The organism is Sulfitobacter sp. 1A13496, from assembly GCF_043557225.1.
GTDB lineage: Bacteria > Pseudomonadota > Alphaproteobacteria > Rhodobacterales > Rhodobacteraceae > Sulfitobacter > Sulfitobacter faviae.
The window spans coordinates 276,561-332,186 of sequence record NZ_JBIFFP010000004.1 but is presented as its reverse complement, the minus strand read 5'-3'; the positions used below and the strand labels follow the sequence as shown (position 1 = coordinate 332,186).

54 protein-coding genes (2 of these 54 running past the window's edge) are annotated in these 55,626 nt (G+C 64.3%); 21 read left to right on the top strand and 33 right to left on the bottom strand.

Going from position 1 to position 55,626, the window contains the following annotated elements:
* Positions 1–1,815 carry the 5' portion of a formate dehydrogenase subunit alpha gene (gene fdhF / locus ACGYLX_RS12215; protein WP_394449759.1) on the bottom strand. The gene continues 951 nt to the left of window position 1, outside the view, so 1,815 of the gene's 2,766 nt are visible here — the first part of the coding sequence; the start codon lies at positions 1,813–1,815; its stop codon lies beyond the left edge, outside the window.
* 173 nt (positions 1,816–1,988) lie between these two features.
* On the opposite strand from fdhF, the gene ACGYLX_RS12210 reads away from it, so the two are divergent.
* The 3 genes from ACGYLX_RS12210 to ACGYLX_RS12200 are packed head-to-tail and all read left to right on the top strand — an operon-like array spanning position 1,989 to position 4,340.
* Positions 1,989–2,639 (top strand): histidine phosphatase family protein, encoded by a 651-nt coding sequence (locus ACGYLX_RS12210; protein WP_209218422.1) that lies wholly within the window; start codon positions 1,989–1,991, stop codon positions 2,637–2,639.
* A gap of 25 nt (positions 2,640–2,664) precedes the next feature.
* Positions 2,665–3,288 (top strand): glutathione S-transferase family protein, encoded by a 624-nt coding sequence (locus ACGYLX_RS12205; protein WP_394449757.1) that lies wholly within the window; start codon positions 2,665–2,667, stop codon positions 3,286–3,288.
* On the top strand, positions 3,285–4,340 hold the full coding sequence (locus ACGYLX_RS12200) for a saccharopine dehydrogenase (protein WP_394449755.1): 1,056 nt from the start codon (positions 3,285–3,287) through the stop codon (positions 4,338–4,340). The genes ACGYLX_RS12205 and ACGYLX_RS12200 overlap by 4 nt, the downstream gene beginning before the upstream one ends.
* A gap of 3 nt (positions 4,341–4,343) precedes the next feature.
* Here the strand turns inward: ACGYLX_RS12200 and ACGYLX_RS12195 are convergent, their stop codons facing one another.
* The 12 genes from ACGYLX_RS12195 to ACGYLX_RS12140 form a co-directional block, all read right to left on the bottom strand.
* Entirely contained in the window at positions 4,344–5,075 is a 732-nt protein-coding gene (locus ACGYLX_RS12195) for an SDR family NAD(P)-dependent oxidoreductase (protein WP_394449753.1), read from the bottom strand.
* The gene (locus tag ACGYLX_RS12190) at positions 5,072–5,638 is read right to left on the bottom strand and encodes a DUF3833 family protein (RefSeq protein ID WP_209218426.1); all 567 of its coding nucleotides are present in this window, start codon (positions 5,636–5,638) and stop codon (positions 5,072–5,074) included. The genes ACGYLX_RS12195 and ACGYLX_RS12190 overlap by 4 nt, the downstream gene beginning before the upstream one ends.
* Positions 5,635–6,870: an MFS transporter gene (locus ACGYLX_RS12185; protein ID WP_394449751.1), complete on the bottom strand. Its 1,236-nt coding sequence runs from the start codon at positions 6,868–6,870 to the stop codon at positions 5,635–5,637. Before ACGYLX_RS12185 ends, ACGYLX_RS12190 begins: the two co-directional genes overlap by 4 nt.
* A complete protein-coding gene (locus ACGYLX_RS12180; protein ID WP_394449749.1) occupies positions 6,867–7,655 on the bottom strand; it encodes a DUF1365 domain-containing protein in 789 nt (262 codons plus the stop codon). The genes ACGYLX_RS12185 and ACGYLX_RS12180 overlap by 4 nt, the downstream gene beginning before the upstream one ends.
* Positions 7,652–8,971 carry an NAD(P)/FAD-dependent oxidoreductase gene (locus tag ACGYLX_RS12175; RefSeq protein ID WP_394449747.1) on the bottom strand — a complete coding sequence of 440 codons (1,320 nt, stop codon included), beginning with the start codon at positions 8,969–8,971 and terminating at the stop codon, positions 7,652–7,654. Before ACGYLX_RS12175 ends, ACGYLX_RS12180 begins: the two co-directional genes overlap by 4 nt.
* A gap of 137 nt (positions 8,972–9,108) precedes the next feature.
* Positions 9,109–10,122 (bottom strand): pyridoxal-phosphate dependent enzyme, encoded by a 1,014-nt coding sequence (locus ACGYLX_RS12170; protein WP_394449745.1) that lies wholly within the window; start codon positions 10,120–10,122, stop codon positions 9,109–9,111.
* Entirely contained in the window at positions 10,123–11,367 is a 1,245-nt protein-coding gene (locus ACGYLX_RS12165; protein ID WP_394449743.1) for a DNA recombination protein RmuC, read from the bottom strand. It lies immediately after the preceding gene.
* Positions 11,364–13,253 (bottom strand): DNA mismatch repair endonuclease MutL, encoded by a 1,890-nt coding sequence (mutL, locus tag ACGYLX_RS12160; protein ID WP_394449741.1) that lies wholly within the window; start codon positions 13,251–13,253, stop codon positions 11,364–11,366. Before mutL ends, ACGYLX_RS12165 begins: the two co-directional genes overlap by 4 nt.
* Before the next feature lie 296 nt (positions 13,254–13,549).
* The gene (locus ACGYLX_RS12155) at positions 13,550–14,479 is read right to left on the bottom strand and encodes a metal ABC transporter permease (RefSeq protein WP_067266712.1); all 930 of its coding nucleotides are present in this window, start codon (positions 14,477–14,479) and stop codon (positions 13,550–13,552) included.
* On the bottom strand, positions 14,476–15,681 hold the full coding sequence (locus ACGYLX_RS12150) for a metal ABC transporter permease (protein WP_394449738.1): 1,206 nt from the start codon (positions 15,679–15,681) through the stop codon (positions 14,476–14,478). The genes ACGYLX_RS12155 and ACGYLX_RS12150 overlap by 4 nt, the downstream gene beginning before the upstream one ends.
* Entirely contained in the window at positions 15,678–16,472 is a 795-nt protein-coding gene (locus tag ACGYLX_RS12145; protein ID WP_394449736.1) for a metal ABC transporter ATP-binding protein, read from the bottom strand. The genes ACGYLX_RS12150 and ACGYLX_RS12145 overlap by 4 nt, the downstream gene beginning before the upstream one ends.
* Before the next feature lie 3 nt (positions 16,473–16,475).
* The gene (locus ACGYLX_RS12140) at positions 16,476–17,465 is read right to left on the bottom strand and encodes a metal ABC transporter solute-binding protein, Zn/Mn family (protein WP_394449734.1); all 990 of its coding nucleotides are present in this window, start codon (positions 17,463–17,465) and stop codon (positions 16,476–16,478) included.
* Between the two features lie 177 nt (positions 17,466–17,642).
* Between ACGYLX_RS12140 and deoC the strand changes: the two genes are divergently transcribed.
* The gene (gene deoC / locus ACGYLX_RS12135; protein WP_394449732.1) at positions 17,643–18,656 is read left to right on the top strand and encodes a deoxyribose-phosphate aldolase; all 1,014 of its coding nucleotides are present in this window, start codon (positions 17,643–17,645) and stop codon (positions 18,654–18,656) included.
* A gap of 44 nt (positions 18,657–18,700) precedes the next feature.
* Positions 18,701–21,046 carry an aldehyde dehydrogenase family protein gene (locus tag ACGYLX_RS12130; protein WP_394449730.1) on the top strand — a complete coding sequence of 782 codons (2,346 nt, stop codon included), beginning with the start codon at positions 18,701–18,703 and terminating at the stop codon, positions 21,044–21,046.
* A 56-nt stretch (positions 21,047–21,102) separates the two neighbouring features.
* Here ACGYLX_RS12130 and ACGYLX_RS12125 read toward each other — a convergent pair whose 3' ends face one another.
* The 6 genes from ACGYLX_RS12125 to ACGYLX_RS12100 all read right to left on the bottom strand — a co-directional run bounded on the left by ACGYLX_RS12125 (position 21,103) and on the right by ACGYLX_RS12100 (position 28,253).
* Complete coding sequence (locus ACGYLX_RS12125) at positions 21,103–22,425, bottom strand: M16 family metallopeptidase (RefSeq protein WP_394449728.1); 1,323 nt, start codon at positions 22,423–22,425, stop codon at positions 21,103–21,105.
* Positions 22,422–23,768 carry a M16 family metallopeptidase gene (locus ACGYLX_RS12120; protein WP_394449726.1) on the bottom strand — a complete coding sequence of 449 codons (1,347 nt, stop codon included), beginning with the start codon at positions 23,766–23,768 and terminating at the stop codon, positions 22,422–22,424. Before ACGYLX_RS12120 ends, ACGYLX_RS12125 begins: the two co-directional genes overlap by 4 nt.
* Before the next feature lie 64 nt (positions 23,769–23,832).
* Entirely contained in the window at positions 23,833–24,345 is a 513-nt protein-coding gene (locus tag ACGYLX_RS12115) for a DUF3035 domain-containing protein (RefSeq protein WP_394449724.1), read from the bottom strand.
* 52 nt (positions 24,346–24,397) lie between these two features.
* A complete protein-coding gene (gene lspA / locus ACGYLX_RS12110; protein WP_067266723.1) occupies positions 24,398–24,886 on the bottom strand; it encodes a signal peptidase II in 489 nt (162 codons plus the stop codon).
* A gap of 15 nt (positions 24,887–24,901) precedes the next feature.
* Positions 24,902–26,488 carry a bifunctional phosphoribosylaminoimidazolecarboxamide formyltransferase/IMP cyclohydrolase gene (gene purH / locus ACGYLX_RS12105; protein ID WP_394449722.1) on the bottom strand — a complete coding sequence of 529 codons (1,587 nt, stop codon included), beginning with the start codon at positions 26,486–26,488 and terminating at the stop codon, positions 24,902–24,904.
* 16 nt (positions 26,489–26,504) lie between these two features.
* A complete protein-coding gene (locus ACGYLX_RS12100; protein WP_394449720.1) occupies positions 26,505–28,253 on the bottom strand; it encodes a heparinase II/III family protein in 1,749 nt (582 codons plus the stop codon).
* A gap of 164 nt (positions 28,254–28,417) precedes the next feature.
* On the opposite strand from ACGYLX_RS12100, the gene ACGYLX_RS12095 reads away from it, so the two are divergent.
* Complete coding sequence (locus ACGYLX_RS12095; RefSeq protein ID WP_394449718.1) at positions 28,418–29,167, top strand: phosphate/phosphite/phosphonate ABC transporter substrate-binding protein; 750 nt, start codon at positions 28,418–28,420, stop codon at positions 29,165–29,167.
* Positions 29,168–29,170: 3 nt separating this feature from the next.
* Here ACGYLX_RS12095 and ACGYLX_RS12090 read toward each other — a convergent pair whose 3' ends face one another.
* Positions 29,171–30,442 carry an RsmB/NOP family class I SAM-dependent RNA methyltransferase gene (locus ACGYLX_RS12090; RefSeq protein ID WP_394449716.1) on the bottom strand — a complete coding sequence of 424 codons (1,272 nt, stop codon included), beginning with the start codon at positions 30,440–30,442 and terminating at the stop codon, positions 29,171–29,173.
* A 199-nt stretch (positions 30,443–30,641) separates the two neighbouring features.
* Between ACGYLX_RS12090 and ACGYLX_RS12085 the strand changes: the two genes are divergently transcribed.
* On the top strand, positions 30,642–30,842 hold the full coding sequence (locus ACGYLX_RS12085) for a DUF1674 domain-containing protein (protein ID WP_271689916.1): 201 nt from the start codon (positions 30,642–30,644) through the stop codon (positions 30,840–30,842).
* 5 nt (positions 30,843–30,847) lie between these two features.
* Here the strand turns inward: ACGYLX_RS12085 and ACGYLX_RS12080 are convergent, their stop codons facing one another.
* Both ACGYLX_RS12080 and dapB read right to left on the bottom strand, forming a co-directional pair.
* Positions 30,848–31,207 (bottom strand): dihydrodipicolinate reductase, encoded by a 360-nt coding sequence (locus ACGYLX_RS12080; RefSeq protein ID WP_394449714.1) that lies wholly within the window; start codon positions 31,205–31,207, stop codon positions 30,848–30,850.
* Between the two features lie 79 nt (positions 31,208–31,286).
* The gene (dapB, locus tag ACGYLX_RS12075) at positions 31,287–32,105 is read right to left on the bottom strand and encodes a 4-hydroxy-tetrahydrodipicolinate reductase (protein ID WP_394449712.1); all 819 of its coding nucleotides are present in this window, start codon (positions 32,103–32,105) and stop codon (positions 31,287–31,289) included.
* Positions 32,106–32,201: 96 nt separating this feature from the next.
* Between dapB and rbfA the strand changes: the two genes are divergently transcribed.
* From rbfA to ACGYLX_RS12030, 9 genes are all read left to right on the top strand, one after another.
* Positions 32,202–32,645 (top strand): 30S ribosome-binding factor RbfA, encoded by a 444-nt coding sequence (gene rbfA / locus ACGYLX_RS12070; protein ID WP_271692916.1) that lies wholly within the window; start codon positions 32,202–32,204, stop codon positions 32,643–32,645.
* Positions 32,642–33,388, top strand: a complete 747-nt coding sequence (locus ACGYLX_RS12065) for a phosphodiester glycosidase family protein (RefSeq protein WP_394449710.1) — start codon at positions 32,642–32,644, stop codon at positions 33,386–33,388. The genes rbfA and ACGYLX_RS12065 overlap by 4 nt, the downstream gene beginning before the upstream one ends.
* A 78-nt stretch (positions 33,389–33,466) precedes the next feature.
* Entirely contained in the window at positions 33,467–34,393 is a 927-nt protein-coding gene (gene truB, locus ACGYLX_RS12060) for a tRNA pseudouridine(55) synthase TruB (RefSeq protein WP_394449708.1), read from the top strand.
* Positions 34,394–34,399: 6 nt separating this feature from the next.
* Entirely contained in the window at positions 34,400–34,936 is a 537-nt protein-coding gene (locus tag ACGYLX_RS12055) for a DUF1643 domain-containing protein (RefSeq protein WP_394449806.1), read from the top strand.
* Positions 34,937–35,035: 99 nt separating this feature from the next.
* Positions 35,036–35,962 (top strand): calcium-binding protein, encoded by a 927-nt coding sequence (locus ACGYLX_RS12050; RefSeq protein ID WP_394449706.1) that lies wholly within the window; start codon positions 35,036–35,038, stop codon positions 35,960–35,962.
* A 169-nt stretch (positions 35,963–36,131) separates the two neighbouring features.
* Positions 36,132–36,401, top strand: coding sequence for a 30S ribosomal protein S15 (rpsO, locus tag ACGYLX_RS12045; RefSeq protein WP_067266742.1), 270 nt, complete (start codon positions 36,132–36,134; stop codon positions 36,399–36,401).
* Between the two features lie 282 nt (positions 36,402–36,683).
* The gene (gene pnp, locus ACGYLX_RS12040; protein ID WP_394449704.1) at positions 36,684–38,825 is read left to right on the top strand and encodes a polyribonucleotide nucleotidyltransferase; all 2,142 of its coding nucleotides are present in this window, start codon (positions 36,684–36,686) and stop codon (positions 38,823–38,825) included.
* A gap of 60 nt (positions 38,826–38,885) precedes the next feature.
* Positions 38,886–39,590 (top strand): glycosyltransferase, encoded by a 705-nt coding sequence (locus ACGYLX_RS12035; protein WP_394449702.1) that lies wholly within the window; start codon positions 38,886–38,888, stop codon positions 39,588–39,590.
* A 51-nt stretch (positions 39,591–39,641) separates the two neighbouring features.
* The gene (locus ACGYLX_RS12030) at positions 39,642–40,394 is read left to right on the top strand and encodes a glycosyltransferase family 25 protein (RefSeq protein ID WP_394449700.1); all 753 of its coding nucleotides are present in this window, start codon (positions 39,642–39,644) and stop codon (positions 40,392–40,394) included.
* A 7-nt stretch (positions 40,395–40,401) separates the two neighbouring features.
* Here ACGYLX_RS12030 and ACGYLX_RS12025 read toward each other — a convergent pair whose 3' ends face one another.
* The 4 genes from ACGYLX_RS12025 to ACGYLX_RS12010 form a co-directional block, all read right to left on the bottom strand.
* Positions 40,402–41,055, bottom strand: a complete 654-nt coding sequence (locus tag ACGYLX_RS12025) for a peroxiredoxin (RefSeq protein WP_394449698.1) — start codon at positions 41,053–41,055, stop codon at positions 40,402–40,404.
* 185 nt (positions 41,056–41,240) lie between these two features.
* A complete protein-coding gene (locus ACGYLX_RS12020; RefSeq protein ID WP_067266751.1) occupies positions 41,241–41,888 on the bottom strand; it encodes a pseudouridine synthase in 648 nt (215 codons plus the stop codon).
* Between the two features lie 49 nt (positions 41,889–41,937).
* Positions 41,938–42,396, bottom strand: a complete 459-nt coding sequence (locus tag ACGYLX_RS12015; RefSeq protein ID WP_209218454.1) for a GAF domain-containing protein — start codon at positions 42,394–42,396, stop codon at positions 41,938–41,940.
* Between the two features lie 73 nt (positions 42,397–42,469).
* Positions 42,470–43,642: a thiolase family protein gene (locus ACGYLX_RS12010; protein WP_394449696.1), complete on the bottom strand. Its 1,173-nt coding sequence runs from the start codon at positions 43,640–43,642 to the stop codon at positions 42,470–42,472.
* 87 nt (positions 43,643–43,729) lie between these two features.
* Between ACGYLX_RS12010 and ACGYLX_RS12005 the strand changes: the two genes are divergently transcribed.
* From ACGYLX_RS12005 to ACGYLX_RS11995, 3 genes are all read left to right on the top strand, one after another.
* Positions 43,730–44,068, top strand: coding sequence for an STAS domain-containing protein (locus tag ACGYLX_RS12005; protein WP_067266757.1), 339 nt, complete (start codon positions 43,730–43,732; stop codon positions 44,066–44,068).
* Between the two features lie 4 nt (positions 44,069–44,072).
* Entirely contained in the window at positions 44,073–44,537 is a 465-nt protein-coding gene (locus tag ACGYLX_RS12000; RefSeq protein WP_394449694.1) for an ATP-binding protein, read from the top strand.
* A gap of 226 nt (positions 44,538–44,763) precedes the next feature.
* On the top strand, positions 44,764–46,341 hold the full coding sequence (locus ACGYLX_RS11995; RefSeq protein ID WP_394449692.1) for a gamma-glutamyltransferase family protein: 1,578 nt from the start codon (positions 44,764–44,766) through the stop codon (positions 46,339–46,341).
* Between the two features lie 38 nt (positions 46,342–46,379).
* On the opposite strand, the gene hspQ is transcribed toward ACGYLX_RS11995, so the two are convergent.
* A complete protein-coding gene (hspQ, locus tag ACGYLX_RS11990; protein ID WP_067261750.1) occupies positions 46,380–46,706 on the bottom strand; it encodes a heat shock protein HspQ in 327 nt (108 codons plus the stop codon).
* 305 nt (positions 46,707–47,011) lie between these two features.
* On the opposite strand from hspQ, the gene ACGYLX_RS11985 reads away from it, so the two are divergent.
* Positions 47,012–47,602 carry a lytic transglycosylase gene (locus ACGYLX_RS11985; RefSeq protein WP_322328450.1) on the top strand — a complete coding sequence of 197 codons (591 nt, stop codon included), beginning with the start codon at positions 47,012–47,014 and terminating at the stop codon, positions 47,600–47,602.
* A gap of 70 nt (positions 47,603–47,672) precedes the next feature.
* Here the strand turns inward: ACGYLX_RS11985 and ACGYLX_RS11980 are convergent, their stop codons facing one another.
* The 4 genes from ACGYLX_RS11980 to ACGYLX_RS11965 form a co-directional block, all read right to left on the bottom strand.
* Positions 47,673–48,278, bottom strand: coding sequence for an outer membrane lipoprotein carrier protein LolA (locus tag ACGYLX_RS11980; protein ID WP_271692900.1), 606 nt, complete (start codon positions 48,276–48,278; stop codon positions 47,673–47,675).
* A gap of 175 nt (positions 48,279–48,453) precedes the next feature.
* Positions 48,454–51,390 (bottom strand): DNA translocase FtsK 4TM domain-containing protein, encoded by a 2,937-nt coding sequence (locus ACGYLX_RS11975; protein WP_394449690.1) that lies wholly within the window; start codon positions 51,388–51,390, stop codon positions 48,454–48,456.
* 12 nt (positions 51,391–51,402) lie between these two features.
* Positions 51,403–52,587, bottom strand: coding sequence for an aminotransferase class I/II-fold pyridoxal phosphate-dependent enzyme (locus ACGYLX_RS11970; RefSeq protein ID WP_394449688.1), 1,185 nt, complete (start codon positions 52,585–52,587; stop codon positions 51,403–51,405).
* 121 nt (positions 52,588–52,708) lie between these two features.
* The gene (locus ACGYLX_RS11965; RefSeq protein WP_394449804.1) at positions 52,709–54,043 is read right to left on the bottom strand and encodes an amidase; all 1,335 of its coding nucleotides are present in this window, start codon (positions 54,041–54,043) and stop codon (positions 52,709–52,711) included.
* Positions 54,044–54,128: 85 nt separating this feature from the next.
* Here ACGYLX_RS11965 and ACGYLX_RS11960 point away from each other — a divergent pair, with 85 nt between their 5' ends.
* Positions 54,129–55,355: an FAD-dependent oxidoreductase gene (locus ACGYLX_RS11960; RefSeq protein WP_394449686.1), complete on the top strand. Its 1,227-nt coding sequence runs from the start codon at positions 54,129–54,131 to the stop codon at positions 55,353–55,355.
* Positions 55,356–55,370: 15 nt separating this feature from the next.
* Here ACGYLX_RS11960 and ACGYLX_RS11955 read toward each other — a convergent pair whose 3' ends face one another.
* Together ACGYLX_RS11955 and ACGYLX_RS11950 are read right to left on the bottom strand one after the other, a co-directional pair.
* Positions 55,371–55,553, bottom strand: a complete 183-nt coding sequence (locus tag ACGYLX_RS11955) for a Trm112 family protein (RefSeq protein ID WP_394449684.1) — start codon at positions 55,551–55,553, stop codon at positions 55,371–55,373.
* Positions 55,550–55,626, bottom strand: the end of a protein-coding gene (locus ACGYLX_RS11950; RefSeq protein ID WP_394449682.1) for an LON peptidase substrate-binding domain-containing protein. 568 nt of this gene lie beyond the right edge of the window; only the last 77 of its 645 coding nucleotides appear in the window; its start codon lies beyond the right edge, outside the window; the stop codon is at positions 55,550–55,552. The genes ACGYLX_RS11955 and ACGYLX_RS11950 overlap by 4 nt, the downstream gene beginning before the upstream one ends.

Genomic DNA, 55,626 nt, shown 5'->3' with positions numbered 1-55,626 from the left:
GCTGAAATCGCCCGAGCCCCAGACCTCGGTGAAGGCCGAGCGCACGCCGTCGTCGCCGACGGGCTGGTAGTCGGGCAGGAACATCGGGATGAGGCCCGCGTCCGAGGCGCCCTGCACGTTGTTCTGCCCGCGCAGGGGGTGCAGCCCGGTGCCGGGGCGGCCGACATGGCCGGTCATCAGCGCGAGGCTGATCAGGCAGCGCGAATTGTCGGTGCCGTGGATGTGCTGGCTCACCCCCATGCCCCAGAAGATCATCCCCGCCTTGGCCCCGGCGAAGGTCCGCGCCACGTCGCGCAGCACCTCGGCCTCGATGCCGCAGACGGCGGCCATGGCTTCGGGCGGGAAATCCTTCAGGTGCGCCTTCTCGGCCTCCCAATTCTCGGTATAGGCCTTAATATATTGCTCGTCGTAGAGACCTTCCTCCACGATCACATGCATGATCGCGTTGAGCATTGCCACGTCGGTGCCGGGGCGGAACTGCAGCATGTGCGAGGCGAAGCGCCGCAGCCCCTGCCCGCGCGGGTCCATGACGATGAGCTTGCCGCCGCGCTTGGTGAACTGCTTGAAATAGGTCGCAGCGACGGGGTGGTTCTCCACCGGGTTGGCACCGATCACGATGGCCACATCGGCGTTCTCAATCTCGTTGAAGGTGGCGGTGACGGCACCGCTCCCGACATTCTCCATCAGCGCCGCGACCGAGGACGCATGACACAGCCGCGTGCAGTGATCGACGTTGTTGTGCCCGAACCCCTGCCGGATCATCTTTTGGAACAGATAGGCTTCCTCATTGGTGCATTTGGCACTGCCGAAACCCGCCACCTCGCGCCCGCGCCCTTTCAGGCCCTTGGCGGCAAAATCGAGCGCCTCGTCCCAAGTCGCCTCGCGGAACACCTCGTCCCAGTTGCCAGGGTCGACGTTCAGCCCCTTGGCGGGCGCGTCGTCGCGGCGGATCAGCGGCTTGGTCAGGCGGTGCTCGTGGTGGATGTAGTCGAAGCCAAAGCGCCCCTTGACGCAGAGCCGCCCCTCGTTGGCCGGGCCATTGATCCCCTCGACATATTTGACCTTGTTGTCCTTCACCTTCAGCGAGATCTGGCAGCCGACGCCGCAGAAGGGGCAGACGCTGGCGACCTCCTTGTCAAAGTCGGCAGAGTCACCGACCTGCGCCTCGTCGACCACGCTGGCGGGCATCAGCGCGCCGGTGGGACAGGCCTGCACGCATTCGCCGCAGGCCACGCAGGTCGAGGCACCCATGGGATCGCCGATGTCGAAGACCGGATAGGCGTCATGGCCGCGTCCCGCCATGCCGATCACGTCGTTGACCTGCACCTCACGGCAAGCGCGAACGCAAAGGTTGCACTGGATACAGGCGTCGAGGTTCACGCGCATGGCGACATGGCTGTCGTCCAAAAGCGGCACGCGGTCGCGCTCCAACTTGGGAAAACGGCTTTCCTCTACGCCATTCAGCGCCGCCATCTCGCGCATGTGGCTCGACTTGTCATGCGCCACGTCCTGCGCAGGCTGGTCGGCCAGCAGCAGTTCCATCACCATCTTGCGCGCATTCTCGGCCCGGGGGTTGTTGGTGGTGACGACCATCCCCTCGGCAGGTTCCCGGATGCACGACGCCGCCAGCACACGCTCGCCCTCGATCTCAACCATACAGGCGCGGCAATTGCCATCGGGGCGGTAGCCGGGGGCGGGTTTGTGGCACAGATGCGGGATTTTCAAACCCCGACCGTTCGCGACCTCCCAAATGGTCATGCCGGCCTCGGCCTCGACGGTCTGCCCATCAAGCGTGAATGTGATCCTCTCGGCCATGGCTGCCCCCTCCCCTTGGCTATTGCCCAAACTATAGGCAAAATCCGGCGCTTGTCAGGGGCCAATCCCGACACCCCGTCACGGATAAACGCCGCGGCGGTGCATTGGGGCGCAGTGCATTGTATGGCCCGACAAGCTGCCCTATCACTTGGGCGAACAGTGAAAGCCATTTGATGTCCCACATTACCCTGATCCGCCACGGCCAAGCCAATTCCACCGCCAAGGACGAGCTGAGCTATGATCAACTCAGCCCGCTTGGCCATGAGCAAGCCGCGTGGCTGGGCGACCATCTGCGCCAGAGCGAGACCTACCACACAAGGCTCTATACCGGCACGCTGACCCGCCATATCGAAACGGCGGAGGGGATGAACACCGGGCTGGAGCCCATTCGCGACGCGCGGTTGAATGAGCTGGAGTATTTCACCCTCGCCAATCTGATGGAGCAGCAGCACAAGGTGCCCTTCCCCCGCGAGGGCGAGTTCGTGCACCACCTGCCGCAGGTCTTCGACTATTGGAAAGCGGGCAAGCTTGCCGATACGCCCGAAACCTACGAGAGCTTCGAGACGCGGGTGCAATCCGTCCTTGCCGAGATTGCCGAGGGCGAAGGCCCGGCGCTGGTGGTGACCTCGGGCGGGCTGATCTCACTGGCGATGGCGCAGGCGATGGGCGTCGGGATTCCGGCGATGGCACGGCTGGCGCTGGCGATCATGCATACTTCGATGCACCGGCTCTTTCCCATCGGCGGGCATTGGTCGCCGGTGCTGTTCAACGCGGTGCCGCATCTTGACCGGCCCGACCGCCGCCTTGCACAAACGCATATGTAACCCCTCGCCCGCGAAAGGCTGACCCATGCTGAAACTTCACTACGCCCCCGGCACGATCTCGGTCGCCGTTGCCATCGCCCTCGAAGAAGCGGGGCTGGCCTATGAGCCGGTGAAGGTCGATTTCGCCGGCGCCGAACAGACCGCCGCACCCTATCTGGCGCTGAACCCCAAGGGCCGGGTGCCGACCCTCGTGACCGAAGCGGGCAGCGCCCTGACCGAGACCGGCGCGCTTTTGGACTATGTCGCCGCCCGCGCGCCCGATGCGGGGCTGGTCCCTGCCGCCCCTGAACGCGCGGCGCATATGCGCGGGGTGATGTATTACCTCGCCTCGACCATGCATGTGGCCCACGCGCATAAGATGCGCGGCCACCGCTGGGCCGATCAGCAATCCAGCTTTGACGATATGAAAGCCAAGGTGCCACAAACCATGGCCGATTGCACCGCCTATATTGAGAACCACGCCTTTAGGGGTGACTTCGTGGCGGGTGATGCCCTGTCGCTGGCCGATCCCTATCTCTTTGTCGTCTCGGGGTGGCTGGCCGGTGACGGGGTCGACCGTGCGGCCTACCCACGGCTCGACGCCTTCGCCGCCCGGATGGAAGACCGCGACAGCGTCAAGGCCATGCGCGCGAAAGGATTCTTGGCATGACCCACCTATGGCTCCGCGCCGAGCAGCGCGACAATGAGACCCGCACCGGACTGACGCCCGAAGGGGCCGCCGCGCTGATCGCATCCGGCACGAAGGTGAGCATCGAAGACAGTGACAGCCGCGTGATCCCCACCGCCGCCTATGCGCGGGCGGGCTGTGAGATTGTTCCGGCCCATAGCTGGCCCGAGGCCCCGCGCGATGCGGTGATCTTTGGCCTCAAGGAACTGCCCGAAGACGGCACGCCCCTGCCGCATACGCACATCATGTTCGGCCATGCCTACAAGGGCCAATCCTCGGGCCGCAAACTACTAGAGCGGTTCAAGGCCGGCGGCGGCGCGCTGCTGGATTTGGAGTACCTGACCGATGACGATGGCCGCCGCGTTGCCGCCTTTGGCTATTGGGCAGGCTTTGCGGGGGCAGCCGTCTCGGTCAAATGCCGCATCGCGCAGCTGCGCGGAGAGACCTGCGGGCCGGTTGCGCCCTACGCTAACGCCGAAGCGCTGAAAGCCGCATTGAGCGAAGAACTCGCCCAAGTCGACGCGAGCGGCGACCGCGCGCTCGTGATCGGGGCCTTGGGCCGGGTGGGACGCGGGGCGAGCGATCTTTGCGCGGCACTTGGCATCCCCGTCACCGGTTGGGACATGGCAGAGACCGCCCACGGCGGACCCTTCCCCGAAATCCTCGACCACGCCTATTTCTTCAACTGCATCCTCGCAGGGCCAGACACCCCCGCCTTCGTCCGCCCCGATGCCCCTCAGGCCGAGCGCGCCCTGCGCGTGATCGGCGACATCGCCTGCGACCCCGACAGCGCCTTCAACCCGGTGCAGGTCTATGACCGCGCGACCACTTGGGCGGAGCCAGCGCTGCGCGTGCATGACGCGCCGCCGCTGGATGTCATGGCCATCGACAACCTGCCATCCATGCTGCCGCGCGAAAGCTCAGAGGATTTCGCGGGCCAGTTGCTGCCGACGCTCCGGGCGCTGCCGGAGACGGATCATGCCGTCTGGCAACGTGCGCGAGATCTGTTCACTCAGCATGTCGCCGAGGTCTGACCTTCAGGAAAAGAACCGGTAGTACAGCCAATCCGGCAGGAAGCGCCCCAAACGGAACAGCAGTGAGAAGCCATAAGGAAAATCCAGTTTAAAACTGTCGCTGTTCATATGCTCGAAGACGCGCCGCGCGGCGTCATCGGGCTCCATCAAAAAGGGCATTTTGAAATCGTTCTTGTCGGTCAACTGGGTCTTGATAAAGCCCGGGTTGATCGCCTGCACCTGCACGCCGGTCTTGCGCAGATCGGCATGCATGCATTCCGCCAGCGACAGCGTCGCCGCCTTGGAGGCCGTATAGCCGATGGAGCCGGGCAGCCCGCGATAGGCGGTCAGGCTGGAGGTGATGACGATATGCCCGTGATTGCGGGCGACCATCTGCGGCACCACCTGCCCCAAGACGCGCATCAAGCCGGTGAAGTTCACGTCGGCCATGGTCACCCCATGTTTCGCGTCCCAATCCCGCGCGCCAAAGGGCCAATAGGCCCCCGCCAGATAGACCAGCCCGTCGATCGGCCCCACGTCCTTGGCGGCCTGTGCGACGTCTTCGTCATCGGTCACATCCATGACCCGCACCCGCGCCCGCCCCGGCAGCGCCTGCGCGAGCTCGGTCAGCTTGTCTTCGGACCGGGCAGAGAGGATCACCTCGGCCCCGGTGCGGCTCAGCTGATGCGCCAGTGCCGCGCCAAGCCCGTCGCTCGCGCCCACCAGCCAATAGGTCTTGCCTTGCCAGTCTTTCATCTTTCCTCCGCCGGTCGCAGGGTGGCGACCAATTCTGCTACTTTGATCCCGAACTTCCGAAACTGGCTGCGATTGACGATGGTGCCATCGGGGGTGAGATACATCCAATCGACGGTTTTCAGCACATGGCTGCCCAGTTCCTCGGGCAGTTGGATACGATAGCGCAACTGCAATGTCGGACCAGCCTGAACGCCCTGCCCCACCCCGATCACATCCGGCGCGGTGCTGGTGAAACGGCCATTCTCGCCCAGTGTCACGGTCCATTCGCGCTGCTGACGCGAACCATCGTTATAGCGAAAACTCTCGGCAACCGTGGCGACATCGCCCTCCCAAGACACGTCGAACTTGGCCGTGAAACTGCTGGTGACCCGACCAAGGGGGCCGAAAATCACGCCCTCGCAGATCATCTCATCGCGCAGATGCAAACGCAGGTCGAAGACGGGGAAGGAATCCACATAGTCGCTGGGCGATTGCCCGTGAAACTCCCCCAACCGGCGGCGCAGGAAGGTGAGCAATAGACCAAGGCCCAGCCCGACAGCGATAAAGATCAGCGGCTCTGTCACGATGTCTCCACGTCTTTTGCACCGGCGAGAAGAGCGATCGCCAGCAATTTCAGGGCGCAAGGTACACCGGCATAGAACCAGATCAACAGGGAGATGGATGTGTCGGAACTGGTTCCCGTCGCGGTCTGCAACCCTGCGCCTTCTAGGGCGGGAAGTAGGGCCGCCGCCGCGAAAGCCAAGGTCAGTTTGGACACGAAAGACCAAAGGCCAAAGCCTTCGGCCGCCGAGGGAGAGATCTGCGCCATGCGGCTGGCGAACATGGCAGGCAGTAGGGTGAGGTCGGCCCCCAAGACCGCGCCGGAAGCCAGACAGACCAAGGCGAACAGCACCACATCCCCCGGACCCAGAAACAGCGCCCCGCCGAAAGCGGCGATGCCCAAGGCCATCGCCGCCAAGAGCACCCGGCGCGGGCCGTGGCGTTCGGCCAGCATCCCCCAAAGCGGTGCTGCCGCAGCCGCCGCGATGAAAAACAGCAGCAAGAGCGGCCCCTCCCATCCCGGTGCCTCAAGCGCCAGTTCGACGTAAAAGAGAAACAGGGTCGAGGTTACGGCCACCGGGGCGGCATTGACCAAAGCGATCAGCAACAGCCGCCGCGCCTGCCCGTCACGCAAGACCGTGCCGAAACCGCTCGCGCCCGGCAGTCCTGTCGCCCGCCACTCCCTGCGCATCGCCACCACGGCCCAGAGCGCCAGAACCGCGAAGCCCACCGCGAAACCGGCAAAAGGCCGATCCAGCGCCAAGCCCAGCAGCAGGGGCGCAACAGAGGCGAGACAGACGCCCAAAAGCGCCCCGGTCTCGCGCCAGCGGGCGAGGGTCAGATGCCCGGCCCCCGGCAGGCTGTCGGACTTGGCCACCCCTTGGGCATAGAAACAGATGGTCAGAAAGCTGAAGGCCGAGAAGACCAGCGTCAGCATCAGCGCGAACCACAGCACGGGCGCCATCGGCGCGGGCACCGCGAAAAGCCCCAGCATCGCCAGCGCCATCACCGCCCCCGCCACCGTCACCGCCAGCCCGCGTTTGTGGCGCAGCGCTTGGGCCAGCCATCCGAGCGCGGGGTCTTGCACCACGTCCAACAGCCGCAATCCAAAAAGCACAGAGCCAAGGGCCGTCAGCGAAACCCCGTATTCATCGACATAGAACTTCGGCGCGTGAATGTAGATTGGCAGCCCCGCCGAGGCGAGCAATGCGGCGAAAAGCGCATAGGCGGGCAGCCGGGCCGCGCGCGCCCTCATCGCCCGCCCGCGCCATGGGCCGCATCGCGGGAAACCTCGACCTGCGGTGCCTCGGGGCGGTTGCGGAACCCCGCCCCCTTGAGCCAGAGTTTCAGCGCCTGCCAATGGATCAACGCCAGCACCCGCCGCGCCCCAAAAGGGCGGCGCAGCAGCGACCAGAGGATACGGCCATTCGTCAGCGGCGCACGCGGCCCGGTCAAGGTGGCGATCAACCCGTTCTTCCCATCCGTGAAATCGATCCAGATGCCGATCCGCTCGGCGCTGATGTCAAAGCGAAAGACATAGCCGCCCGAGATGTCCTGAAAGGGCGAGACATGCATGAGTTTCGCGGCCCGCAAGCGATCCTCGGGCGCGATGGGGCGCAGATCGGGGTGATGGCAAAGATAGGAATGCCGGTCGCCATAGGTATTCGTGACCTCGGCGATCACGGCGATCAGCGCATCATCGGCCCGACGGCAGAGCCAAAAGCTGGCCGGGTTGAAGACATGGCCCAGCACCCGCGGCTGCGCCAAAAGTTCGATCCGCGCGACCCCGGTGATGTCATGCGCGGCCAGGACATCGCGCACCCAAGAGGCCCCGCGCCCCTGCCCCGGCGCGCCGCCGTGGTCGCTGTCGTGCAGGCTGGTCACACTCGCGCCGTTGCGGGCGAAAAGCGCGGGCGCCGTCAGCACCTCGGCCTCGGCATCGCAGATCACATAGTCAACCGAATAGCGGAAACGGTTCTCAACCGCGCCCTTGCGGCCATGGAAGGTCTGGCCGCGGATATGATCGACCTGCGCCGTCACTCCGCCGCCAAGGGCGCCGCCCGCGCGGCCTGCAGCCGTTCGACCACATCCACCGCGCTGGCCAGCCCGTCTTCGTGGAAACCATTGCGCAGCCATGCGCCGCAGAACCATGTGTTATGGCTGCCGTTGAAGGCGCGTACCTCGTCCTGCGCGCCCAAGGCGGCAAGGTCATAGACCGGATGGCGCAGGGTCACTTGGTCATAGATCAGTTCTTCGCGGATGGTGCGTTTGGTGTTGAGCGTGACAAAATGCGGATCGTCCTGCGGGATCGGTTGCAGCGAGTTCATCCAATAGGTCAGGTCAATCCGGTCGGACTTCTGCTCGCGATCCTCAGTATAGACCCACGATGCCCAAGTGGAGCGCCGCTTGGGCATGATGCTGGCATCGGCATGCAGCACGATGTCATTGGGCTGGTAGCGGATGGCGCCGAGGGCGCGTTGTTCAGCCTCGGTCGGGTCGGACAGCATCGCCAGCGTGTCGTCGGAATGGGTGGCAAAAATCACCTCGTCGAAGGCCTCCCACTCCCCGCCATAGGCGCGGACCTCGGCCCCCTGCGCCGTGCGGCGCACCGCTTGCACGGGGCTGTCGGTGCGCAGGTCGACACCTTTGGCGCGCAGAGCACTCTCCAACCGGTCGACATATTGGCGCGAGCCGCCTTTGACCGTGTACCATTGATGCTGACCGGAATAGTTCAGCAGCGCGTGGTTTTCGAAGAAATTGACCATGGCATGGGCGGGGAAATCCATGATCTTTTCCGTCGGGGTAGACCAGATCGCGCCCGACAGGGGCGACAGGTAGAAGTCGCGGAAATATGGCCCGGTGCCCAGCTGGTCGAGAAACTCCGCGATGGTCATCGACGGGTCGCGCGACACCGCCAGCGCGTTCTTGTTGAAATGCAGAATGTCCCGCAGCATCCGCAGAAAGGGCGGGCTAAACATATTGCGTTTCTGGGCGAAGACCGCGTTGAAATTGGTCAGCGCATATTCCAGCCGCCCGCCATCAATCGACGCGCCAAAGCTCATGTTCGAGGGTACGACCGGCACGTCCAATTCCGCAAACAGCGCCGCAAGATGCGGGTAGTTGGCATAGTTGAACACGATGAAACCGGTATCGACCGGCTGATCGCCATTCTTGCCCGCGATCACCGTCCGCGCATGGCCGCCGATCTTGGCCCCCGCCTCATAGAGGGTGACGCGGTCCGCAGGTGCCAGCATATGCGCCGCCCCCATGCCGGAAATCCCGCCGCCAATCACGGCGACACGCCGCCCAAGCGGCTGTGGAGGGAGGGTACTGTCGTTCAGAGCTTCGAAAGGCATAGGCGTCCTGCTTTGGTCCGGAACTTTGGATATGGGGCACCCACGGGTAAAGGGGAGTTAAAGTTGCAGCGCCCGATAGATTTTCTTGGAAGAATGCACGCAGCACCGCGACCGCGTGCAAAGCCCCTTGGAGGGCACTAGGACAGCAGGCTGTCGAGCGCCGCTTGCCCGCGACTGAGCTGGCCCAAATAGCTGTCGGTGTCGATATTGGCCCCGCAGACGATCACGCCGACGCGCCGCCCGGCCAATTGCCCGCGCAGGGGGCCGAGCGCCCCCGCCATCGCAGCCCCGGCGGCAGGTTCCACCGCCAGTTTCGCCGCCTGTTGCAGCACCACCATCCCGGCGCAGATCGCATCGTCGCTTACCGTCACCACATCGTCGACATAGACCGCGCAAAGCGCATGGCCGAAAGGCAGCGCCATCGGCGGGCCAAGGCTGTCGGCGATTGTGTTGACCTCAGGGATCGTCACCGGCGCACCGGAGGCGAAGCTTTGCGACATGCTGTCGGCGCCCTCGGGCTCCACGCCATAGACCCGACAAGCGGGGTTGATCGCCTTGACCGCGGCGGCGACACCGCTGATCAGCCCGCCACCGCCGACAGAGACGACGACCGCGTCCAAATCCGCCACCTGCGCCATCAGTTCCAGCCCCACCCCGGCGGTGCCGAGCGAGGTGTGCAGCCCCTCGAAAGGATGGATAAAGAACCGCCCCTCTTCGCGCACCAACCGCTCGGCCTCGGCAAAGGTCTCTTGCCCGGCGGGTTTCAGGATGACCTCGGCCCCGGTGGCACGGGCGAGGGCGACGCGAAAGGGGTTGGCATTGTCCTGCATCACCACCTTGGCGCTGATGCCAAGCTTGGCCGCGGCCCAGCCTGCGGCAATTGCGTGGTTGCCCGCGCTGGCCGCGGTAATCCCGCGCCCGCGGGTGTCATCGTCAAGCTGTCGCGCCACCGACAGCGCGCCGCGGGCCTTGAAGGTGCCGGTATGCTGGAAACACTCCAGTTTGAGCGCGACCCGCGCGCCGCCCAGCACCTCGTCGATCATGGGAGAAGACAGCGTCACCACCGGTGTTTGCAAGATATCGCTGCGCAACGCGGCGGCCCGCGTCTGCATCGCCTCCAGCGTCATCCCGGTAATGTCCACGTCGTTCATTCAGCCGTTCCCTTCGGGTGTCCTTAGGGGAACAATAGCCTCGGTTTTGTCTTCTGCCAGTTCTTCGAAGTCGAAATTATGCAAGCGGCCCGCGCGTTTGGCGGCTTTTTCGCTGCTGACTTTGATCTCTTCGACATCGCGCCGCGCTTGGCTGAAATGCCGATCAAGGTTGCCGACACGCATCGCCAGACGCTCGACATCCTTGTTCAGATTGCCCAACTCGCGGCGGATCGCGCCTGCCTGTTCGCGCATCCGCGCATCTTTCAGGATCGCGCGCATGGTGTTGAGCGTGGCCATGCAGGTGGTCGGGCTGACGATCCAGACGCGTTTCTCAAAGCCTTCGCGCACGAGTTCGGAAAAATTCGCGTGCAACTCGGCATAGACCGCCTCGGAGGGCAGGAACATCAAGGCGCCTTCCGCCGTCTCCCCCTCCAGAATATATTTGTCGGCGATGGCATTGAGGTGCACCCGCACGGCGGTCTTCATCTGCTGGGCGGCGGCGCGGGTCTCGGCTTCGGTCTTGGCGCGGCGCAGGGCCTCATAGGCTTCCAGCGGGAATTTACTGTCGATCACGATGGGGCCCGGCGGGTTGGGCAGATGGATCAGGCAATCCGGCCGCTTGCCGTTGCTAAGCGTGGCTTGCAGCGAATAGCTGTCCGAGGGCAGCGCTTTCGACACGATGTCGCGCAGTTGAATTTCCCCGAAAGACCCGCGGGTCTGTTTGTTGCTCAGGATATCCTGCAGCGACAGCACATCGCCCGACAGTTTGGTGATATTGTCCTGCGCCTTGTCGATGGAGGCGAGCCGTTCCTGCAATTGCGCAAGGCTGGAGGTGGTGCGTTTGGACGAGCCGTGCAGCGTCTCGGTCATGCGCTGCTGCATCTCGGCCAGCGAGCGGGCCGAGCGGGCGGCGTTGTCGGCCAGACGGTCCTGCATCTGCTGCTGAACATAGGCCAGCCGCGCTTCCATCGTCTGCATCATCTGCGCTTGGGTATTGCTTTGCGTGTCCGAGACCATTTGCAGCCCCCCGCGCAACTGCTCCTGCCCCTGCCCCAATTGCTGCACATGGCCGCCAAGCACCCGCATCTGCTGCGCCAAGGGGGCCGCCACACGGGCCGAACGGCCCGCGGCGCGGACTGCCATAATGAGCAGGATGACGATGAGCAAGAGCAGCCCCGCGCCCCCAAGGGCCAAGAGCGTTACAGGGTCGGAGAGGGTCAGGGTCGTGCCGCCAAGCTCCATCAAGTGCGCCCGAAGAGCCGTTCGATATCGGCGAGTTTGAGTTCGACATAGGTGGGCCGCCCGTGGTTGCACTGGCCCGAATGCGGCGTCGCCTCCATCTCGCGCAAGAGCGCGTTCATCTCTTCGGCGCGCATCCAGCGGCCCGAGCGGATCGAGCCATGACAAGCCACCCGGCTTAGGATCGCTTCGATCTTTGCCTGAACGATGTTGCTGCTCTCGCCCTCGGCCAATTCATCGAGCACGTCGAGGATCAGCGCACGGGCGTTCACGGTGCCGAGGATCGCAGGCGTCTCGCGCACCGCGATGGCGCTGCCGCCGAAAGCTTCGATGCCAAGGCCGAGTTTCGCCAGTTCCTCCGCCAGCTCCAGCAGGCGCGCGCAGTCATTGGCGGACAGTTCGACGATCTCGGGGATCAGCAGCGCTTGGGCCGCGACGCCGTTCTCGTTCATCTGCCGCTTGAGTTTCTCATAGACCAGCCGCTCATGCGCGGCGTGTTGATCGACGATGACCATGCCATTGGCGGTCTGGGCGATGATGTAATTTTCGTGCACCTGCCCCCGCGCGGTGCCAAGCGGGTAATCAGGGGCGGGCGCGGCTTCTTCCGCTTCGGGGGCGGCGGCATGGCTCGGCGCGGGGGTCTCGTCCAGCGGCGTGCCCTCCACCCGGCCCCAAACGCCTGCGGTCTCGGCAAAACCGGGGGCCTGCGCCTGATAGGCGGCCTCTCGTGCGGCGGGGCTGGGCCGGTTCATGCCCGCGCGGTCCATCTGGTAGACCCGCGCGCCCTGCGGCTCAGGCTGCATCGCGCCCAAGGTCGCCTGCGCCACGGTGGTCGAGGCGCGGTGGCCCGCTTCAGCCAGCGCGTGGCGCAGGGCCGAGACGATCAGCCCGCGCGCCAACCCCGGATCGCGAAAGCGCACTTCGGATTTCGCGGGATGCACGTTCACATCGACCAGCGTCGGCGGGCATTCCACGAAAAGCGCCGCTGCCGGGTGACGGTCGCGGCTGAGGAAATCGAAATAGGCGCCGCGCAGGGCGCCCGTCAGCAGCTTATCCCGCACCGGGCGGCCATTCACGAAGAGATATTGCGCCACGGCAGAGCCGCGCGAGTAGGTCGGCAGAGCAGCGAAACCGGTCAGATGCAGCCCCTCGCGCATGGCGTCGATGGGCAGGGCATTCTCGGCAAACTCCCGGCCCAGCACCTGCGCCAGACGGCCATGCAGCGCATCGAAGAGATCGCCCTGCTCGGCCTCGGCGCGGAACACATCCCGGCCCTTACCGTCACCCGAGACATCGCGCAGCACGAAACGCACAAAAGGCTCGGCCATGGCCAGCCGTTTGATGACATCGCCAATCGCCTGCGCCTCGGCCCGGTCGGTGCGCAGGAACTTGAGCCGCGCAGGCGTGGCAAAGAACAGATCGCGCAGGGTGACGATGGTGCCGCCGTTCAACGCCGCCGGGCGCACCTCGCCCATGCGGCCCCCGTCGACGGTGATCTCGGCCCCGTCGAACCCGGCCGCGCGGCTGGTAATCGTGAGCCGCCCGACAGCGCCGAGCGACGGCAGCGCCTCGCCGCGGAAGCCGAAGGTGTGGATATCCAGCAGGTCGGAGCCGTCGATTTTAGAGGTCGCATGACGCGATAGGGCCAGCGGCAAATCTTCGGGCGCGATGCCGCAGCCATCGTCCGTCACCCGGATCATCGTCTTGCCGCCATCGGCATATTCCACGGTGATGCGCCGCGCGCCCGCGTCGATGGCGTTCTCAACCAATTCCTTGACCGCCGAGGCGGGCCGTTCGACCACCTCGCCCGCGGCGATGCGGTTGATCGCGGAATCGTCCAACTGACGGATGACGGGGCGAACTTCGCTTATATTGGGGGTCGGGCTCGGCATACCGCAAGACCTAGCATGGCGGCTTTTGATTCTGCCAGATGTGAATGCGTCTATGAGAGCCGGGTATCAGAGGTTCTGGGCAAAGTCAGCGGACCGCCGCCAAAGGTGGGGCGATCCGCTGCTGGGTCGGCTACTCGGCGCACTGGTGCTTTTGTTATTCCGGTCTTATCAGAGCGGCGGGCGACCCGGGTACAAGTCGTCTCCGGCGGAGCTTGTCACCTGTATAGACGCAGGACGAATCACAGGTCAAAGCAAAAGCGAATCAGCCGCCGATAAAACGAATCGTTGCGATTCGGTTAAGCGGTGGGCGCGGCGGCGCCTCTATGCCGATGCGGCCCCATCACTGCCGCGGCACCAAGGATCAGCCCTGAGACGGTCGCGATCATCCCCGCCGCCGAGACCGAATCCCGCAGCCCGATCCACAGCGGCCCGTAACCTGCCAAGACATAGCCCAAAATCGCGGCCACGGTGGCAAAACCCACCGACCATGCGATCTGATGCTCTAGCCGGTTGGTCATCATCCGCGCGGCAGCGGGCGGGCAGATGAACATGGCGATCACGATGATGCTGCCCACCGCGTCAAAGGCAGCCACGGCGGCAATGGCGGCAACGATCACCAGCCCGAGGCCCAATGGGCCGGTCTTCATCCCGATGGTGCGGGCAAAGCCTTCGTCGAATGTGCTGATCTTGAGCGGACGCCAGAACACCGCCGTGAAAAGCGCCACGAAAAGAAACGTGACCGCCATGCGCGGCAGCTCCACCGGGATGGTCGCCAGCGCCTCGGGGTCGAGCAGCGACCCCCAGCCGGTCGCATCCAGCCAGATCAGGCTTTCGAGATTGCCATAAAGCGCATGTTCCACGTCGAGATGCACATTGCTGGTGTCGGATTGTTCCAGCAGCAGCACGCCGCCCGCGAACATCGCGGTAAAGACCACGCCCATGGCCGCGCCGGATTCGATCTTGCCCAAACGCCGCACGCCTTCGATGGCCAGCACGGCGACCAGCGCCGCGCCCGCCGCGCCCAGCAGCATCGGCCAAGTGCTGACCACACCGGTCAACAGGAACGCCACGACGATCCCCGGCAGCACCACATGGCTGATCGCATCGCCGATCAACGCTTGGCGGCGCAGGACAAGGAAGTTCCCCGGCAAGGCGCAGGCCACCGCCACGAAGATGCCCGTCAGCATCGGCACCAAAGACAGGGGGACGAATTCGGAACCGTTCATGCCATCACCCCGCCGCGCATGTCGATGCGGCTGTCGATTTCACGGATTTGGTCGGCGGTCAGCACTGTCTCAATGGGGGTCAGACCGTCATATTGCTGGGCCGCCGCCTCGTAAGCCGGATCGCGGCGGATCAGTTGCCAGCGGGTTTCATCGCGCAGCGCCTTGGCCGCACGGCCCCGGCCCGCCTTGGTGGCGACCCCATCGGGCAGGGCGTAGCCTTCGGCCCGCAGCAGGCGCAGGGTCAGTTGTTCATAGATCGGCTGCCCATGGGCCAAGGCCAAGAGCCCTTGCCGCAGATGGACCCGACGCTGATAGCGCCGATGCCGCAGTAGCGCCGACAGCGCCCCGCGCCCCGGTGCCAGCAACAGCGATAGCGCAAAGAGCGCGAAGCCCACCAGAACGATGATCGGCCCCGTCGGCAGGTTCGGCTGCGCCGCCGACAGCGCCGCGCCGATATAGGCCGCGATGCCGCCGAGCGCGCCCGAGATCAGCACCACATGGTCGGTTCGCTCGCTCCAGAAACGCGCGGTGACGGGCGGGATGATCAGCAGCGCTACGATCAGGATCAGCCCCACGATCTTGAGCCCAACCACTGTCACGGCCAGCACCAGCCCCATCATCGCCAGATCCGTGCGCGGCACGTTCTGCCCGATGGCGGTGCCATATTCAGGATCGAAAGAGGCCAGCGTCAGCGGGCGGCGCAAGAGCAGCACCAGCGCCAGCGTCAGCGCCGCCGCCACGGCGATGATCAAAGCATCGTTGCGCAGCATCCCGGCGGTGGAGCCGAGCAAAAAATCTTCCAACCCCGCCTGACGCCCCGCGCTCATGGTCTGGATCACCGTGAGCAGCACGATGCCAAGGCCAAAGAAAACCGAAAGGACCGAACCGATCGCCGCATCTTCGGCCAGTCGCGTGCGGTTGCTAAGCCATGAGACCAAGAGCAGCCCCACGCCCGCCGACAGGGCGGCCCCCAACAGCAGGCCGATCAGGTTGCGCCCATCGCCGCCCAAAGCGACCATCACCATGAAGGCCAACGCCACGCCGGGCAGTGTCGCATGCGAAATTGCATCGCTCACCAACGCCCGTTTGCGCAGAAACAAGAAGGTGCCGCCGACGCCTGCCGCCATGCCCAAAAGCGTGGCCCCCAGCGTCACCAGCGTGGCGTTATAGCCCAGTTGCAGTGTCAGCGCGTCCCAGATCATGACAACTGCAAAGCATCCATCTGCGCGCCCGCCAAACGCCCGCCATAGGCGTCTTGCAGGTGGTTGGACTTGAAAACCTCAGCGACACTGCCTTCGGCCACGCGGTGGGTGTTGATCAGGAAGACATTGTCGAAATACTCAGGCACCGTGGACAGATCATGGTGCACGGCGACGACCGTCTTGCCCGCATCCCGGAGGGATTTCAGCACAGCGATGATCGCCTTTTCCGTCGCCGCATCGACCCCGGCAAAGGGTTCGTCGAGCAGGTAAAGGTCTGCATCCTGCGCCAAGGCCCGCGCAAGGAACACCCGCTGCTGCTGGCCGCCCGAGAGTTGGCCGATCTGGCGGGTGGCGAAATCCTCCATCCCGACGCGGGCCAGACAATCGGCGGCGCGGGCGCGGTGTACGGGGCGGATGCGGCCCAGAAGGCCCAGTTGCGGGTAAAGCCCCATCAGCACCACGTCGATCACGCGGGTTGGGAAATCCCAATCCACGCTCGCACGCTGCGGCACATAGGCGATGCGGTGGCGCTGCTCGGCCACCGGCTTGCCATAGACGGTGGCGGTGCCCGCCAGCGGGGTAAGGATGCCCAAAGCGGCCTTGAGCAGCGTCGATTTCCCCGCCCCGTTCGGCCCGATGATCGCCGTCATCTTGCCCGGCTCGACGGTCATATCCACCGAAAAGACCGCAGGCTTCTGCCCGTAGGATACGGTCATCCCACGCAGGGCGAGCGGGCTGTCGGCGCGGGCGGTCGGCGCGGTCTCACGCGTGCTGGCGAGTTCGAGTGTCATGGATCAGCTTCCCTGTGCCAGCTTGCCGGTCATCCCGCCCGCATCCACCGGCGCGCCAAGCGCGCGGGCGATGGTGGTGACGTTGTGATCGATCATACCGATATAAGTGCCCTCATAGCTGCCCGGTTCCCCCATGGCGTCACTATAGAGCGACCCGCCGATCACGACCTCATGACCGCGCGCCGCAGCCCCCTCGACCAGTGCGCGCATGTTACGGTCGGACACCGAGGTTTCGACGAAAACCGCGCCGATCTCGCGTTCGACAAGCTCATCGACGAGCGAAGAGATGCGATTGAGCCCCGCCTCGCTGTTGGTCGAGATGCCTTGAATGCCGATCACCTCGAAGCCGAAGGCGCGCCCGAAGTAGCTGAAAGCATCATGCGCCGTGACCAAGACGCGCTGGCCTTCGGGCACCTGCGCCACGGTCTCGGCGGCATAGGCGGCGAGTTGGTCCAGTTCCGCACGGTAGGTCTTGGCATTCGCGGCAAAAGTCTCGGCCCCTGCCGGATGCGCTTCGCTCAGCGCGCGGGTCACCTCATCCACCACGGCGGTCCATGTGTTGGGGTCCATCCAGACATGCGGGTCATAGCGGCCCTCGTAATCCGGGTGGCTAAGCAGCCCCTCCTTGGGCAGGGCTTCGGCCACGGCGATCACGGCGCGTTTGCGACCCAGATCCTCAAAGAACCGCTCCATCTGCGCCTCAAGGTAAAGGCCGTGCCAGAGCACCAGATCGGCGCGGGTCAGAGCGACGATGTCGCTGCGCGTCTGGCGGTAGCTGTGTGGATCGACGCCCGACCCCATGAGCGAGCGGACCTCGACCAGATCGCCACCAATGCGCCGGGCGGCGTCAGCGATCATGCTGGTGGTCGCAACGACGTTGAGCTTTGGCGCGGCAAAGGCGGCGGGCGCGGCCCCGAGCAGGGCAAATGCGCTCAGGCCGCCGATCAAAGCGGTGCGGCGCGACGGGCGAAACGGATCAGATGCATGTGTCATGAAGGTATTAGTGAGAACGATTCTCAATTAAGTCAACAGTTGAGAATGGTTCTCATTAACAATTTCCACATTTCGCCTGTTTTTGAGGCATTCGACCGGTGACGCGGGGTTAGCGTCGCTTGCTTTGGCCCCTGCCCCATGCCATTTTGCGCGCCTGACCAAACCGGAGAGACCCCGATGGCCACCCAGACGACCCCGCAGCACCGTGACACAGAGACCGACGCGCCGGGCCATCTGCCCCAGGTCACCGAACCCCGCGTCGAACCGATGCCGCTTGATATGGATTGGCTGCGCTCGGTGCAGGCGAACACCTCGGCGATCGAACGCCGCGCCGCCGCCCTGCCCGCCCGCCGTTCGCTGAAAAAGGACCACCAAGCCGCGTGGCTGCTGCGCGCGGTGACCTGTATCGACCTGACGACCCTTTCGGGCGACGACACCGCGCGCCGGGTCGAGCGGCTTTGCGCCAAGGCGCGCCAACCGATTGCGCCCGATCTGCTCGAAGCGCTTGGCATGGCGCCGATCACCACCGGCGCGGTCTGCGTCTATCACGAGATGATCCCCGCCGCGCGGCGCGCGCTGGAGGGCACGAACATCCCCATCGCCGCCGTCTCAACCGGGTTCCCGGCAGGGCTGTCGCCCTTGGAACTGCGCATTCGCGAGATCGAGATGAGTGTTGAGGCCGGGGCAAGTGAGATCGACATCGTGATCTCGCGCCGTCATGTGCTCTCGGGCGACTGGCAGGCGCTTTACGATGAAATGCGCGCCTTCCGCGAGGCCTGCGGCGAGGCCCATGTGAAGGCGATCCTCGCCACCGGCGAATTGGGATCGCTGCGCAATGTGGCGCGCGCGTCGCTGGTTTGCATGATGGCCGGGGCCGATTTCATCAAGACCTCGACCGGCAAAGAAAGCGTGAACGCCACCCTGCCCGTGAGCCTCGTCATGATCCGCGCGATCCGCGAGTATTACGCGCGCACCGGCGTGCGCGTGGGCTACAAGCCCGCGGGCGGCATCTCGAAGGCCAAGGATGCGATCACCTATCTGGCGCTGATGAAGGAAGAGCTGGGCGACCGTTGGTTGCAGCCTGACCTGTTCCGCTTTGGGGCGTCCTCGCTCTTGGGCGATATCGAGCGGCAGTTGGAGCATCATGTGACCGGCAACTATTCGGCGGCTTACCGCCACGCGACCGCCTGAGCCCGTTGCAGGCTGCGGGAAGGTATTTGGAAAAGGATGAAGGCATGAGCGTGTCCGACATATTCGAAAGCATGGAATACGGGCCAGCCCCGGAATCGGCGGCAGATGCGCTGGCGTGGATCGTCGATCAGGGCGGGCGGTTTGGCCATTTCATCGATGGCGCCTTCACCGCACCGGGGGCGGGGTTTGACAGCACGAACCCGGCGACGGGTGAGGTCTTGGCCAGTTTGACGCAGGCGTCGCAGGGCGATGTGGATGCCGCCGTGAAGGCGGCGCGCAAGGCGCAGCCCAAGTGGGAGAAGCTTGGCGGCCATGGCCGGGCGCGGCATATCTATGCGCTGGCGCGGCTGTTGCAGAAACACGCGCGGCTGTTTGCGGTCTTGGAGGTTTTGGACAACGGCAAGCCCATTCGCGAGGCGCGCGATATCGACGTGCCCTTGGCGCAGCGGCATTTCTATTATCACGCAGGCATGGCGCAGTTGATGGAGAGCGAACTGCCCGATGCGCAGGCGCTTGGGGTTTGCGGGCAGATCATCCCGTGGAACTTCCCCCTGCTGATGCTGGCGTGGAAGATCGCGCCCGCACTGGCGATGGGCAATACCGTGGTGTTGAAACCTGCGGAGTATACCTCGCTGACGGCGCTGCTTTTTGCTGACATTTGCCGTCAGGCGGGCTTGCCGAAGGGTGTGGTAAATATTGTCACCGGTAATGGCGCTGTTGGCGAGATGATTGTTACCCATGAGGATATCGACAAGATCGCCTTTACCGGCTCCACCGCCGTGGGACGCCGCATTCGTGAAGTGACGGCAGGCTCGGGCAAGGCGCTGACCTTGGAGTTGGGCGGCAAGTCGCCCTATATCGTCTTTGATGACGCTGATTTGGATAGTGCTGTCGAAGGGTTGGTTGACGCGATCTGGTTCAATCAGGGTCAGGTCTGCTGTGCCGGCTCGCGCCTGCTGGTGCATGAGCCGGTGGCGGATCGCTTCTATGCCAAGCTGCGCGCGCGGATGGAGAAGCTGCGCATCGGCGATCCGCTCGACAAGAGCATCGACGTGGGCGCGCTGGTCGACCCGGTGCAATACAAGCGCGTGAGCGAGATGGTCGAGGCCAATACCGCCGGTGAGCGTTTCGTGGCACCGGGGGCGATGCCAGAGAATGGCTGTTTCTATCCGCCAACGCTGATCACCGGGCTGAACCCCGCCGATCGGCTGATGCAGGAGGAGATTTTTGGGCCAGTTCTGGTCTCGACCACCTTCCGCACGCCTTCGGAGGCGGTGCAGTTGGCCAACAACACGCGCTATGGGCTGGCGGCGACGGTCTGGACCGAGAATGTGAACCTCGCCCTCGACATCGCGCCGCAGTTGGAGACCGGGATTGTCTGGGTCAACGGCACCAATATGATGGACGCAGCCGCTGGTTTTGGCGGCAAGCGTGAGAGCGGCTTTGGCCGCGAGGGTGGCTGGGAAGGTCTGGCGGGCTATACCAAGCCCAAGACGGCGCGGAAGCCTTTGAAGGAGATCGAAGCCTTCTCAGGTGAGGGTGCGCCGGAGGATGGGATCGACCGGACCGCGAAGCTTTATATCGGTGGCAAACAGGCGCGGCCCGATGGCGGCTATTCCGCGCCGGTTTGGGGCAAGTCGGGCGGGCTGTTGGGGCATGTGAGCCTCGCCAACCGCAAGGACCTGCGCAATGCAGTCGAGGCGGCGCATGCGGCGAAGGGCTGGTCGAAAACCACCGGCCATCTGCGGGCGCAGATCCTGTACTACATTGCCGAAAATCTCTCGGCGCGCGGGGATGAATTCGCAGCACGTCTGGATGCGATGCAGGGCACGAAGACGGGCCGTAGGGAGGTCGATGCGGCCATCGACCGGCTGTTCACCTATGCCGCTTGGGCCGATAAATACGACGGTCAGGTGCACAGCGTGCCGATCCGCGGCGTGGCGCTGGCGATGAAGGAACCCGTGGGTGTGATCGGCGCGCTTTGTCCTGCCGAGGCGCCTTTGCTGGGGCTGATTTCCTGCATGGCCCCCGCCATCGCCATGGGCAACCGGGTGATCCTTTCAGCCTCCGAATCCTTCCCGCTGGCGGCGACGGACTTCGTTCAGGTGCTTGAGACATCGGACGTGCCCGCGGGCGTGGTGAATATCCTGACCGGGCCGCAAGCGGAGCTGGCCGAGGCGATGGCGCGTCATATGGATGTGGATGCGGTCTGGTCCTTCGGCGCCGCGGCGCTTTCCGGCATTGTGGAGAAAGGGGCCGCGAGCAATATCAAACGCAGCTGGGTCAACCACGGCATGGCGCGGGATTGGTTCGGGGCCGAGGGCGCGGGGCGCGACTTCCTGCAGGCCGCGACCGAGGTCAAGAATATCTGGGTGCCCTACGGCGAATAACGCCCACCGCCCGGCCTAAGCAGAAGCGCCGCCCCCTTTCGGGAGCGGCGCTTTTTTCATTCCTGCGCTGTGTCTGCGGCCTCTAGCCCTTCGGGCTGGCCGACAACAACGAAATGCAGGTTCTCGGGCTCCAACAGCTCGGCGGCGACGCGTTTGACATCTTCGAGCGTGACCGCCTCAACCCTGTCGTTGCGGGTGGCGATATAGTCGGTTGGCAGGCCCAGCATCTGCATGCCGACAAGGATGTTGGCGATGGGCGTGTTCCCATCGAAGCGCAGCGGATAGGCGCCGGTGATATAGGTTTTGGCGGCGTCCAGTTCCTCTCGCGTGATGCCTTCGGCGGCGGCCTTGGCCCATTCGGCGCGGATCACCTCAATCGCTTCGGCGATGCGGTCATTGGACGAGCTGACGGAGCCGAGATAGGTCTCGGCCAGATCACGCGGGGCGAGGTAGGAATAGACGCCGTAGGTCAGGCCACGTTTCTCGCGCACCTCGGTCATCAGCCGGGATTCGAAACCGCCGCCGCCGAGGACGTGGTTCAGCACCGTCGCGGTGAACCAATCGGGATCGTCCTGCGCGATGCCGGGCTGACCAAAGAGCGCGACGGACTGCGGCGTCGCGAAATCGACCACCGTGGTGCCGCTGGAAATATCGACCTCGGCCCGGGGCGGCATCGGCGCGCCTTCGGCGGGCAGCCCCCCCAGCAGTCTGTCGAGCATCTGGCCCAATTCTTCGGGTGTGATGTCGCCCACCGCGCCAACGATGATGCGGTCGCGCGCCAGCACCGCGCGATGCGCGGCGAGCAGATCGTCACGGGTCAGGCCCGCGACGCTTTCCAACGTGCCGTTCAGCGAACTGCCATAGGGGTGATCCCCAAAGGCGATCCGGTCAAAGGTCTGCTGGGCGATTTTGTTGGGGTCTTTCTGGTTCGACTGGATGTTCGAAATCACTTGGCCGCGCACCCGCTCAATGGCGTCTTCGTCGAAACGCGGCTCCTGAAGGGCCGCGCGCAGAAGGTCGATTGAGGGCGCGCGGTTCTCGGTCAGGAAACGTGCGGAGACGGAAAGCGCATCGTCAGAGACATCAAAGCTGAGGTTAGTGGCCAGCGCTTCGGTCGCGCGGCTGAAGGCGCGGGCGTCCATCTCGCCCGCCCCTTCTTCCAAGAGGCCGGTCATCAGGTTGATCGCACCGCGTTTGCCGGGGGCATCGAGTGATGCGCCGCCCCGGAAACGGATCTCCAGCGCCACGAAGGGGATCGAGTGTTCCTCGACCAGCCAAGCGGTGATGCCGCCGGGGCTGGTCACCTCCTGAATATCGACCTCGGCTCGGGCGGGGAGTGCGGCAATTACCGTCAGGATCAGGGCATAGATCAGTCTCATTGCGCGTCCTCCTTCATCAGCCAACCGGTGACCGATGCGCGTTTGTCGAACAGGTCGCGGGCGGCCTGCATGATGTCCTCGGCGGTGACGGCCTGAAGCACATCGGGCCATGCCTGCACGTCTTCGACCGTGAGGCCGATGGCGAGGGCCGAACCATAGCGGTGCGCCACGCGGTCCGCGTCGTCGCGGGCGTAGATTTGATCGGCGCGCAACTGCGCCTTGAGACGTTCGAGGTGTTCTGGGTCGACACCGGCCTCCATGAACTGCGCGAGCGCCTCGTCCAGCGCCTCTTCGGCCTGTTGCAGGCTGACGCCGGGCACGGGCAGCACGACGAGGTCAAAAGTCGTTTCGTCCAGCGTGTCGGCCTTGTAGAAGGCGCCGGTGTAATTGGCGATCTGCGCGTCGAATTGCAGTTTCTCGGCAAGGTAGGACGTGGTGCCGCCGCCCAGCAATTCGCTGAGCAGCAGGAGCGCCGCCGCTTCCTCCTGTTCGCCGCTGTCGCGTTCTTGGGCAAGATAGGAGCGGCGGACATAGGGCTGGGCCACGCGGGCGTCTTTGTAGATCAACCGACGCTCGGCGATCTGGGGCGGCTCTTCGGTGCGCAGACGCTCGGGCAGGTCAGGGTTGGCGGGGATTTGGCCATAGGTGGCCTCCGCCAGTTCGCGCACTTCCTCTGGCGTCACATCGCCGGAGACCACGAGGATGGCGTTATTGGGCGAGTAGTAGAGTTCATAGAACGACAGCGCATCTTCGAGGTCCAACTCCTCCATCTCATGTTTCCAGCCGATGATCGGCACGCCGTAGCGGTGGTTGAGATATTGCGCGGCGTTAAGTTGTTCGCTGAACAGCGCGGCGGGGTTATTCTCGGTCCGCTGGTTGCGCTCTTCGAGGATCACATCGCGTTCGGTTTCGATGTTTTCGGGGGTCAAACGGATGTTCTTCATCCGGTCGGCCTCCATCTCCATCATCAGGCCAAGGCGGTCTGCCGCGACGCGCTGGTAATAGGCGGTGTAATCGTAGCTGGTGAAAGCGTTGTCGCGCCCGCCGTTGGCCGCCACCGTGGCGGAAAATTCGCCCGATTCCAGCTTGTCGGTGGCTTTGAACAGCAGGTGCTCAAGGAAATGCGCCACGCCGGATGACCCTTTGGGCTCATCCGCCGAACCTGCGCGGTACCAGACCATTTGCTGCACGACCGGGGCGCGGTGGTCTTCGACGACCACGACCTCCATACCGTTATCAAGAGTGAAATGGGTGACCGCTTCGTTCTCGGTCTGCCCCGCCCGTGCGGCGGGGGCTGTGAAAAGCGTCGCCACCAGGGCCGCCATCATCGGCAGTCGGATCATTGCTTACCTCGAAATATATCGCCTGCCGCATTACCTACGCGGTCTGGCGCTACTTTCAAGAAGCCTAGCGAAAACGTGTGTCCTGCGGCGGGTAGGACGGCGTGCGCCCGCCTGCCCTGCGCCAGCGCTCCGCCTCGCTATGGGGGTCGAGGATCATGCGCTTGTAGGCTTGGCCGTAGCGATCAACCGGCACGATACGGAATTGGGTGAAACGGCCCTTGCGCTTGCGGAATTTCGCGTCGGCCTCGGCCAAGCTCTCACGGATGCCGGGCTGCACGCCCATCCGGCCCGCATGTTGGACCAGCGCCGCATCCCCCGCCGGGATGCCAGCAGAGGTATCCAAACGCCCGCCGAATGCCGCCACCCCTTCGGCCACCGCCGAGCGGTCGGTCAGGTTCGCCTGCCCCGGCGCCGGCGTGGGTAGGGTGTTCAGGTTGTCGGGACGCTCCAGCGGCTTGACCGGTTGGATCAGGAACTCATCAGGCCCTTCAGAAGTCGGCTGCAAATCGCGAAGGCCCTGATTGCTGCAGGCGGCGAGGGCCAGCGGGATCAAGCTGATGAGGGCAATGCGGCGCATGGTGTCTCCTTTCGGGGTCTGCTTGTTCAATATCGCAGGCAAGCGGGCAATGTCACTGACCTTTTTTGCCCCGGCGTTTGGGCGCGCTTTTCGGCTCTCCGGTAAAGAGGATCAGCCCCAAGGCCCCGGCAAAGATAAAGACATCCGCCAAGTTGTAGACGAAAGGGTTATTGATGCCGCAGCAGGAGTTGTTCAGGAAATCCAGCACATAGCCATAGATCAGCCGATCCGCCACATTCGCCAGCGCCCCGCCGACCAGCAAACCGCCGCTCAGCTGCGCCCAGCGCCCATGCGGGCTGCGCCAAAGCCACAGGGTGACGCCCGCGCAGATCACCAGCGCCACGACAATCAGCACCCATTGGCTCATGTCGCCGCCGAGGCCAAAATTGATGCCCCGGTTTTCCCCATAGCGGAAATTCAGCACCGGCGGCAGCACGTCGATGGACCGGACACGTGCCAGTTCCATCATGTGAATGACCACATATTTGCTGATCTGGTCGATCAGAAAGGCCACGAAGGCCGCGATGCCGAATGTCCGCATGGGGCTCCCCTTCGTTTAGTGCCGGAAGTGGCGCATGCCGGTGAAGACCATGGCAAGCCCCGCCTCATCCGCCGCCGCGATCACCTCGTCGTCACGCATGGAGCCGCCGGGCTGGATCAGCGCCGTGGCACCGGCCTTTGCCGCGGTGATCAGACCGTCGGCGAAGGGGAAGAAGGCATCGGAGGCCACGACCGAGCCCTGCGTCAGGGGTGCGTCGATGTCCATCACCTCGGCCATGTCTTGGGCCTTGCGCGCGGCGATGCGGGTGCTGTCCACGCGGCTCATCTGGCCCGCGCCCACGCCCACGGTGGCGCCATCCTTGACGTAGATGATGGCGTTGGACTTGACGTGTTTCGCCACGGTCCAAGCAAAGAGCATGTCATCGAGCTCCTGATCCGACGGCTGGCGCTTGGTCACGACTTTCAGGTCATCGCGCGTGATCCGGCCCACGTCCTTGTCCTGCACAAGGAAGCCGCCTGAGACCTGCCGCACCGCCAGTTCGGCGGCGGTCGGATCGGCGAGGCCTTCGGTGGTTAGCAGGCGCAGGTTCTTCTTGGCGGCGAAGATGCGCTTGGCATCTTCGTCCGCGCCGGGGGCGATGACGACTTCGGTGAAGATCGCGGCGATGGCCTCTGCCGTCGGCCCGTCCAGCGGCTGGTTCAGCGCGATGATGCCGCCGAAGGCCGAGGTGCGGTCACAATCGAAGGCGCGGGTGTAGGCTTCCAGCAGCGTCTCGCCACGGGCCACGCCGCAGGGGTTGGCGTGTTTGATGATGGCGCAGGCGGGGCCGTCCTTGGGGTCGAACTCGCTGACCAGCGCAAAGGCCGCGTCGGTGTCGTTGATGTTGTTGTAGGACAGCTCCTTGCCCTGATGCTGCACCGCGTTGGCCAGACCGGGGGCGTTCGAGCCATCGGTGTAGAAAGCCGCCTGCTGATGCGGGTTCTCGCCATAGCGCAGGGTCTGGGCCAGCGTGCCGCCGAAGGTGCGACGGCGCGGCGTGGCCTCGACCTGCGCGGCCATCCATGTGCTGACGGCGGTGTCATAGGCGGCGGTGCGGGCATAGGCGGTCTGGGCCAGACGCTGGCGCAGGGCATAAGTGGTCTGGCCGTCGTTGGCCTCCAGCTCCGCGATGACCTCGGCGTAATCCTCGACATCCACCACCACGTTGACGAAACCGTGGTTCTTGGCCGCCGAGCGGATCATCGCCGGGCCGCCGATGTCGATGTTCTCGATCACCTCGGCGTATTCCGCGCCCTTGGCGACGGTTTCCTCGAAGGGGTAGAGGTTCACCACCACCAGATCGATCGCGCCGATGTTATGTTCGTTCATCGCGCCGACGTGTTCGTCATTGTCGCGCAGGGCTAGCAGACCGCCGTGCACGACCGGATGCAGCGTTTTCACGCGCCCGTCCATCATCTCGGGAAAGCCGGTCACATCGGCCACATCCAACACCTCAAGCCCCGCGTCGCGCAGCGCTTTCGCGGTGCCGCCGGTGCTGAGCAATTCGACGCCCCGCGCCACCAAAGCCTTGCCAAGGTCCAAAAGACCGGTCTTGTCGGATACGGAAAGCAGGGCGCGTTTGATGGGATAGAGGTCGGGCATGGGGCTGGTTCCTTGGTCAGTCTTCATCAGCATAGGGATCGTCGATCGACAAATCTCGCACGCCAATCGCAGTTTCCTGCGCTTTTGACAACGACCAGCGCACCCGCGTGGCATAGTTCATGGCATAGCCCGAGAGCACGACCTGCTGCGCGGCGCGCGGTTTCAGGCGGGTTGTCTCAAGGTAAACCCCCGGTTCCAAAGACAGATTATGCGTGCCGTCATGGCGAAACACCCAAATCTCCCCGCTTTTCAGCGCCATTGAGATCGCAGCCCCGCCAAGGTCCAGCGTGGCATCCACATCCGGGTGCAGGTGAAACCGGATGTCGAAAGCGACCCCCTTTGACTGGGCGGCGTTCAGCACTTTGTCAAAGCGCCGCTTCTCCGCCCCCTCGATCGCCAGCAGCATATCCTCCCCCGAAAGGCCGCGCCCGTCTGCGGTCAACTCCAGCCGCCGCGCATGGGTCAGACCGTGGCTGCGCAGATAGGCGTCATGCGCGCCTTCGAAACGCAGCCCATCCGCCGCCTCTCCGATCTCGACGGGCACGTGGCGCGGGCCCGCGATCAACGCCTCCGCCCCGCTATGGGGGTCAGGCTCCGCCAGTCGCGCGCTGGAATGGCCGACGAGCGACAGGGCCGAATGCGACGGCGTGGCCCGCCCCGCCCGCCGCCACTCCAGCCCGAAGGACGCGCCGGAGCCGCAATTCACCACCAAGGGCCGCCGCCCCGAGGTCAGCTCAAACGCCAATGTCGAGGCATGGGCGTTGGTCGAGGCCGCACCGCTTGGCGGGGCTGCCGCATCGACGATCACGCTGGTGCGGCCTGCGGACAGCCTTGCAAAGCCCATGGCCAGCCCATCGGGCTGCCGCGTCCTGACCTTTGCCGCCGCCAGCGCGTGGTCCAGCCAGCCCTCCATGCCGCGCCCGCCGCCGTGAAACCGCGCCAGCGCCCCATCCGCATGGCGCAGGCTGCGCAGGGTCGGCGCGATGCGCTCGATTGCGGTCAGATGCTCCTTGGGCGTGCTGCGGCCCGCATCGCTCAGCGCGGCGGCGGCCCATGTCAGCAGGGTGAAGACGGCCAGCAGTTCCTCGGGGTTGCGCGTGGGCAGCCCCCCCTCGGCATCGATCTGGCTGGCGCATTCCCGGGCGAGCGCCTTGACCGCCGGATCGGCCAGTTCCGCCAGCCCCTCAAGCGACAGGCTGGCATAGATCAGCCCGGCCAGCGCCTCAAAACGCGGCAGGCCGGGGGCCGCCCCGCGCCAGCGTTTCGACAGGAACCGGGTCTGCCGTTCGAGGGATCGGTAGAAGGCGTCGCTCTGCTCGGCCTCGGTCCCGCGCAACAGGAAAAGCGCGTGGTTGATCCAACGGATCAGCCGCCGCCCGGTCAGCGCCGGGGTCCAGCCCGGCCCCTGCCCGCGCCCGAAACGGTCGACCCAGCCCCAAAGCCACGCCTGCGCCGCCCCCCGCGCCCGCGCATCGCCCACGGCGGCGAGGTCATCGAGCCATGCAAAACCGTGCAATTCCGCGGCAAAGGCGGGGTCAGGCGGGGTCAGGTCCCACATCGCGGTCTGCGGCGCGGTCAGCAGGCTTCCGGCAAAGAGGTAATTGCCCGCCATCAACTGCCGCCCCCGCGCGAAAGAGCCGATGGTGCGCGGCTCGGGCGAAGAGGTGAACGCGACGACCCGCCCCCGGCCCCGGGTCGCACGCCAAGCGTGCCAGCGGTTCAGAAACCGCGCCCTGCGGGCCATGACGCTGGAAAGATTAATCATATCAAGCTGCCCCTGACGCTCTGCTGGCGTTTGGCGGCAGCATAACCGCGGCCCCACAATGAGTCACCGGATTTTCCCCGCGCGGCGGAGGATCGGCGGGGAACCGACGCTTGCCACCGCGCGGCGGCGCGGCCTAAACAGGGACACCCCAAGCGGAGCCGCCGATGATCGCCAGCCTGATGATGTACCTGCGCCCCGAGACCGCCGAGGCGACAGGGCGCTTCTGGGCGTTAATCCGTGACGGGCTGCGCGCGCAGGGCATCCCGGCCCCGGAAAGGCTGAGCAATGATGCCGAGGAATTCGCCGTCTGGACCGCGGCGGACCTCACCCTTTCCCAGACCTGCGGGATGCCTTACCGCCTGTGGCTGCACGACCGTGTCACGCTGATCGGCACGCCCGACTTTGGCGTCGAAGGCTGCCCGCCAGGGTATTACAACAGCGTTTTCGTGGTCCGCGCCAATGATCCCCGTGAAACAATTTCCGATTTCCACGCGGCGCGCTTCACCTGCAACCAAACATTCTCGCAATCAGGCTATGCCGCCCCCTACGCGCATTGCCGGGCGCGGGGCTTTTGGTTTGTAGAGCGTAGCCAAAGCCACGGTCACCGCGCCTCGGCCAAGGCTGTGGCCGAGGGGCGCGCGGATATCGCGGCGCTGGATGCAGTGTCGTGGCGGCTGGTCGAAGCCCATGACGCTTTCGCGGGTGACCTGCGGGTGCTGGAACGCACGGCCCCGACCCCCGGTCTACCCTATATTGCGGCGGCGGATGCCGATGCGGTGGCAACAGCCGCGGCGATGCGCGCGGCCATCGCCGGGCTTACGCCGGAAGACGCCGCCACACTGGGGCTGCGTGGGCTGATCGACATTCCGAAAGCGGCCTATCTCGCCGTGCCCTCCCCACCCGACGGGGCGTGAGGGTCAGTCCTTGCGCAGACAGGCAATATAGAACCCGTCCATCCCGCCTTGATCGGCCCAGAAATCGGGGCGCAGGCGCAGCCCGCCCTCTTCGGTATGCCAATCGGCCTCGACCCCCGGCAGTTCCAGCGCGGCGGTGTCGACGGTCATGTCGCCATGCCGCTCCAAGGCTTCGTCGACCTGCACCTCGCCCTCGTCCGGCAGCAGGCTACAGGTGCAGAACACCAACCGCCCGCCGGGCTTGAGCAAGCTCCAAGCATGGTCGATCAACTCGGATTGCAGCTCGATCAGATCACCGAATTCCGATCCATCCTTCGCATAGGGCAGGTCCGGGTGGCGGCGGATGGTGCCAGTGGCGGAGCATGGCGCGTCCAGCAGAATGGCGTCGAATGTGCCCTGCACGGCGCGCGCATCCTTGGTCAGCGTCTTGGCCTTCAGCCCGACGCGGGCGAGGTTTTCCTTCACCCGCTGCATCCGGGGGTGCGACTGATCAACGGCGGTGACGGCCGCCCCCGCGGCGGCCAGTTGCATCGTCTTGCCGCCCGGCGCGGCGCAGAGGTCCAGCACCGTCTCGCCCTCCTTGGGCGCCAGCACCCGCACCGGAATCGCGGCGGCGGCATCTTGCACCCACCAGTCGCCCTCGGCAAAGCCCGGCATGGTTGAGACCTGCCCGGCATCCGTCACCCGAACGGAGCCTGTCGGCAGCAGTGTGCCCCCCACGGCCTCTGCCAAAGCGGCGGCGTCGCCCTTGGCGGTCAGATCAAGCGGTGCGCCCGCGAAATGCGCCTGTTCCATCGCGGCCATGGCATCGGTGCCCCAAGCCTTAGCCAGCGGTCCGCGCAGCCATTTCGGCAAACGCGGCGCGCGCAGGGCATCCCACGCCTCGGGCCCCTGAGCGGCGATCTTGCGCAGCACGGCGTTGGTCAGCCCCTTGAGATGGCTCAGCGTGCGGTGTTGCGAGACGAGGTTCACCATCGCATTCACCACCCCATGCGCGGCCCCGCCATGACAAAGCTCGACCGTGCCGACCCGCAGCACATTGCGCACGGTCAGCGGCGGTGCCTTTTGCAGGTGCTTTTGCAGCAACCGATCCGCCCGCTCCAACCCGCGCAGCGTGTCCTGCGCCAAACGCTGCGCCCGCGCCCGATCATCGGGGGGTAGTTTGTCCAGCGCGCCCGCGGCAAGAAGCTCGGACATCAGCCGCGGCTCATCGCCCAAGATCATATCCAGCAGATATACCGCGCTTCTGCGGGCCTGAACGCCTGTGTCTGCCATGGTCATATCCTATCTGGGTCTGGCTTGAGGGGTTGCCGGGTTGTCTGGGCCAGCGGGCGACGTATATCAAGGGAGAACTTGGCTCAAGAGGACCATGATGCCCGATCAACGCCCCATTCCCGACAGCAAACCCGGCCCTGATCCCACGCCCAGCCCCGCGCCGGACCTGCCCCCGCAGCCCAAACCGGGGCCGAAACCGATCCCCGACACGCCGCAAGACCCGACGCCAGCGCCCGGCCCCGATCTGCCCGCCGCCGCCCAGCGCGCCTTGGCCGAGGCTGCCGCCCGGCGTGAGGCGGCAGCCGCGCTTGACATGCCCACCGAACTTGGCGGGCGCGATGGGCCAGAGCCTGTGCGCTATGGCGATTGGGAAAAGAAGGGCATCGCCGTCGATTTTTAAGCGCCTCAGCGCAGGGTCAGCACTGCCGACTCCCCCGCGCCCCTGTCAGAGGTAAAGCGGAGCTTCGCGCCATCGCGGGTGACCAATTGGCAGTTATAGCCTAGATCCTTGCCGCCCCAGACCAGCGTGCGGCAGAAATAGCCGTCTTGCCACGACCACTTGCCGGTGACTTCCCAAACCGCGCCCTTGCCGGAAATGACCCCGCCGGAGGTGACCCGCAGATCGACCAGCGGGCGGGTCAGCCTTTTGCCATTCACCGCCGCAACGAAGTCTGACTTGTTCTGAATACGGGCATATTCCGCCGCAGCGGGCAGACCGACAGCCGCGAGCATCGCTGTCACGGCCAGTGCAAAGGTAATCTTCATCGAAACCTCCCTTGGGGTGAGTTGCCTGAGGCACTCACGTAGCCAAGGAAGGTAAAGTTTCAGACAATTTGCCTGCGCCTCAGCCCTTCAGGCCAAGCACGTCCAGCATGTCATACTCGCCCGGCGCTTTGCCCTGCCCCCAAAGCGCGGCCTTGAGCGCCCCGCGGGCGAAAAGCGCACGGTCCGAGGCGACGTGGCGCAGGATGATCCGCTCTCCGGCGGCGGCGAACATCACGTCATGTTCGCCCACGATATCGCCGCCCCGGATCGCGGTGAAACCGATATCGCCCTTTTGCCGCGCGCCGGTGATCCCATCGCGGCCCCGGTCCGAAACATCCGCCAGTTTGACCCCGCGCCCTTCGGCGGCGGCTTCGCCCAGCATCAATGCAGTGCCCGAGGGGGCATCGACTTTCTGATTGTGGTGCGATTCGATGATCTCAATGTCGTAATCCACGTCCAGTGCGGCGGCGACCTGCCGGGTGAGCTGCGTCAGCAGGTTCACGCCGAGGCTCATGTTCCCCGCACGGACGATGACGGCCCCCTGTTCGGCGGCAGGGGCAAGCTGCGCGATCTCATCTTCGGTCATGCCGGTGGTGCCGATGACATGGACGATGCCAGCCTTGGCGGCCTCACCGGCGAAAGCGATGGTGGCCTGCGGCGCGGTGAAGTCGATGACGGCCTGCACCTTGCCAAACGCCTCTGCCGCATTGTTTGTCACAGTCACGCCCGAGGCCGTGCCGCCCATCGCCTCGCCCAGATCGCGGCCAATCCAGTCATGGCCCGGACGCTCTAGCGCCGCGGCCAGATGCATTTTGTCGCTTGCGTTGATCTCACGGATCAACATTCGGCCCATGCGGCCAGAGGCGCCGGTGACGGCAATGCCGGGGGTCTGTGTCATACTCGGTCTCCTGCGGTTCTGGCCGTGACTGGCAGGGCCGGTTTAGCCCGTCGCGGAGCGCTTGGCAAAGTGCAACCGAAGCCTTAGATGGGGGGCATGGCAAAGAACAAGTTTCATGAGGGCCCCGGCCCGTCGCAACGACAACTCCGCGTGGGCGAAACCGTGCGCCGCGCCTTGTCCGATGTCCTCGCACGCGGGGATGTGCATGACACCGATCTCAATCGGATGTCGATCACCGTGGGCGAGGTGCGCATCTCTCCCGACCTCAAGATCGCCACGGCCTATGTGCTGCCTTTGGGCGGGGAGGGTCAGGATGAGGTTCTCAAACTGCTGGCCCGCAACAAAAGCGAATTGCGCCGTCAGGTCGCCAAGAAACTGACGCTCAAATTCTCGCCCGACCTGCGCTTTCAGTTGGACCAGACCTTTGACCGGATGGACGACACCCGCCGCATGCTGAACCAAGAGGTGGTGCGCCGCGATGCGGATGCCCCCGATCACGATGATGCGGGCGACAGCGCCGACGGCGCGCCGGACCAGTGATCCGCGCGGGTCTGATCGCATTCGCGCTGATCGCGCTGAAAGGCACGCCTGCGGACGCTGCCGAATGTCGCAACATCACCTTCGACGGCAGTTCCTACACGATCTGCGAAGTCGATCTGGAGCGGGATGACCTGCGGCTTTTCCTCAACAACGAGGCGGGCGCGCCCTATGGGTTCTTCGGCTCGCTTGACGAGGCGCTGAAAGCGCAGGGACTGCGGCTTGGTTTTGCCATGAACGCGGGAATGTACCACGAAGACCGCTCTCCGGTCGGGCATTACATCGAAGAAGGGGTCGAGACGCGCGGCGTGATCGACAGTGCTGGCCCCGGCAATTTCGGCCTGCTGCCCAATGGGGTCTTTTGCTTGCGCGAGGGCCGCGCCGATGTGATCGAGACCAAGCGCTATCTCAAGGCCAAACCGAACTGCCGTTTCGCCACGCAATCCGGCCCGATGCTGGTCATCGACGGGGCGCTGCACCCGCGATTCCTGCCCGACAGCACCTCGCGCTATATCCGAAACGGGGTTGGCACCACGGCAGATGGCAAACGCGCGGTTTTCGCGATTTCCAACGATGTGGTCACCTTTCACGAATTCGCCCGGCTCTACCGGGATGAGTTGGACCTGCCTAACGCGCTGTATTTTGACGGCAATATCTCGCGCCTGCGCGCACCCGGCCTCCGCCGCAGCGGGGCGGGCTTCACCACCTTGGGGCCGATCGTGGGCATCGTGACGCCCGCAAAGTAAGCTTTTCCCCGCTTGGGGGCTGGGCAGCGCGGCGCGGCTCCGATAGAGGGCAGCACCACAAAAGCGAAGGGGCAAGACATGGCACGCAAACGCAAGGGTCGCGATATTTCCGGTTGGCTGGTGGTGGACAAACCCGCTGGCCCCACCTCGACCGCCGTGGTCAATAAGGTCCGCTGGGCGCTGGAGGCCAAGAAGGCGGGCCACGCAGGCACGCTCGACCCCGAAGCGACTGGCGTTCTGGCCATTGCCTTGGGCGAAGCAACCAAGACCGTGCCCTATATCACCGACGCGCTCAAAGCCTATGAGTTCACCGTACGTTTGGGGATCGCCACCAATACCGACGACGCCGAAGGCGAAGCCATCGGCACCTCTGACCTGCGCCCCGATGACGCCGCGATCAAGGATGCGCTGAACGGCTTCATCGGTGACATCCAGCAGGTGCCGCCGCAGTTCTCCGCCGTAAAGATCGACGGCCAACGCGCCTATAAACGCGCCCGCGACGGCGAAGAGATGGAGATCGCCGCCCGCCCCCTATGGGTGGAAAGCCTGCTGCTGGTCGACCGCCCCGATGCCGATCATGTCACCCTTGAAATGGTCTGCGGCAAGGGCGGCTATGTCCGTTCCATCGCGCGCGATCTGGGGCAGAAGCTTGGCTGTCTCGGCCACGTCCGCGAATTGCGCCGCACATGGTCCGGCCCGTTCGAGGCAGGCAACGCCCTGACGCTGGCGCAGGTCGATGAGCTGGCCCGGACACCGAAACTCGACACCTATCTGTTGCCACTGGCCGAAGGGCTGGCCGAGCTGCCCGAGGTCAAAGCCACCCCCGAAGGCGCCACCCGCCTGCGCAACGGCAACCCCGGCATGGTCATCGCCCATGACGTGGAATATGGCGATGAATGCTGGGCCTCGCTCGATGGGCAGCCTGTCGCCGTGGGCCGCTTCAAGGCGGGGGAATTGCACCCGAGCCGGGTGTTCAACCTGTCGTCGGACGCGAATGAGGGCTGAATGGCCCTGATCACCCGCAGCCACACCAAGGGCGACGCCCCTTCGACCGCGGTCTATTCGCCCTGCGAGCAGTACCGCTACAGCCTCACGCGGGTTTGGGACAGCGCGGCACCGCGGGTGATGTTCGTGATGCTCAACCCCTCCACCGCGACCGAGGTGCAGAACGACCCGACGGTCGAGCGCTGCGAGCGTCGGGCGCGGGTGCTGGGCTTTGGCGGCTTCCGGGTGACCAATATCTTCGCCTTCCGCGCCACCGACCCGCGCGACATGCGCGCAGCGGCCGATCCCATCGGCCCCGACAATGACGCCACGCTGGTCGAGGGGGCCGATTGGGCCGACCGCATCATCGCCGCTTGGGGCGTGCATGGCGCCCATCTCGACCGCGGTCTGGCCGTCGCCGCACGACTGGCTGAGGGGGCGAAACCGCTCTACCACCTTGGCCTCTCCAAAGCCGGGCATCCCCGCCATCCGCTTTACCTGCCCTACACCCAAGAGCCGGTTCTGTGGCAGCCGGAGCCCCCGGCGCGGGCAGGTATTCGTTAACCATTTCCCCGCTATTCCTTTGATTTTACAGCCACCACATGCCCTTTTGAAGCTAGGACGATGTGTGGGGCATCAAGCAATCAACGGGTGGAACTGCGGATGTTGTGGCTGGCTGGGGTAATGGGTCTGATGGCGGTCGGCGCCGTCACTTTCGTGGAAATCGAAACACCGCCGGAGGACGCGTTGCCTGAGGGGGACAGCCCGGGCGGCGGTACCACCACGGTCGGAGATATCCTGTCGGGCAGCGATGGCGGTGAGACGGTGCAGGGCGGCCCCGGCGACGACCAGCTTGGCGGCTACGGCGGGGAGGACCTGCTTCGTGGCGGCGGCGGGGATGATGACCTGCACGGCCACGGCGGCAATGACACGCTCCAAGGTGGCGCGGGCGGCGACATCCTGCATGGCAATGACGGGGATGACGACCTTTTTGGCGGCGCGGGCAACGACAGCCTCTTTGGCCACAATGACGATGACTTTCTATATGGCGGGGCGGGCGATGATGCGCTGCAAGGCGCGGCGGGGGATGACCTGCTGGAGGGCGAAGCCGGAAACGATGCCCTGCAAGGCGGGCTTGGCGACGATGCGCTGCGCGGCGGCGCGGGTATGGATACGCTCTTTGGCGGCTGGGGCGACGACACTCTCACCGGGGCGGATGACCTACACAGCCCCGATTTCCTGAACGGCGGCGGCGGCGACGACCTGATAATTGCGGGCGCCGGGGATGTGGTGACCTCGGGCGACGGCACCGATCAGATCGCCTTGGGGGACTGGATCGGCCAAGGCGGGGCGGCGCAGATCACGGACTACCACGCGGCGGACGATTCGCTGCTCTTTGTCTGGGACGACAGCAGCGCGGGCGGGGCGGAGCCGCCGCTCTCCATCCTGCCCGACCCGGAGGATGCGGATCAAACCCTCGTCCTGCTGAATGATATCATCGTCGCGCGGGTGGCGGGGGACAGCATCACGCTCGACGATATCGCGTTGATCCCACTCTCTGCAGCCTTCGACCTCGGCCTCGCGGCCTAAGGCGGGCCGGAGCCCATGCGCAAATCACCCTTTGCCAAAGGCGGAAATTCCTCCTATACGCCCCCAATCGCCTGCTGATTCCGTCAGCGGGTGATATCTCCATGGGCCTGCGCTGGACGACATCCCGGCCTGCGCCATCCATTTTAACTCTTTTCGAAAGGAGACCCCGATGTCGATCACTGCTGAAGAAAAAGCAAAAGTCATGAAAGAATTCGGCACCAAAGAAGGCGACACCGGTTCGCCCGAAGTTCAGGTTGCCATTCTGACCTCGCGCATCACCACGCTGACCGAGCACTTCAAGACCCACAAAAAAGACAACCACGGCCGCCGTGGTCTTTTGAAAATGGTCGCGACGCGCCGCAAGCTGCTGGATTACGTTAAGGCCAAAGACGAGTCCCGCTATCAGGACCTGATCAAACGCCTCGGCCTGCGCCGCTAATCGCGCGCAAGCCGCCGGAAGTTCCGGTGACAGGACGACCAAAACCTCCCGGCCCCCGCCGGGAGGTTTTTTGTTGCGCGCAGACCGCAGCCCGCTGCGGCGGAGAGAACCCGCCGCTTATGGCCCCGAGACGACAGAACACTTCCCATTTGCCATGAAAACATGTATGCCCGCGCAATCTGAAATCCGGCGCCCGGACTCCAGCGCCTGAAAAAGAAGATACCGGAGTCAGGGGCAATACGGCCCCTATGCAATGGCCAATGGGCCAAAAAGGAAACGTAGATGTTTAATGTAACGAAAAAATCGATCCAGTGGGGCGAAGAGACGCTGACACTGGAAACCGGTAAGGTTGCCCGTCAGGCGGACGGGTCGGTGATTGCCACGCTGGGCGAGACCAGCGTCATGGCCAACGTGACGTATGCTCGTCAGCAAAAGCCGGGCCAGGATTTCTTCCCCCTGACCGTGCACTACCAAGAGAAATACTATGCCGCCGGTAAAGTACCGGGTGGCTTCTTCAAGCGTGAGGCCCGCCCCACCGAGAAAGAAACCCTGACCGCGCGTCTGATCGACCGTCCGATCCGCCCGCTCTTTGTCCCCGGCTTCAAAAACGAAGTTCTGGTGATGTGCACCGTGCTGAGCCACGATCTGGTCAACGACCCCGATATGGTCGCCATGATCGCCGCTTCCGCCGCGCTGACCATCTCCGGCGCGCCCTTCATGGGTCCGATCGCGGGCTGCCGTGTGGGTTATGAGGGTGGCGATTACGTCCTCAACCCGACAATCGACGACATGCAGGACCTGCGCCTGAACCCCGATCAGCGCCTCGATCTGGTCGTCGCCGGCACCAAAGACGCCGTGATGATGGTCGAATCCGAAGCCTATGAGCTGTCGGAAGAGGAAATGCTGGGCGCCGTTAAGTTCGCTCATGAGCAGATCCAGCCGGTCATCGACCTGATCATCGATCTAGCCGAGGAAGCCGCGAAAGAGCCTTTCGACTTCCAGCCCGAAGACTATTCCGATCTGTCGGCTGCCGTGAAAGCCGCTGGCGAAGACGAAATGCGCGCCGCTTTCGCGATCGTGGACAAGCAAGAGCGCACCGCCGCCGTTGCTGCCGCCCGCGAGACGATCAAGAGCAAGCTCACCGAAGAGCAGCTTGAGGACAAGAACCTCAGCTCCGCGATGAAGGGCCTTGAGGCCAGCATCCTGCGCGGCGACGTGGTGAAAACCGGCAAGCGTATCGACGGTCGTCGCACCGACGAAATTCGTGACATCGTGGCCGAAACCGGCATCCTGCCACGGACCCACGGTTCGGCGCTGTTCACCCGTGGTGAAACGCAAGGTCTCGTCGTGACCACGCTCGGCACCGGCGACGATGAGCAGTTCATCGACGCGCTACACGGCAACTTCAAATCGAACTTCCTGCTGCACTACAACTTCCCGCCCTACTCGGTCGGCGAAGTGGGTCGCGTGGGCCCTCCCGGACGCCGCGAAGTCGGCCACGGCAAGCTCGCATGGCGCGCCCTGCAGGCGGTTCTGCCCGCGGCAACAGACTTCCCCTACACCATCCGTCTCGTCTCCGAGATCACCGAATCCAACGGCTCCTCGTCGATGGCATCGGTCTGCGGTGGCTCCCTGTCCATGATGGACGCCGGCGTGCCGCTGAAATCGGCCGTGGCCGGTGTGGCGATGGGTCTGATCCTCGAAGAAGACGGCTCCTACGCGATCCTGTCGGACATCCTCGGTGACGAAGACCACCTCGGCGACATGGACTTCAAGGTTGCGGGCACCGAAGCCGGCATCACCTCGCTGCAGATGGACATCAAAGTCGCAGGCATCACGCCCGAGATCATGGAGAAAGCCCTGGCGCAAGCCAAGGAAGGCCGTATCCACATCCTCGGCGAGATGAACAAGGCGATCTCGGGTGCCGCGGACTTCTCCGTCCACGCCCCGCGCATCGAGACCATGCAGATCCCGACCGACAAGATCCGTGAAGTGATCGGTTCCGGCGGCAAGGTCATCCGCGAGATCGTCGAAGTCTCCGGCGCTAAGGTCGACATCAACGACGAAGGCATCATCAAGATCGCCAGCCCGAACGGCGACGCGATCAAGAAGGCCTACGACATGATCTATTCGATCGTGGCCGAGCCCGAAGAGGGTGCCATCTACACGGGCACCGTCGTGAAGATCGTCGATTTCGGCGCCTTCGTGAACTTCTTCGGCAAGCGCGACGGTCTGGTGCATGTCTCCCAGATCGAAAACCGCCGCCTGAACCACCCTTCGGACGTTCTGAAGGAAGGTCAGGAAGTGAAAGTCAAGCTTCTGGGCTTCGACGATCGCGGCAAGGTGCGCCTGTCGATGAAAGTCGTCGATCAGGAGACCGGCGAAGAGATCACTGCCGAGAAGAAAGAAGCGGCAGAGGGTTAATCAAAACCTGCTGCGGACCCTCACCGGGGTCCGCAGTTTCCCCTCAGGGCAGTACGAGACATGCGCGCAGAAAATCTGGTCACGATTTGCATCACCATGGGGCTGCGCCCCGATGTCTTGCAACAAACGCTCGAAAGCCTCGGCCCCGAGCTGCGCAAGCTGCCGATCATTGGCATCAACGACTTCGGCGATGCCGAAACCAGCGCGGTCTTCGACCAGCTCTGCCATCATGGGCAACGCATCGATCTGGGCAAACAGGTCGGCCACCACCCCGCCGTCGACGCCATGTATGCCAAGGTGCGCACGCCTTATGTCTTTCACATGGAAGACGATTGGGAATTCACCCGCCACGATTTTTTAGATGACGCCCTGCGCTTGCTAGAGGCCCATCCCAATGTCTCTTCGGTCTGTTTCCGCGACACCGATAACTTCTTCATCGAAGATGCGGCTCGCGCCCAGATCGTCACCGAAGAATGCGCCGGCATCCCCTATGCGCGGATGGATGCGCTCAGCCCTAAATGGTACGGCTATACCTTCAATCCGCATTTGGCCCCGCTTTCCCTTTGGAAAGAGGTCGGCGGCTTCAGCGGTTTCAAACGCGAAAGCCACATCTCGCGCCAATTGCGCAAACAGGGTAAATTCACCGCTTTCCTGAAACCCGGCGCTTGCCAGCACATCGGGTTTGTCAGCGTCGCCCACAAACCGCCCTCCGCTTTCAAACGGTTCAAGAACTGGCTGCGCGGGCGGCCCACCCCCAAAGTTTAACCCGTATAAGCCTGTCATCGCCCCGCGCGCCGCAGGAATGAGGTCACATCGATGTCACAGCGCCCAAAGGGATTCGTCATCAATCTGGCCGCCTCCCCCCAGCGACTGGACAGTGCGAAGGCCGAACTGGACACCGCACAGATCGAGGCGGTCCGCGTGGATGCCTTCGACGGACGCGAGATCGATCTGGCCCAATTCGCCCCCTATGACGATCGCAAAGCCCGACGCTTCATGGGCCGGTCGATGACCCAAGGCGAGGTTGGCTGCTACGTCTCGCACCAACGCGCCGCCGCCGCCTTCCTAGAGAGCGGCGATGAACTTGGTTTCGTCTTCGAAGATGACATCGCCCTTGAACCCGGATTCCGAACCTTCGTGCCAGAGCTGATAGAATTGCTGCGCCCTCGCACCGATTGGCACTGCGTAAATCTGGGCGCGACCCGTTTAAAAATCACCAGCCCCGTGGCCAAAGTCGCAGGCATTCCGGTGCTCCGCGCTCATTACTTTCCGATGCTCGCCCACGCGCTGATCTGGAACCGTGCCGGGGCCGAGACGTTCCTCGCCGCCTCCGAACCTATCTTCTGCCCCGCCGATAACATGCTCAGACAGGTCCTCACGCGCTCCGACATGGGGCTGGCCACGGCCCAAAGCCTCGTCACAGCAGGCCGGTTCGACAGTGACATTTCCGCTCGCTCTGGAGGGAACAGAGGGCAATACCGGCGCTCCGCCCTCTATGGCCTGCGCAAACAGCGTAGGTTACTACATGAAAAAGCGATGGCTTTCGCCCATAAGCTCGGCCATCGCTAAGGGCACATCAGCCCGGCAGCTGCGCTTTGCGCAAATAGGGCAACACCGTCTCAAACGCCCCGAACTTCGCCTTGGCGTCCTCATCCGACACCGTCGCGGGGATGATCACATCCTCACCCACCTGCCAATCCGCAGGCGTCGCCACAGCGTTCTTCGCCGCCGTCTGCAACCCGTCCAAAGCCCGCAGAACCTCGGCAAAGTTCCGGCCTACGTTCATCGGATAGGTCATGCTCAGCTTCAACTGCTTATCCGGCCCGATGATGAAAACCGACCGCACCGTGGCGCTGTCATTGGGCGTGCGGCCATCGGGCAGATAGGCTTCGGCAGGCAGCATATCAAAGGCTTTCGACACTTCCAGCCCCGCATCCGCGATGATCGGGAAACCGGCCTCGGCGCCTGCAACCTTCTCGATATCACCCTTCCACTTCTTATGCTCTTCAACACCGTCGACACTGACGCCGATCACCTTGGTGCCGCGCTTTTCCCATTCCTCGGAAAGCCGCGCCACGGCGCCGAACTCGGTGGTGCAAACAGGGGTGAAATCCTTGGGGTGGGAGAACAGGATCGCCCAATTGTCACCGACGAAGTCATGCAGGGATAAGCTGCCCTGATCGGTTTCGACTGTAAGATCGGGAATAGTGTCGTTGATACGCAAGCCCATGATATCCTCCGGGTCAATCTGTGAACAGATAGGTCAGAGGTAATCGCAAACCCCGCCGGTTTCACCCCCCGATCGCCACAAAGCCCAACTTCACCGCAGCGCCACGGCCCCCCTTCCCCTTCATCCTTTCTCAAATACCAATCCCGCCCCCACCTCACGGCGCAAGGCCGGGCACGGAGCGCAACTCAAAAAGGCGCTTTGGCCCGCACCTTCGTCGATGCGCCACCCTGCGGATGGTTGAACCGCAATTCCTCGCTATGCAGCATCAACCGCGGAAAATCTCGTGCAGGTCCTGTGGCATAGAAAGGGTCGCCCAAAATCGGATGCCCGAGCGCCAGCATATGCACACGCAGCTGATGGCTCCGCCCGGTCTTGGGGAAAAGCCGAAGGCGCGCGGTTTCCCCATCGTTCTTGACCATCTTCCAATCGGTCTGCGCAGGTTTGCCGGTCTCATGGCAGACCATCTGCCGGGGGCGGTTGGGCCAATCGACGATCAGCGGCAGATCGACACTGCCGGATTTCTCCGCAGGCACGCCCCAGACCCGCGCGACATAGGTCTTACGGGTCATGCGCTTTTCGAACTGCAACCCAAGGTGACGCTGCGCATGGGGCGTCAGGGCAAAGATCATCACGCCCGAGGTGTCGCGATCCAGCCGGTGCACCAGCAGCGCTTGAGGAAAGACCGCCTGCACCCGCGTGATCAGGCAATCGGCCAGATGTTCGCCCTTGCCCGGCACGCTGAGCAGCCCCGAAGGTTTGTCGACCAGCAGAACTTCAGCATCTTCATGCAGAATGACCAACGGGTCCTGCGGCGGGTTATATTCGCTATCCATGGCTCCCCCTCGCAGATGCAGCCCCGCGGATCAAGCGGGGGCGATGCCGTCAGGCGACGGCGGCGAAACTATCCTTGAGGATCGCGCTCAGCGCATCGGCATCGGCTTGGGTGAAAGCGTTTGGCTGGTCGCTGTCGATGTCGAAAACGCCCAGCAACTCCCCCGCGCCGTTCCAGACCGGCAGCACCAATTCCGAGCGTGTCGAAGAGGCGCAGGCGATATGGCCCGGGAAGGCGTCGACATCCTCGACCAATTGCACCTCGCCCGTGCGCGCCGCGGCCCCGCAGACCCCGCGCGAAAAGGGGATCACCAGACAGCCGTGCCCGCCCTGATAGGGGCCGATCTTCAACAATTCGGGCGCGGTCACCCGGTAAAAGCCGGTCCAGTCAAAACGGTCATCCGCGTGATGTACCTCGCAGGCGATGGTGGCCATTAGGGCCACGGCATCGTCTTCGCCCTCGGTCAGGGCAGCGATGGTTTTGGCAAGGGTTTGGTAGTCGACGGTCATGGCGATACTCTTATTGCAGACGGAAAAAGGGAGGCAGGCCGCCCCCCTTCGATAGGTTAAATGGCCCGAGGGCTCAGGGGCGTTCGATCGCGATGGCCGTGCCCTCGCCGCCGCCAATGCAGATCGCCGCGACACCGCGTTTCAGCCCGCGTTTTTCCAGCGCATTCAGCAGGGTCACCATGATCCGCGCGCCCGAGGCGCCGATGGGATGGCCAAGCGCGCAGGCGCCGCCGTTGACGTTCACGATGTCATGGGGGAGGTCCATCTCATGCATGAAAGCCAGCGGCACCACGGCGAAGGCTTCGTTGACCTCCCACAGATCGACGTCCTCTTTCTTCCAGCCGATCCGCTCCAGCAGTTTCTGCGCCGCGGGGACAGGTGCCGTGGTGAACAGCCCCGGCGCTTGGGCGTGGCTGGCGTGACCGACGATGCGCGCGCGGATGTTCAGCCCCTTGCGCTTGGCGCTCTCCTCATCCGCCAACACCAGCGCCGCCGCCCCATCGGAAATCGACGAAGAATTCGCGGCCGTCACCGTGCCGCCCTCGCGGAAGGCCGGTTTCAACTGCGGGATTTTCTCGGGCCGGGCGCTGGCGGGCTGTTCGTCGGCACCCACCGTGGTGCTGCCGCGGCGCGAGGTGACCTCGACCGGGGCGATCTCATGTTCAAAGGCGCCGCCCTCCTGCGCCTCGATGGCGCGCGACAGAGAGGCCAGCGCATAGTCGTCCTGCGTCTCGCGGGTGAATTGGAAGCGTTCGGCGCAATCCTCGGCAAAGGTGCCCATCAGGCGGCCCTTGTCATAGGCGTCTTCCAACCCGTCGAGGAACATGTGGTCGATCACCTGACCGTGGCCGAGCCGCGCGCCGCCGCGCATCTTGGGCAGGACGTAGGGCGCGTTGGTCATACTCTCCATGCCGCCCGCGACCATCACATCGGTCTGGCCAAGCGCGATCTGGTCAAAGGCCATCATCGCCGCCTTCATGCCCGAGCCGCACATTTTGTTCAGCGTCGTGGCGGGCACCTCTTCGCCCAGACCGGCCTTGAACCCGGCCTGACGCGCGGGCGCTTGGCCCTGGCCTGCGGGCAGCACGCAGCCCATCAGCACCTCTTGCACCTCGGCAGGATCCGTCTTGCCCAAAGCCGCCTTGATCGCGCTTCCGCCCAATTCCGCGGCGGTCAGCCCCTCAAAGGCCCCCTGAAAACCGCCCATCGGGGTTCTGGCTGCACCGGTTATCACGACATTGCGCATCACGTTCTCCTAGAGTTGCACCGCATACCAGTTGGTAAGGTTTTACGGTTAATCACGTCTCGAACTTCAAAGTCTCGGGGCATGTCTATGGAAGTTTCCGCCAAAACAGAAGACCGCTTTTGCGTGGTCAGCGTGCTGCATGACCGGATCGACGCCGCCGCGGCGCTGGAGTTCAAGGATGCGCTGCGCCGCGCCGCGGCCCATGCGCCGCCGGTGGTGATCCTTGATCTGCACCGGGTCAATTTCATTGATTCCAGCGGTTTGGGCGCAATCGTGGCGGCGATGAAACATCTGGCGCCGCAGCGCGCGCTGGTGCTGGCCGGGCTGACCCCGGCGGTGGAAAAGGTCTTTACCCTCACCCGGATGGATAGGGTCTTTGGCATTTTCCACACGCTTGACGCCGCCCTTACCGCGCATCGAGAATAGCGCCATGCGGCTGCCCGCCGCGCGGTCCGCGCTCTGCCCGTTCGAGATCACCGTTCACAGCGGCCCGCAGGCCGCGCGGGAGGCGCTCACGCTTTTGCTAGACGCGCTCAGCTGCCTTTCGCTCGGGGCCGAGGAGGTCTGCGTGGTGCGTTTGGTGGTCGCCGAAATGCTGAACAATATCGTCGAACATGCCTACCCCGACCCGCACCCCCCCGGCCCCATCCATATCGCCTGCCATCACGCGCCCGACGGCCTGCACCTTGCCGTTTCGGACGAAGGGCTGCCGATGCCCGACCTGCAAGCGCCCTTGGGCCTGCCGCAGGAGATCGACCGCCCGGTTTGCGACCTGCCCGAAGGCGGCTTTGGCTGGTTCCTGATCCGCGATCTGGCGAAAGACCTGACCTATCGCCGCTTGGCCCAAGAGAACCGGATCGACCTGCGGCTCCCGGTTGGCTTACCGCCGCGTTAACATCTGCGGCAGCGCGTCCCGCATATTTCCTAAAACGGCCCCGCTGGGATCACAATTGCGCCTTGGTTTCCGGTCATAAACGGGACTGTAGCTGCATATGGCTTCCCTCGGTGCCGTGTTTAATAGCCCCCACCCAGTACGCGGTGCCGAGGAACTTTCCCCCGCATTGGCAGAACCGAGATCTCCGTCTAGGGTCACGCTGACGTAATTCAGCGAGGGGCAGCACATGCGCGATTTTCACCTTCCCGGCCGGTCACCGGTCTTGGCCACCAACGGCATCTGCGCCACATCCCATCCGCTGGCGGCGCGGGCGGCGGTCGATATCCTTGCGCGGGGCGGCAATGCGATGGACGCGGCCATCGCCGGGGCGGTGTTGCTCGGCATTTGCGAGCCTCAGATGACCGGGATCGGCGGCGACTGTTTCGTGCTCTACTCCCCGGCAGGCAGCGAGGAGGTCCACGCCCTCAACGGATCTGGCCGCGCGCCGGCGGCGCTGAACGCCGCCAAACTGCGGGACAAGGGCGAGCAGACGGTGCCGCTCCGCTCGGCGGATGCCGTGACGATCCCTACGGCCATCGACGCTTTCTGCCACCTCTCGGAAAGCGCCGGCAAACTGGGGTTGGACGCCCTGCTCGCCCCCGCGATCCACTATGCCGAGGCGGGGGTGCCCGTCGCCCCGCGCGTGGCCTTTGACTGGGCCACCGACGGCGGCACCCTTCAGGGGCGCGCGCGGGATCACTTCCTCATCAACGGAAAAACGCCCCGCACCGGCGACATCTTCCGCGCACCGGGACAGGCCGAAGTGCTGCGCCGCGTGGCCGCGCAGGGCCGCGATGCCTTCTACACCGGAGAGATCGCCGAGGACATGATCGCCACCTTGCAAGCCGCAGGCGGCAGCCACAGCGCCGAGGATTTCGCCAAGGCCCGCGCCGAGGTCACGACGCCCGTGTCAGGCCAGTACAAAGACCTCGAAGTGGTCGAACATCCGCCCAACGGCCAAGGGGCGACCGCCCTGTTGCTGATGAATATCCTTAATCACTTCGACATCGCCGGGATGGACCCGCTGGGGGCCGAGCGGCTGCATATCGAAGCTGAGGCCACCAAACTGGCCTATGACGCGCGCAACCGCTTTTTGGCCGACCCGGACCACACCGCGCGGCTTGAGCACATGCTGGCGCCTGAAACCGCCCGCGCCCTTGCGGCCCTGATCGACCCCAAACGCGCCATGACCGCCGCCGCCGCGATCAGCGAGGCGGTGCATAAAGACACGATCTATATCACCGTGGTCGACGGCGACGGCATGTCGGTCTCGCTCATCTATTCGATCTTCCACGGCTTCGGTTCTGGCATCGCCTCGGACAAGTTCGGCATCCTGCTGCAAAACCGCGGCGCGGGTTTCACATTGGAGGAAGGCCACCCCAATGAGCTGAAAGGCGGCAAACGCCCGATGCATACGATCATTCCCGGCATGATCCGTGAGAATGGCCGTGTGACCATGCCCTTTGGCGTGATGGGCGGGGCCTATCAGCCCTGCGGCCACGCGCGCTTTGCCTCGAACCTCACCGATTTCGGCATGGATGTGCAAAGCGCTATCGATGCGCCGCGCGCCTTTGCCGATGGGCAGGTGATGAAGGTCGAGCGCGGCTTTGGCGACGATGTGCGCCAAAGCTTGAGCGATCTGGGCCATAGGGTCGAAGTGCCCGAAACGGCGATCGGCGGGGCACAGGCGATCCGCATCCGCGAAGATGGCGTGCTGGAAGGCGCGAGCGATCCGCGCAAGGACGGCTGCGCCTTGGGCTATTGATGAAGACCTCTGGCGGGCTGGGAAACAGCCCGCAGGGCTTAGTTCATCTGGAAATGCAGCGGATAGGCACCGTCGGTGAAGGGGCCGAAAAGATCAGGGATATCGGGGTGGTCCACAGGCTCCCCCGAATAATCAGCCACGAGGTTCTGCTCGGACACATAGGCCACATAGTAGCTCTGATCGTTCTCGGCCAAGAGATGATAGAACGGCTGATCTTTCACCGGCCGGTTCTCTTCGGGAATCGCCTCATACCATTCTTCGGTGTTGGCGAATTCCGGGTCGACGTCAAAAATCACGCCCCGAAAGGGATGCTTCTTGTGACGGACAATCTGCCCGAGGTGATATTTTGCGCGTGTTCGTATCATAACATGCTGCCCCTACCCCTCGACGGTAGCCCTTTCAAGGGGCTTTTGTCCAATCACAGCGGCTCTGCGCGGGGAAACAGACTGTGAACGCCGCGCCGACAGTGGGTTTACGGCAGCCTACCGCCCGGGGGCGCAACTGCTTTGCTGGCCCCCCGCGAAATACCGCCTGCGCAGGGCTGCGCAGTCAGCGCAATACCGCCCAGCCCGCGGCGCATTTTCCCAATTTAGTGATGTGATGGTGAGGGTGAATCGGTTAAACTCCTCCGAAAAAACGTCCCCTAACAAAAACGAGAGGCGAGAGGCAGATGAGCAAGCATTTTTGCGCAATGATGATCGTACTGCTGGTGGCATCCTGCGGCGGCGGGCCTCAAACGGCCCCGCGTGATCTGGATAACGCCTGCACGATCCTGAAAGATCACCCCGACTATCTGCGCGCATTCCGCGCGACCGAGCGGAAATGGGGTGTCCCCATCCACGTTCAAATGGCCACCATCCACCAAGAGAGCAAATTCGTGGCGGATGCCCGGACGCCGTTCAAATATGTGCTGGGTGTGATTCCGATGGGCCGCCAATCCAGCGCCTTTGGCTATTCGCAGGCTTTGGACGCGACATGGGATGAGTATCTGGAATCCGAGGGCCGCTGGCGCGCCAAACGCGACCGGATTCGCGACGCGAGCGATTTCATGGGCTGGTACATGAACCTGACGCGGGAGCGGAACGGCGTCTCCCTGCATGACGCTCGCAACCAATACCTCGCCTATCACGAGGGCCACACCGGTTTTGCCCGCAAGAGCTACAACAGCAAGGCGTGGCTGGTCGGGGTCGCGGGTAAGGTCGATTCCCGCGCCAAACTCTATCAACGGCAGATCGCCGGTTGCCGTCTGGGCCGCTGGTAAACCCGCCCACTCCAATGCAAAACGCCCCGGCCTGATCAGCCGGGGCGTTTTTTTGTTTCAACAGGGCCGCTTAGCGTCTGCCGCCTGCCCGTGCGCCCGCGGTGTCGAACAGGCTGTTAGAGATATTGCCCCCCACCTGCATGTCACCCAGCACGACCGTCGTGGCGCTGCCGTTGCCATCGTTGATGATCCACTGACGCAGCTGCACCGGGTTGCCGGTGAACTTCATCTGAATGTTGCCATATTGCGGGTTGGCGGGATCTTGGGCCGTGACCGTGGTGGCGGTGCCGTCATAGCTGTGGCCTGTCACCATCTTGGCGCGGCCCAGATTGACGTTGTCGGCCAAGATGATCGACAGCGGTGTTCGCGCCAGCGGATAGGTCTCAGCCGGTTGGTTCGACTTCTTGTCGTAGATCACAACCGTATTCGCACCCGCGACGACCAGTCCGGAATCCGGCGCATTATATTCGAAACGTACCTTGCCGGGGCGTTTGATATAGATCGTGCCCGTGCTGATCGACCCGTCATCGTTGATCTGGGTAAAGTCGCCCTTGGCGGTGCGAAGCTGGTTCAGATAGCCCGAAATCTCATTCAGCGACAGTTGCTGCGCCGCCGCCGCGAGGGGGGCCGATACGGCCAGTCCAACCGCCAGAATCGCAGAAGTAAGTTTACGCATGTTGTTCGTCCTGTGTTGCCTCACGTTCTGACATAGGGCGGGCGGGCGTGATATTCGATATCAGGGCGCGGTTTTTCGCTATCGCCCGCCCTGCCCCATAAAAAAAACACCGCCGGGAGGGTGGCCCGGCGGTGTTTCTGATTGTCGCCCCCAAGAGGGGGGGGAAGAGGCAGACCTATGCCTGTTCCGGCACCAGAATCTCACGCTTGCCAACATGGTTCGCCGGAGAGACCAGCCCCTCTTCCTCCATCTGCTCGACCAGACGCGCGGCTTTGTTATAGCCGATCGCCAGTTTGCGCTGAATGTAGGAGGTGGAGCATTTGCGGTCTTTGATCACAACCTGCACGGCGGTGTCATAAAGCGCGTCTTCGCTATCGGTATTGCCGCCAAGGCCCAGCACCGCGTCGATGTTGCTTTCCTTATCCTCGGACGGCCCTTCGACCACGCCCGAGACATAATCCGGCTCGCCGAATTGCTTGAGGTGGTTGACGATCTCTTCGACCTCTTCGTCGCTGACAAAGGGGCCGTGGCAGCGGGTGATCTTGGCACCGCCCGCCATATACAGCATGTCGCCCATGCCCAAGAGTTGCTCGGCGCCCATTTCGCCCAAGATGGTGCGGCTGTCGATTTTCGAGGTCACTTGGAAGGAAATCCGCGTGGGGAAGTTCGCCTTGATCGTGCCCGTAATCACGTCGACCGAAGGGCGCTGTGTGGCCATGATCAGGTGGATGCCGGAGGCCCGCGCCATCTGTGCCAGACGCTGGATGCAGGCTTCGATCTCCTTGCCTGCGACCATCATCAGGTCGGCCATCTCGTCGACGATGACGACGATATAGGGCAGCGCCTCGGGTGTGTTTTCCTCGGTCTCAAAGATCGGCTCGCCGGTGTCCTCGTCAAAGCCGGTCTGCACGGTGCGCGAGAACATCTCGCCTTTGGCCAGCGCTTCGCGGACGCGGCCGTTGTAGCCTTCGATGTTGCGCACGCCCATTTTGGACATCTTGCGATAGCGCTCTTCCATCTCGCCCACGACCCATTTCAGCGCCACGACGGCCTTCTTAGGGTCGGTGACGACCGGGCTCAGCAGATGCGGGATGCCGTCGTAGACCGACAGTTCCAGCATCTTGGGGTCGATCATGATCATCCGGCATTCTTCCGGCGTCAGCTTGTAGAGCAGCGACAGGATCATTGTGTTGATCGCCACGGATTTACCCGAGCCGGTGGTGCCCGCAATCAGCAGGTGCGGCATCTTGGCGAGGTTGGCCACAACCGGGTCGCCGCCGATGTCCTTGCCAAGCGCCAGCGGCAGGCGGTGGTTGCCGTCGCCGAAGTCGCGGCTGGAAAGAATCTCGCGCAGGATCACCTTCTCGCGGTTCTCGTTGGGCAGTTCGATGCCGATCACCGAGCGGCCCGGCACGGTGGAGACGCGCGCCGAAAGGGCTGCCATGGAGCGCGCGATGTCATCTGCCAGACCGATCACGCGGCTGGCCTTGAGACCGGGCGCGGGTTCGAGTTCGTACATGGTGACGACCGGACCGGGCCGCACCGCGACAATCTCACCCTTCACGCCGTAGTCGTCGAGCACGGTTTCCAGCATCCGCGCGTTTTCCTCAAGCGCCTCATCGCTGAGGTGCAGGCGCTGCACGCTCTCGGGGCTTTCCAGAAGGCTCAGCGGCGGCAGTTCAAACCCGGGGTGCGTGTCGTCGAAGGTCAGGGTGGGCTGCGCTTCGACCTGCGCCTGTTTCGAGGGCTGGACGGGTTTGCGGGCGGGCTGCTGCACCACTTTGCGCGGTTCCGCCACGGGGATTTTCATCGCCTCAGGCGCGGGCGCCTGCTGCAACGGCAGGGTCTCAGACGCCACAGTGTCTTCGTAGGGCGCGGCTATCGGCGCCTGCGCTGCCGGTTCCTGAACCATCGGCTCGGGCGTCGGAGCAGGCGCGGGCTGGGCCTGCGGCCTGCGCAGCAGCGGCTCGGGGCGCAGGGTGGCCGGTTCGGCGGTCAGGGGCGGTTCGGCACGCAGCCCGGCGGGCTGGGCGGCAGGCTGGCTGGTGTTCAGCACCAGCGGATCCGGCCCACGGCCCCGGCCCTTGGTCAAGGGCGCGGTCGTCGGCGTGTGGATCGCATTGGCATGGCGCACGCGGTTCTTGATCACATCGGCGATCTTGCTTTTGATGCGCTCTTCGCCCGGTGTCTCATCCACGATGGCATCGCTGTAGGTCTCGATCAGTTCCGGCTCGGGCATGTCGTCTTCCGGTTCGGGCCGTTTGATCAGCCCGGGCATCCGACCGAACAGGCTGCGCGGTTCGGCTTCCGGCTCGGGCACCGGAGCGTGCTCTGCGGCATAGCTCTGCTCGGCTTCCTGCGCGGCCCAGGCTTCGGCGTCTTCGGCTTCCTGACGGCGGCGCTCACGACGTTCGGCCTGACGGGCCGAGAGGTTCTGCGCGGCGACGACGGCCCCATTGGCCCCGCGGCCCAGAAGGGTCATCAGACCGGCATAGGCCATGATCAGACCGACCAGCAGGAACCGCGCAATGCGGAACAGCTCGGCCTTGGTAAAGCCTAGCACAAAGGCGCCCAACGCAAGGATAGCGACGCCCATCAAAAGCGACATCAGCTTGACCGTCAGGGTCGAGCCGATGGGCAGGATCGTCAGCAGCGCGCCCATGACGGTATCGCCAAACAGCCCGCCCAGACCGAAGCTATGGGTCAGCAGCCATTCCTGACCGGGGGCCAGCGTCGCGGCGTAGATCGCGCCAAGTGCGACGGCGATAGGCGCAAAGATCAGCCGCCCAAGCGCGCGGTCATCGCCCTGATGCAGCGCGAAACGTCCGCCCCAGAACAGCAGGACGATGGCGATGCCCCAAGCGCCCCAACCGACGATCATGAACAGCGGCGCGGCGATGGAGGCACCGATCCGGCCCATCCAGTTCTGCACCGGCGCATCGGTCGAGACCATCCAGTTGGGATCGTCGGGCGTGTAGCTGCCGATCATCATGGCGGCCATGATGCCCAGCATGATCAGCGCCAGCCCCAGCAGTTCACGACCGCGCTTTTCGATTGCCTCGGCCATGTTGCTGTCTAGCAATGGATCGCGTCCCCGTGTCTGATATGCCATGTCGTCCCTCGCTTATGCCGAATACAGACAGTCGCGGATCGCTTCCAATCCGCGCGTCGTTTCGTCTTTTGGGGCCACCAAGGCGACCCGAATGTAATTCTGCCCGGGGTTCCCCCCGGCGACGTTCTGCGCCAGATAGCTGCCGGGCAGCACCCGCACGCCGGTCTCGCGCCAGAGCTTCAGCGCCGCCGCCTCGCCATCCTCGACCGGAAGCCAGAGGAAGAACCCCGCCTCGGGGCTCGCATAGCCCGGCACATTGCCAAAGATGCGGTCGGCGATGGCGTATTTCTCTTGATAGAGCGCGCGGTTCTCTTCCACATGCGCCTCATCGGCCCAGACCGCGGCGGCGGCCTGCTGCAAGGGCAGCGGCAATGGCGCGCCCGCGTAGTTGCGCAACTGTTTGATCTGGCGCATCGTCTCGGCCCCGCTGGCGGCAAAGCCCGACCGCAGCCCCGGCAGGTTCGAGCGTTTCGACAGCGAGTGAAAGATCACCACGCGGTTGCGGTCGGTGCCCAATTCTTTGACCACCTCCAGCGCCCCGGTGGGCGGCGTGTCGCGGTAGATCTCGGAATAGCATTCATCGGCGAAGATCAGGAAATCATACTTCTCAGCCAGCGCGATCAGCTCGGCCCAGTAGTCGCGCGAGGCGACAACGCCCTGCGGATTGGCGGGGGAGCAGAGATAGGCCGCCGTGGTGCGGCGCAGCACCTCTTCGGGCAGGCTGGCGAAATCTGGCAAATGCCCGGTCTCTGCGGTCGCGGGCACCATGATCGGGTCCGCCTCACCGGAAATCGCGCCGATCATATAGACTTGGTAGAAGGGGTTCGGCATCAGGATGGCCGATTTCTCCCCATTCTTGGTGGGCGGGCAAAGCGCGATGACGGCGTTATAGAGCCCCTCACGCGTGCCGTTCAGAGCCATCACCTCGCTGTCGGGATCCATCTCGACGCCGTAGCGGCGGGCGATCCATGAAGCGATGGCCGCGCGCAATTCGGGCGAACCGTCGTTCGGCGGGTATTTGTTGAACCCTGCGGCGTGTTTCGTGATCTCATCGGTCACCCAAGCCGGAAACGCATGTTTCGGCTCGCCAATGGTCATATGGATCGGCGTGCCGCCGCCCTCATGCCCGTCAAGCAATGCGCGCAGGCGCGGCCACACGTGGGCCGGAAGGTTCGAAAACCGCTCGGTATACATCATCAAAACTGCCTCGGATCGGGATCATTCGCGCCCCGTTTGCCCCAAGGTACCCAAGGGCGCCTCTCCCGTCCAGAAAAACCGGGGAGTTTTGCCGCCCTTGTGGCTTTTCGGTCGTGCGCTCTTAGGCCTCGCGCAGGGCCGCTTCAGCCGCCGCACCAAGGCGCAAAAGCTGTTCTTCGGCCCCCGGTGCGCACATCAGAGAAATGCCGCAAGAGGGCATATCGGTCGGCAAAGTAAGCGCGCAAAGCCCCATGAGATTCGCGACTCGCGTGTTGCGCAAGGACAGGAGATTCTGCGCGAGGTAATAGTCGTGGTCACTGTTCAGCCGTTCGATGTTCGGCGGCAGCATGGGCGCTGTGGGCACCAACACGGCGTCATAGCCTGCCACGGCCCGGTCATAGCCTGCCCGCGCCAGATCGAGCTTGGCCCAAGCGGCAACGTAATCGGGGCCGGAGAACCCCTTACCCAACCGGAAACGCTCAAGAATTTCGCTGAACATCGCTTCCGGGTCGGCTTCGATCACATCGCGCCACAGCCCATAGGCTTCGGTGGTGTAGAGACAGGAACTCAGCGGCATCGCCTCTTCGACTTCGGGCACTGCGATTTCATCTACCGTGGCACCGGCCTCTCGCAACCGCGCCACCGCCGCGTCAAAAGCAGCCTTTGGCTCATCGGAAAGCTCATCCATGACAACATTGGTCAGAACCGCGAAACGGCAGCCCTCCAACTCGCTCTCTTGCAGATCGGCAGGCTTGCCCCCCTCCAAGGCGGCAAGCAGTAGCGCCGCATCTTCGACCGAACGGCAAAGCGGGCCAACCGTGTCGAACTTCGCCGCCAGCGGCACGGTCCCGGCAAGGGACACACGGCCTGCGGTGGTCTTGAGCCCCACCAGATCGTTCCACGCCGCCGGAATGCGCACCGACCCGCCGGTATCCGACCCGATCGCCGCCGCCGCCAAGCCAAAGGCAACCGAAGCCGCCGCGCCTGAGGACGACCCGCCCGAGACGCTGTCCGGCTCGTTCACGCAGGGCGGTGTCGCAGTGCTGGGATTGTGGCCAAGGCCCGAGAAGGCCAATTCGCTCATATGCGTCTTGCCCAAGCAGACCAGCCCCAAGGCCGTCGCGCTGGCGAGCACTTCGGCGTCACGCTCAGGCACCCGGCCTTCGAGCAGTTTGGAGCCCGCCTCGGTGGCCGTTCCGGCGGTATCGAAGAGGTCTTTCCAAGAGATCGGCACCCCGTCGAGCGGCGACAGACGCTGGCCGTCGCAGGCCCGCTCAGCCGCGGCGGCGGCTTCGGCGCGGGCGCGGTCAGGGGTGACGCGGGCATAGATACGGTCGCGCATCGGATGCGCGTCGATGGCATCAAGATAGGCATCGCAAAGCGCCACCGGGTCGATATCGCCCGCCGCGATCCCGCGCCCCAAATCCGCCGCCGTCATTTCCAACCATTCTTGCATGTCATCCCCCTTACCGCTGTTCTTGGCGAACCTAGCGACCGTTCGGCGCATGGACAATCCCCGCGCGCAGGTCATATCTAGGGCCATGGATTTTGACCACGATATCGCGATCATCGGCGGTGGGCTGAACGGCCCCGCCCTTGCCTTGACCCTCAGCCGCGCGGGATTGCGCGTAACGGTGATTGACGCCCAGCCCGCACAGACCTTTGAGAACGCCGCCTTCGACGGGCGCGCCTATGCGCTGGCGCTGACCTCGGTCAGGTTGATGGAAGGCATCGGCATCTGGCCCAACATCGCGGATGACGCCCAGCCGATGCTGGAGATCAAGGTCACCGACGGGCGCGCCGGCACCGGCCCCTCGCCCATGTTCATGCATTTCGACCATGCCGAGATCGAAGAAGGCCCGATGGGGCAGATGGTCGAAGACCGTCACCTGCGCCGCGCGCTGCTGAAAGCTGCCGCCGCCGATCCGGCGATCACCATGATGAACGACACCCGCGTTACGGGGCAATCGGTGGCGCCGACCGGCATCACTCTGACGCTTGAGGGCGGCAAGACCCTGCGCGCACGGCTGGCGGTGGGGGCCGATGGCCGCGCCAGCGGCACGGCGGAACGCGCGGGCATCAAGCGTGTCGCATGGTCCTATGGTCAGACGGCGCTGGTCTGCGTGGTGGATCATGAAAAGCCGCACCACGGCATCGCGCATCAATTCTTCATGCCCCCCGGCCCGCTGGCGATCCTGCCGCTGACCGGCAATCGCTCCCTGATCGTCTGGAGCGAAGCGAGCGCCAATGCCGCCGCGATCAACGCCCTGCCGGATGCGCAATACCTTGAGGTGCTGCGCCCCCGCTTTGGCAGTTTTCTGGGGGAGCTTTCGCTGACCGGCCCGCGCTACAGCTATCCGCTGGGCCTGTCGCTGGCCCATTCCATGACCGCGCCACGTGTGGCGCTTTTGGGCGACGCGGCGCATGGGGTGCACCCCATTGCAGGTCAGGGCTTGAACGCGGGACTGCGCGATGTGGCAGCCTTGGCCGAAGTCATCGCCGATGCGGCCCGCCGGGGCGAAGACCCCGGAAATGATGCGGTACTGGCGCGCTATCAGGAATGGCGACGGTTCGACAATGCGAGCCTCGCGCTGGCTACGGATAGCTTCAACCGACTGTTCTCGAACGATAACGCGCTTTTGCGGCTGGCCCGCGATATGGGCATGGCCGCGATCAACGCCCTGCCCGGTCTACGCCGCACTTTCATCCGCGAAGCGGCGGGGCTGACGGGTGACCTACCTCGATTGATGCGTGGCAAGCCCCTTTGACCGGGTTGCGGGCCGTTACAGCCTCCGTGCCTCATCCGGCAGCATGACGGGAATGCCATTGCGGATCGGATAGGCCAAGCCGGCGGCTTTCGACACCAGCTCTTGCTTTTCCGCGTCATAGGTCAGCGTCGTCTGGGTGCGCGGGCAGATCAATGCCTCCAGCATCCGGCGGTCGAATTGAACGGTCACGTCCGTCATTGCATCAAGCCCTCTTCCTGACCGCCGCGCATCGCGAATTCGATCAATGTCACCAATGTCTCCCGCCGGGTTT

Bases quoted from the DNA above. Each gene is read 5' to 3' on its own strand.
- ACGYLX_RS12210 (WP_209218422.1), top strand. From the start codon at position 1,989: ATGTCCCACATTACCCTGATCCGCCACGGCCAAGCCAATTCCACCGCC.
- ACGYLX_RS12205 (WP_394449757.1), top strand. From the start codon at position 2,665: ATGCTGAAACTTCACTACGCCCCCGGCACGATCTCGGTCGCCGTTGCC.
- ACGYLX_RS12200 (WP_394449755.1), top strand. From the start codon at position 3,285: ATGACCCACCTATGGCTCCGCGCCGAGCAGCGCGACAATGAGACCCGC.
- ACGYLX_RS12195 (WP_394449753.1), bottom strand. From the start codon at position 5,075: ATGAAAGACTGGCAAGGCAAGACCTATTGGCTGGTGGGCGCGAGCGAC.
- ACGYLX_RS12185 (WP_394449751.1), bottom strand. From the start codon at position 6,870: ATGAGGGCGCGCGCGGCCCGGCTGCCCGCCTATGCGCTTTTCGCCGCA.
- ACGYLX_RS12175 (WP_394449747.1), bottom strand. From the start codon at position 8,971: ATGCCTTTCGAAGCTCTGAACGACAGTACCCTCCCTCCACAGCCGCTT.
- ACGYLX_RS12170 (WP_394449745.1), bottom strand. From the start codon at position 10,122: ATGAACGACGTGGACATTACCGGGATGACGCTGGAGGCGATGCAGACG.
- mutL (WP_394449741.1), bottom strand. From the start codon at position 13,253: ATGCCGAGCCCGACCCCCAATATAAGCGAAGTTCGCCCCGTCATCCGT.
- ACGYLX_RS12155 (WP_067266712.1), bottom strand. From the start codon at position 14,479: ATGAACGGTTCCGAATTCGTCCCCCTGTCTTTGGTGCCGATGCTGACG.
- ACGYLX_RS12150 (WP_394449738.1), bottom strand. From the start codon at position 15,681: ATGATCTGGGACGCGCTGACACTGCAACTGGGCTATAACGCCACGCTG.
- ACGYLX_RS12145 (WP_394449736.1), bottom strand. From the start codon at position 16,472: ATGACACTCGAACTCGCCAGCACGCGTGAGACCGCGCCGACCGCCCGC.
- ACGYLX_RS12140 (WP_394449734.1), bottom strand. From the start codon at position 17,465: ATGACACATGCATCTGATCCGTTTCGCCCGTCGCGCCGCACCGCTTTG.
- deoC (WP_394449732.1), top strand. From the start codon at position 17,643: ATGGCCACCCAGACGACCCCGCAGCACCGTGACACAGAGACCGACGCG.
- ACGYLX_RS12130 (WP_394449730.1), top strand. From the start codon at position 18,701: ATGAGCGTGTCCGACATATTCGAAAGCATGGAATACGGGCCAGCCCCG.
- ACGYLX_RS12125 (WP_394449728.1), bottom strand. From the start codon at position 22,425: ATGAGACTGATCTATGCCCTGATCCTGACGGTAATTGCCGCACTCCCC.
- ACGYLX_RS12120 (WP_394449726.1), bottom strand. From the start codon at position 23,768: ATGATCCGACTGCCGATGATGGCGGCCCTGGTGGCGACGCTTTTCACA.
- ACGYLX_RS12115 (WP_394449724.1), bottom strand. From the start codon at position 24,345: ATGCGCCGCATTGCCCTCATCAGCTTGATCCCGCTGGCCCTCGCCGCC.
- lspA (WP_067266723.1), bottom strand. From the start codon at position 24,886: ATGCGGACATTCGGCATCGCGGCCTTCGTGGCCTTTCTGATCGACCAG.
- purH (WP_394449722.1), bottom strand. From the start codon at position 26,488: ATGCCCGACCTCTATCCCATCAAACGCGCCCTGCTTTCCGTATCCGAC.
- ACGYLX_RS12100 (WP_394449720.1), bottom strand. From the start codon at position 28,253: ATGATTAATCTTTCCAGCGTCATGGCCCGCAGGGCGCGGTTTCTGAAC.
- ACGYLX_RS12095 (WP_394449718.1), top strand. From the start codon at position 28,418: ATGATCGCCAGCCTGATGATGTACCTGCGCCCCGAGACCGCCGAGGCG.
- ACGYLX_RS12090 (WP_394449716.1), bottom strand. From the start codon at position 30,442: ATGGCAGACACAGGCGTTCAGGCCCGCAGAAGCGCGGTATATCTGCTG.
- ACGYLX_RS12080 (WP_394449714.1), bottom strand. From the start codon at position 31,207: ATGAAGATTACCTTTGCACTGGCCGTGACAGCGATGCTCGCGGCTGTC.
- dapB (WP_394449712.1), bottom strand. From the start codon at position 32,105: ATGACACAGACCCCCGGCATTGCCGTCACCGGCGCCTCTGGCCGCATG.
- rbfA (WP_271692916.1), top strand. From the start codon at position 32,202: ATGGCAAAGAACAAGTTTCATGAGGGCCCCGGCCCGTCGCAACGACAA.
- truB (WP_394449708.1), top strand. From the start codon at position 33,467: ATGGCACGCAAACGCAAGGGTCGCGATATTTCCGGTTGGCTGGTGGTG.
- ACGYLX_RS12050 (WP_394449706.1), top strand. From the start codon at position 35,036: ATGTTGTGGCTGGCTGGGGTAATGGGTCTGATGGCGGTCGGCGCCGTC.
- rpsO (WP_067266742.1), top strand. From the start codon at position 36,132: ATGTCGATCACTGCTGAAGAAAAAGCAAAAGTCATGAAAGAATTCGGC.
- pnp (WP_394449704.1), top strand. From the start codon at position 36,684: ATGTTTAATGTAACGAAAAAATCGATCCAGTGGGGCGAAGAGACGCTG.
- ACGYLX_RS12035 (WP_394449702.1), top strand. From the start codon at position 38,886: ATGCGCGCAGAAAATCTGGTCACGATTTGCATCACCATGGGGCTGCGC.
- ACGYLX_RS12030 (WP_394449700.1), top strand. From the start codon at position 39,642: ATGTCACAGCGCCCAAAGGGATTCGTCATCAATCTGGCCGCCTCCCCC.
- ACGYLX_RS12025 (WP_394449698.1), bottom strand. From the start codon at position 41,055: ATGGGCTTGCGTATCAACGACACTATTCCCGATCTTACAGTCGAAACC.
- ACGYLX_RS12020 (WP_067266751.1), bottom strand. From the start codon at position 41,888: ATGGATAGCGAATATAACCCGCCGCAGGACCCGTTGGTCATTCTGCAT.
- ACGYLX_RS12015 (WP_209218454.1), bottom strand. From the start codon at position 42,396: ATGACCGTCGACTACCAAACCCTTGCCAAAACCATCGCTGCCCTGACC.
- ACGYLX_RS12010 (WP_394449696.1), bottom strand. From the start codon at position 43,642: ATGCGCAATGTCGTGATAACCGGTGCAGCCAGAACCCCGATGGGCGGT.
- ACGYLX_RS12005 (WP_067266757.1), top strand. From the start codon at position 43,730: ATGGAAGTTTCCGCCAAAACAGAAGACCGCTTTTGCGTGGTCAGCGTG.
- ACGYLX_RS12000 (WP_394449694.1), top strand. From the start codon at position 44,073: ATGCGGCTGCCCGCCGCGCGGTCCGCGCTCTGCCCGTTCGAGATCACC.
- ACGYLX_RS11995 (WP_394449692.1), top strand. From the start codon at position 44,764: ATGCGCGATTTTCACCTTCCCGGCCGGTCACCGGTCTTGGCCACCAAC.
- hspQ (WP_067261750.1), bottom strand. From the start codon at position 46,706: ATGATACGAACACGCGCAAAATATCACCTCGGGCAGATTGTCCGTCAC.
- ACGYLX_RS11985 (WP_322328450.1), top strand. From the start codon at position 47,012: ATGAGCAAGCATTTTTGCGCAATGATGATCGTACTGCTGGTGGCATCC.
- ACGYLX_RS11980 (WP_271692900.1), bottom strand. From the start codon at position 48,278: ATGCGTAAACTTACTTCTGCGATTCTGGCGGTTGGACTGGCCGTATCG.
- ACGYLX_RS11975 (WP_394449690.1), bottom strand. From the start codon at position 51,390: ATGGCATATCAGACACGGGGACGCGATCCATTGCTAGACAGCAACATG.
- ACGYLX_RS11970 (WP_394449688.1), bottom strand. From the start codon at position 52,587: ATGATGTATACCGAGCGGTTTTCGAACCTTCCGGCCCACGTGTGGCCG.
- ACGYLX_RS11965 (WP_394449804.1), bottom strand. From the start codon at position 54,043: ATGCAAGAATGGTTGGAAATGACGGCGGCGGATTTGGGGCGCGGGATC.
- ACGYLX_RS11960 (WP_394449686.1), top strand. From the start codon at position 54,129: ATGGATTTTGACCACGATATCGCGATCATCGGCGGTGGGCTGAACGGC.
- ACGYLX_RS11955 (WP_394449684.1), bottom strand. From the start codon at position 55,553: ATGACGGACGTGACCGTTCAATTCGACCGCCGGATGCTGGAGGCATTG.